The 57671-nt window shown below is 70.7% G+C and carries 47 protein-coding genes and 3 pseudogenes (1 of these 50 running past the window's edge); 13 read left to right on the top strand and 37 right to left on the bottom strand.

Annotated elements, in window-relative coordinates; all coding sequences use genetic code 11:
- The 3 genes in view from ABD374_RS28900 to ngcE are tightly spaced (at most 48 nt apart) and all read right to left on the bottom strand, a layout consistent with a single transcriptional unit that may run on beyond the window.
- Positions 1 to 48 carry the 5' end (the start) of a carbohydrate ABC transporter permease gene (locus tag ABD374_RS28900; RefSeq protein ID WP_344499079.1) on the bottom strand. Its footprint begins 879 nt before the window's first position, so the window shows 48 of its 927 coding nt (coding positions 1-48); the start codon lies at positions 46 to 48; its stop codon lies beyond the left edge, outside the window.
- Positions 48 to 968 carry a carbohydrate ABC transporter permease gene (locus ABD374_RS28895; RefSeq protein WP_344499077.1) on the bottom strand — a complete coding sequence of 307 codons (921 nt, stop codon included), beginning with the start codon at positions 966 to 968 and terminating at the stop codon, positions 48 to 50. The genes ABD374_RS28900 and ABD374_RS28895 overlap by 1 nt, the downstream gene beginning before the upstream one ends.
- 48 nt (positions 969 to 1016) lie before the next feature.
- Positions 1017 to 2462 (bottom strand): N-acetylglucosamine/diacetylchitobiose ABC transporter substrate-binding protein, encoded by a 1446-nt coding sequence (gene ngcE / locus ABD374_RS28890; protein ID WP_344499075.1) that lies wholly within the window; start codon positions 2460 to 2462, stop codon positions 1017 to 1019.
- A gap of 466 nt (positions 2463 to 2928) precedes the next feature.
- On the opposite strand from ngcE, the gene ABD374_RS28885 reads away from it, so the two are divergent.
- The 3 genes and pseudogenes from ABD374_RS28885 to ABD374_RS28875 all read left to right on the top strand — a co-directional run bounded on the left by ABD374_RS28885 (position 2929) and on the right by ABD374_RS28875 (position 7938).
- Positions 2929 to 6765 carry a GH92 family glycosyl hydrolase gene (locus ABD374_RS28885; RefSeq protein WP_344499073.1) on the top strand — a complete coding sequence of 1279 codons (3837 nt, stop codon included), beginning with the start codon at positions 2929 to 2931 and terminating at the stop codon, positions 6763 to 6765.
- Positions 6766 to 6896: 131 nt separating this feature from the next.
- Positions 6897 to 7742: pseudogene (locus tag ABD374_RS28880) on the top strand (helix-turn-helix domain-containing protein).
- Positions 7726 to 7938: a DUF397 domain-containing protein gene (locus ABD374_RS28875; protein WP_344499071.1), complete on the top strand. Its 213-nt coding sequence runs from the start codon at positions 7726 to 7728 to the stop codon at positions 7936 to 7938. The pseudogene ABD374_RS28880 and the gene ABD374_RS28875 overlap by 17 nt, the downstream one beginning before the upstream one ends.
- A 70-nt stretch (positions 7939 to 8008) precedes the next feature.
- Here the strand turns inward: ABD374_RS28875 and ABD374_RS28870 are convergent, their stop codons facing one another.
- The gene (locus ABD374_RS28870; protein ID WP_344499069.1) at positions 8009 to 10840 is read right to left on the bottom strand and encodes an aconitate hydratase; all 2832 of its coding nucleotides are present in this window, start codon (positions 10838 to 10840) and stop codon (positions 8009 to 8011) included.
- Between the two features lie 341 nt (positions 10841 to 11181).
- Positions 11182 to 12777: a serine/threonine-protein kinase gene (locus ABD374_RS28865; protein WP_344499067.1), complete on the bottom strand. Its 1596-nt coding sequence runs from the start codon at positions 12775 to 12777 to the stop codon at positions 11182 to 11184.
- Between the two features lie 148 nt (positions 12778 to 12925).
- Between ABD374_RS28865 and ABD374_RS28860 the strand changes: the two genes are divergently transcribed.
- Positions 12926 to 13312 (top strand): hypothetical protein, encoded by a 387-nt coding sequence (locus ABD374_RS28860; protein WP_344499065.1) that lies wholly within the window; start codon positions 12926 to 12928, stop codon positions 13310 to 13312.
- A 287-nt stretch (positions 13313 to 13599) separates the two neighbouring features.
- Positions 13600 to 15129, top strand: coding sequence for a helix-turn-helix domain-containing protein (locus tag ABD374_RS28855; protein WP_344499063.1), 1530 nt, complete (start codon positions 13600 to 13602; stop codon positions 15127 to 15129).
- A gap of 386 nt (positions 15130 to 15515) precedes the next feature.
- On the opposite strand, the gene ABD374_RS28850 is transcribed toward ABD374_RS28855, so the two are convergent.
- Complete coding sequence (locus ABD374_RS28850) at positions 15516 to 15968, bottom strand: gamma-glutamyltransferase (RefSeq protein ID WP_344499302.1); 453 nt, start codon at positions 15966 to 15968, stop codon at positions 15516 to 15518.
- Positions 15899 to 16504, bottom strand: a pseudogene (locus ABD374_RS28845) (gamma-glutamyltransferase). Before ABD374_RS28845 ends, ABD374_RS28850 begins: the two are co-directional and overlap by 70 nt.
- Before the next feature lie 548 nt (positions 16505 to 17052).
- Here ABD374_RS28845 and ABD374_RS28840 point away from each other — a divergent pair.
- Entirely contained in the window at positions 17053 to 17646 is a 594-nt protein-coding gene (locus ABD374_RS28840; RefSeq protein WP_344499061.1) for a snapalysin family zinc-dependent metalloprotease, read from the top strand.
- A 69-nt stretch (positions 17647 to 17715) separates the two neighbouring features.
- Here ABD374_RS28840 and ABD374_RS28835 read toward each other — a convergent pair whose 3' ends face one another.
- From ABD374_RS28835 to ABD374_RS28810, 6 genes are all read right to left on the bottom strand, one after another.
- The gene (locus ABD374_RS28835) at positions 17716 to 19404 is read right to left on the bottom strand and encodes an alpha-amylase family protein (RefSeq protein ID WP_344499059.1); all 1689 of its coding nucleotides are present in this window, start codon (positions 19402 to 19404) and stop codon (positions 17716 to 17718) included.
- A 2-nt stretch (positions 19405 to 19406) separates the two neighbouring features.
- Positions 19407 to 20405: a TIGR03885 family FMN-dependent LLM class oxidoreductase gene (locus ABD374_RS28830; protein WP_344499057.1), complete on the bottom strand. Its 999-nt coding sequence runs from the start codon at positions 20403 to 20405 to the stop codon at positions 19407 to 19409.
- Positions 20406 to 20461: 56 nt separating this feature from the next.
- The gene (locus tag ABD374_RS28825) at positions 20462 to 22162 is read right to left on the bottom strand and encodes an alpha-glucosidase (RefSeq protein WP_344499055.1); all 1701 of its coding nucleotides are present in this window, start codon (positions 22160 to 22162) and stop codon (positions 20462 to 20464) included.
- Between the two features lie 318 nt (positions 22163 to 22480).
- Entirely contained in the window at positions 22481 to 22822 is a 342-nt protein-coding gene (locus ABD374_RS28820) for a hypothetical protein (protein ID WP_344499053.1), read from the bottom strand.
- A gap of 210 nt (positions 22823 to 23032) precedes the next feature.
- Positions 23033 to 23773 carry a DUF3253 domain-containing protein gene (locus ABD374_RS28815; RefSeq protein ID WP_344499051.1) on the bottom strand — a complete coding sequence of 247 codons (741 nt, stop codon included), beginning with the start codon at positions 23771 to 23773 and terminating at the stop codon, positions 23033 to 23035.
- 136 nt (positions 23774 to 23909) lie between these two features.
- The gene (locus tag ABD374_RS28810) at positions 23910 to 24110 is read right to left on the bottom strand and encodes a DUF2191 domain-containing protein (RefSeq protein WP_344499049.1); all 201 of its coding nucleotides are present in this window, start codon (positions 24108 to 24110) and stop codon (positions 23910 to 23912) included.
- A gap of 223 nt (positions 24111 to 24333) precedes the next feature.
- On the opposite strand from ABD374_RS28810, the gene ABD374_RS28805 reads away from it, so the two are divergent.
- A complete protein-coding gene (locus tag ABD374_RS28805; protein ID WP_344499047.1) occupies positions 24334 to 25557 on the top strand; it encodes a phospholipase D-like domain-containing protein in 1224 nt (407 codons plus the stop codon).
- A 159-nt stretch (positions 25558 to 25716) separates the two neighbouring features.
- On the opposite strand, the gene ABD374_RS28800 is transcribed toward ABD374_RS28805, so the two are convergent.
- Positions 25717 to 26226: a gluconokinase gene (locus tag ABD374_RS28800; protein ID WP_344499045.1), complete on the bottom strand. Its 510-nt coding sequence runs from the start codon at positions 26224 to 26226 to the stop codon at positions 25717 to 25719.
- Positions 26227 to 26332: 106 nt separating this feature from the next.
- Here ABD374_RS28800 and ABD374_RS28795 point away from each other — a divergent pair, with 106 nt between their 5' ends.
- On the top strand, positions 26333 to 26680 hold the full coding sequence (locus ABD374_RS28795) for a hypothetical protein (protein ID WP_344499043.1): 348 nt from the start codon (positions 26333 to 26335) through the stop codon (positions 26678 to 26680).
- A 108-nt stretch (positions 26681 to 26788) separates the two neighbouring features.
- Here ABD374_RS28795 and ABD374_RS28790 read toward each other — a convergent pair whose 3' ends face one another.
- The 5 genes and pseudogenes from ABD374_RS28790 to ABD374_RS28770 form a co-directional block, all read right to left on the bottom strand.
- Positions 26789 to 27850, bottom strand: a complete 1062-nt coding sequence (locus ABD374_RS28790; protein WP_344499041.1) for a glucose 1-dehydrogenase — start codon at positions 27848 to 27850, stop codon at positions 26789 to 26791.
- Between the two features lie 154 nt (positions 27851 to 28004).
- Positions 28005 to 28808, bottom strand: a pseudogene (locus ABD374_RS28785) (MFS transporter); the annotation flags it as partial.
- A 66-nt stretch (positions 28809 to 28874) separates the two neighbouring features.
- Positions 28875 to 29489 carry a GNAT family N-acetyltransferase gene (locus ABD374_RS28780; protein WP_344499039.1) on the bottom strand — a complete coding sequence of 205 codons (615 nt, stop codon included), beginning with the start codon at positions 29487 to 29489 and terminating at the stop codon, positions 28875 to 28877.
- A 168-nt stretch (positions 29490 to 29657) separates the two neighbouring features.
- A complete protein-coding gene (locus tag ABD374_RS28775; RefSeq protein ID WP_344499037.1) occupies positions 29658 to 30137 on the bottom strand; it encodes a RidA family protein in 480 nt (159 codons plus the stop codon).
- A complete protein-coding gene (locus tag ABD374_RS28770; RefSeq protein WP_344499035.1) occupies positions 30134 to 31243 on the bottom strand; it encodes an acyl-CoA dehydrogenase family protein in 1110 nt (369 codons plus the stop codon). The genes ABD374_RS28775 and ABD374_RS28770 overlap by 4 nt, the downstream gene beginning before the upstream one ends.
- An 85-nt stretch (positions 31244 to 31328) precedes the next feature.
- On the opposite strand from ABD374_RS28770, the gene ABD374_RS28765 reads away from it, so the two are divergent.
- The 3 genes from ABD374_RS28765 to ABD374_RS28755 are packed head-to-tail and all read left to right on the top strand — an operon-like array spanning position 31329 to position 34758.
- Positions 31329 to 32954, top strand: a complete 1626-nt coding sequence (locus ABD374_RS28765) for an AMP-binding protein (protein WP_344499033.1) — start codon at positions 31329 to 31331, stop codon at positions 32952 to 32954.
- A 9-nt stretch (positions 32955 to 32963) separates the two neighbouring features.
- Positions 32964 to 33824, top strand: coding sequence for a PaaX family transcriptional regulator (locus ABD374_RS28760; protein WP_344499031.1), 861 nt, complete (start codon positions 32964 to 32966; stop codon positions 33822 to 33824).
- Positions 33825 to 33882: 58 nt separating this feature from the next.
- A complete protein-coding gene (locus tag ABD374_RS28755; RefSeq protein WP_344499029.1) occupies positions 33883 to 34758 on the top strand; it encodes a GNAT family N-acetyltransferase in 876 nt (291 codons plus the stop codon).
- On the opposite strand, the gene ABD374_RS28750 is transcribed toward ABD374_RS28755, so the two are convergent.
- Both ABD374_RS28750 and ABD374_RS28745 read right to left on the bottom strand, forming a co-directional pair.
- A complete protein-coding gene (locus ABD374_RS28750; protein WP_344499028.1) occupies positions 34753 to 37071 on the bottom strand; it encodes a bifunctional salicylyl-CoA 5-hydroxylase/oxidoreductase in 2319 nt (772 codons plus the stop codon). The genes ABD374_RS28755 and ABD374_RS28750 overlap by 6 nt on opposite strands.
- The gene (locus tag ABD374_RS28745; RefSeq protein WP_344499026.1) at positions 37056 to 37883 is read right to left on the bottom strand and encodes an enoyl-CoA hydratase family protein; all 828 of its coding nucleotides are present in this window, start codon (positions 37881 to 37883) and stop codon (positions 37056 to 37058) included. Before ABD374_RS28745 ends, ABD374_RS28750 begins: the two co-directional genes overlap by 16 nt.
- A gap of 225 nt (positions 37884 to 38108) precedes the next feature.
- On the opposite strand from ABD374_RS28745, the gene ABD374_RS28740 reads away from it, so the two are divergent.
- Positions 38109 to 38552 (top strand): ATP-binding protein, encoded by a 444-nt coding sequence (locus ABD374_RS28740; RefSeq protein WP_344499024.1) that lies wholly within the window; start codon positions 38109 to 38111, stop codon positions 38550 to 38552.
- Here ABD374_RS28740 and ABD374_RS28735 read toward each other — a convergent pair.
- From ABD374_RS28735 to ABD374_RS28660, 16 genes are all read right to left on the bottom strand, one after another.
- Positions 38518 to 39936: an amino acid permease gene (locus ABD374_RS28735; protein WP_344499022.1), complete on the bottom strand. Its 1419-nt coding sequence runs from the start codon at positions 39934 to 39936 to the stop codon at positions 38518 to 38520. The genes ABD374_RS28740 and ABD374_RS28735 overlap by 35 nt on opposite strands.
- A gap of 120 nt (positions 39937 to 40056) precedes the next feature.
- Positions 40057 to 41064 (bottom strand): ornithine carbamoyltransferase, encoded by a 1008-nt coding sequence (argF, locus tag ABD374_RS28730; protein ID WP_344499020.1) that lies wholly within the window; start codon positions 41062 to 41064, stop codon positions 40057 to 40059.
- A gap of 62 nt (positions 41065 to 41126) precedes the next feature.
- Complete coding sequence (locus tag ABD374_RS28725) at positions 41127 to 42362, bottom strand: arginine deiminase (RefSeq protein ID WP_344499018.1); 1236 nt, start codon at positions 42360 to 42362, stop codon at positions 41127 to 41129.
- A gap of 198 nt (positions 42363 to 42560) precedes the next feature.
- Entirely contained in the window at positions 42561 to 45119 is a 2559-nt protein-coding gene (locus ABD374_RS28720) for a polynucleotide kinase-phosphatase (protein WP_344499016.1), read from the bottom strand.
- Positions 45116 to 46621, bottom strand: a complete 1506-nt coding sequence (locus tag ABD374_RS28715) for a 3' terminal RNA ribose 2'-O-methyltransferase Hen1 (protein WP_344499014.1) — start codon at positions 46619 to 46621, stop codon at positions 45116 to 45118. Before ABD374_RS28715 ends, ABD374_RS28720 begins: the two co-directional genes overlap by 4 nt.
- Positions 46622 to 46662: 41 nt before the next feature.
- The gene (gene mmuM / locus ABD374_RS28710; RefSeq protein WP_344499012.1) at positions 46663 to 47598 is read right to left on the bottom strand and encodes a homocysteine S-methyltransferase; all 936 of its coding nucleotides are present in this window, start codon (positions 47596 to 47598) and stop codon (positions 46663 to 46665) included.
- Between the two features lie 32 nt (positions 47599 to 47630).
- Positions 47631 to 48554, bottom strand: coding sequence for an LLM class F420-dependent oxidoreductase (locus ABD374_RS28705; protein WP_344499010.1), 924 nt, complete (start codon positions 48552 to 48554; stop codon positions 47631 to 47633).
- A 103-nt stretch (positions 48555 to 48657) separates the two neighbouring features.
- Entirely contained in the window at positions 48658 to 49185 is a 528-nt protein-coding gene (locus ABD374_RS28700; protein ID WP_344499008.1) for a DUF6099 family protein, read from the bottom strand.
- A 140-nt stretch (positions 49186 to 49325) separates the two neighbouring features.
- Positions 49326 to 49676 (bottom strand): nucleotide pyrophosphohydrolase, encoded by a 351-nt coding sequence (locus tag ABD374_RS28695; protein WP_344499006.1) that lies wholly within the window; start codon positions 49674 to 49676, stop codon positions 49326 to 49328.
- Complete coding sequence (locus ABD374_RS28690) at positions 49673 to 50833, bottom strand: AAA family ATPase (RefSeq protein ID WP_344499004.1); 1161 nt, start codon at positions 50831 to 50833, stop codon at positions 49673 to 49675. Before ABD374_RS28690 ends, ABD374_RS28695 begins: the two co-directional genes overlap by 4 nt.
- A gap of 56 nt (positions 50834 to 50889) precedes the next feature.
- Complete coding sequence (locus ABD374_RS28685; protein ID WP_344499002.1) at positions 50890 to 51279, bottom strand: cell division protein SepF; 390 nt, start codon at positions 51277 to 51279, stop codon at positions 50890 to 50892.
- 194 nt (positions 51280 to 51473) lie between these two features.
- A complete protein-coding gene (locus ABD374_RS28680; RefSeq protein WP_344499000.1) occupies positions 51474 to 51923 on the bottom strand; it encodes an SPW repeat domain-containing protein in 450 nt (149 codons plus the stop codon).
- Positions 51924 to 52079: 156 nt separating this feature from the next.
- A complete protein-coding gene (locus ABD374_RS28675) occupies positions 52080 to 52376 on the bottom strand; it encodes a hypothetical protein (protein ID WP_344498998.1) in 297 nt (98 codons plus the stop codon).
- A gap of 108 nt (positions 52377 to 52484) precedes the next feature.
- Positions 52485 to 53420: a Rieske (2Fe-2S) protein gene (locus ABD374_RS28670; RefSeq protein ID WP_344499300.1), complete on the bottom strand. Its 936-nt coding sequence runs from the start codon at positions 53418 to 53420 to the stop codon at positions 52485 to 52487.
- A gap of 111 nt (positions 53421 to 53531) precedes the next feature.
- Positions 53532 to 54125: a hemerythrin domain-containing protein gene (locus tag ABD374_RS28665; RefSeq protein WP_344498996.1), complete on the bottom strand. Its 594-nt coding sequence runs from the start codon at positions 54123 to 54125 to the stop codon at positions 53532 to 53534.
- Between the two features lie 13 nt (positions 54126 to 54138).
- Positions 54139 to 55341, bottom strand: coding sequence for a hypothetical protein (locus ABD374_RS28660; RefSeq protein ID WP_344498994.1), 1203 nt, complete (start codon positions 55339 to 55341; stop codon positions 54139 to 54141).
- 374 nt (positions 55342 to 55715) lie between these two features.
- Between ABD374_RS28660 and ctaD the strand changes: the two genes are divergently transcribed.
- Positions 55716 to 57446: an aa3-type cytochrome oxidase subunit I gene (gene ctaD, locus ABD374_RS28655; RefSeq protein ID WP_344498992.1), complete on the top strand. Its 1731-nt coding sequence runs from the start codon at positions 55716 to 55718 to the stop codon at positions 57444 to 57446.
- The last annotated feature ends 225 nt before the right edge of the window (positions 57447 to 57671 follow it).

Raw genomic sequence — 57671 nt, 5'->3', positions numbered from 1 at the left:
CACGCTCGCGTCGTCGAGGCCGGTGGGAGGGGTGTCAGTGGTCTTCATCAGAACTCCAGCCGCTCGCGCCGGCCCAGCCGCATCACGACGGCCGCGAAGGCCAGCGTCACGAGGAGCAGGGCGACACCGATCGTGGTCGCGTAGCCCGCCTGTCCGTCGCGGAACGCCGTTTGGTAGACGTACAGCGGCAGGACGGTCGTCGAGTAGTCGGGCCCGCCGGGGCCGACGCTCATGATGTGCACGATGGCGAAGCCTTCGGCGCCCAGCGCCAGGATGCCCATGTAGACCCAGCCGGACTGCACCGTGTCCCAGAGCAGCGGCAGCGTGATCCTGAAGAAGGTCGTGATCCGGCTGGCACCGTCCAGCAGCGCCGCCTCGTAGAAGTCCTTCGGGATGGAGGCCATGCCGGCGGAGAACAGCACCACGAAGAAGCCGGTCGTGCACCAGACGAGGACCGCCATGATGCACCACAGGGCCAGCTGCGGATCGCCCAGCCAGTCCGGGACGTCCTGGAAGCCGAGCCCCTTGAGCGACTCGTTGATCATGCCCTGGGCCGGGTCGAAGGCGAACTGGAACAGGATGGCCACGATCGCGATCGAGAGCACCTGCGGGAAGAAATAGGCGATTTTGTAGAACGCCGAACCGCGGACGCCCGCGATGGCGGCGCCCTTGCGGCGCCGCCCGCCGACATTGAGCATGAAGGCGAAGAAGAGCGCGAGGCCCAGCGTCACCAGCGGCAGCACGATCGCGAGCAGAACGCTGTGCTGCAGGGATTTCCAGAAGATGTCGTCGTCGAGCATCTTGCTGTAGTTGTCGAAGCCGACCATCTTGAATTCCGGGCTCAGGCCGGTCCAGTCCGTGAACGAGTAGTAGATGGACTGGATGAACGGCCAGATGACGAAGATGACGTACAACGTCATGGGAACCGCCAGGAACCCGGCTATGAACCGGTACTTACCGTGTTGCATCGTTGCCGACTCCGACCTTCCTGCGATGCCGCCGCTGGTGACGCGCTGTCACTGGTGCTTGAAGTGCTTGATGGACTGGTCCTTGGCGGCCTTGTCGGCGAAGCCCTGGATCTTCTTGATGGTCTCGGCCGGAGTCGCGCGGCCCGCCATCATCTCGCCGATTCCGGCGACGCCGATCTGCTCCTTCTGCAGCTTCACGTACCAGTCCTGCAGACGCGGGTTCACCACGTTCTCGCCGGCCCTGTCCAGCGCGGCGACGCCCGACTTGAGGCCGTCCGACAACTCGATGCCGTCCGTACCGCCGTTGAAGGCGGACAGCGACTTCGTGCTGGCCGTGAAGGACTTCGAGGAGGCCTCGCTGAGCATGATGCGCAGCTGCTCCATGCCGCCCTCGGGGTTCTTCGCGTTGGCCGGGACGATGAAGGGCTCACCGCCGGAGGCCCAGATGGTCCCGAAGGGCAGCTTGTCGGAGGAGTCGAGGCCGGACGGCGCGCCCACGGACAGCTTGAAGTCCTTGGGGATGATCGCCGCTTCCTCGTTCTCCACCCAGGAGCCGTTCGGGATGAACAGCGCCTTGCCGCGGGCCCAGGCGCCCTGCGAACCGCGGTGGTCGAGGCCGGGGGTGCCCTTGAGGATGTAGCCCTTCTTGAAGAGCTCGTAGTACGCCTCGAAGGCCGCCTTGACCGCGGGGTGCTCCCAGGCCCTCGGCTCCAGGTTGTCGATCGCGTCCAGCACCCCGGCACCGCCGATCTTGGCGATGAAGGGGTACAGCGAGAACGGCACGTAGTACGGGTGCTTGCCCGGGTACGTCCAGCCCGCGATGCCCTTCTTCTTCGCCTTGGCGCAGAGGGCGAGCATGTCGTCCCAGTTCTCCGGGTACGCCGAGTCCAGCTTCTCCAGCGCGGTCTGCGAGTACCAGACGCCGTAGACGGTGTACGCGTAGTACATGATCCAGACCGGGTCGCCGTCGAACTGGCCCATCTCGACGATGCCGGGCCGCAGCGTGTCGCGGACCTTCTTGGCCGGGTCGTCGACGGAGGCGGCGTCCAGCAGCGGGGTGAGGTCGGTGAGCTGCTTCTTGCCGACCAGGACGCCCATGTCCATCTGCTGGGCGCCCGAGTTGTCGATCAGGTCCGGCGGGGTGCCGCCGTTGAAGCGGGGCTGGAGAACCGACTGGATCTTCTGCGTCTTGGAGAACTCGACCGTCGCCTTGGGATAGGTCTTCTCATAGACGGCCTTGGCGTCCTCGGCGTACTTCGTTCCGAATCCACCGTCGAAAATGACGATTTCGAGCGGCGCGCTCTCATTGACACCCAGCGGGTTCTTGCCGGTCTTCTTGCCCTTTTCGACCTTCTCGTCGCTGCCGCTGTCGCCGCTCGCGCAGGCGGACAGGAAGCTCATCGTCGGAACGGTGACCAGACCGAGTGCGGCAGACCGCTTGATCAGATCGCGACGGCCAAGGCCCTCATTGTTGTGGGCGGAGGTGGATCCCATGCTCAAGTCCTCGCCTTCTCCAGGACTCAGGCGGTGTACCGGTCGCCCGTACTTATTTCGCCTAGGCGAAGGGCCCCGCCACCGCAGTCAAATGACGCTGGGTCGTGCTGAGTTGCAGAAGGTACGGACAATAGCGTTCGGCAACCGCCGCAGCAGTTTCCCCCACCGGTCCCCGTCCCCCTGGTCCGCGGCCGTCAAACGGCTTTGCGGACGCCGACAGGTATAGTCCACTTCACGTCAACTGGGCAAGATCGAAAGCAAGGTTGGGCGGCAGTCTTTCCCTAGTTGAGACCTCACGGGTACGGGGAACGCGCAGGCGGTCGCCCGCACGGCTCCGCGGACCCGACGCACCCCCTTCACCTCCCCCTTCACAGACAACACCCTTGACACCATCGGCGACTTGGCTTCCTACTGGGTCTCATGCACTGCCCATGACAACGTTGTCCAAGGGGAGGAAAAGTCCGGAATGCAGTACACACCTCGGTACGCACCACGCCATACGGCGGCCGCCGTCGCGGCGACCGCCCTGCTGCTGGTCGTCACGGCCCCTTCCGCCGCCGTCGCCCGGCCCGACCGGCCACCGGAGCCCGAGCGCACGTTCAGCTCCTCCTTCGAGGCCGACGAGCCCCAGCCGGACTGGCGCAACACCGTAGAAACCGGACCCGGCGGCGAGAAGCGTTCCTCGGGGGTCGACGGCGGATACAGTGCCGGAATTCCGGGCAATGTGACCGACCGCGTCGTCGAACTGCGCGCCAGCGGCGAGAACACCGGCGGCGGAGAGGTCAAGGAGAACCTCGTCGACGTCCAGTCCGCCACCAAATGGCTGGCCTTCGAGCCGACCGCCTGGATCGAGTTCGACCTGGACGAACCGGTCAAGGTCGTGACATACGCCCTGAGTTCGGCCAACGATCACGCGGAGCGCGACCCGAAGGACTGGACGCTCAGGGGGTCCGCCGACGGCAAGGAGTGGAAGGTCCTCGACACCCGCGCGGGACAGACCTTCGCGAAGCGCTTCGAGACGAAGAGCTTCGATTTCGAGAACACGACGGCGTACGCGCACTACCGCCTCGACGTCACCCGCAACAACGGCGCCTCGGGCGCCACCCAGCTCGCGGACGTTCAGTTCTCGAACGGTGACACCTCCGCGCCCGCCCCGGACGACATGCGCAGCCAGGTCGACCGCGGACCCTCGGGCTCCCCCACCGCCAAGGCGGGCGCGGGCTTCACGGGAAAGCGGGCGCTGCGGTACGCCGGCGCGCACAAGCCGCAGGGCCGGGCGTACTCGTACAACAAGGTCTTCGACGTCGACACGCGCGTCACGCGGGACACCGAGCTGTCCTACCGGGTCTTCCCCTCCCTCCCCGAGACCGACCTCGACTACCCGGCCACGAACGTGTCGGTGGACCTGGCCTTCACGGACGGCACCTATCTGAGCGACCTGCGCGCCGTCGACCAGCACGGCGCGGCCCTGTCCCCACAGGGTCAGGGCGCCTCCAAGACGCTGTACGTCAACCAGTGGAACCACAAGGCCTCGCGGATCGGCGCGGTCGCGGCCGGCAAGACCGTCGACCGGGTGCTGGTGGCGTACGACTCCCCGAAGGGGCCGGCGAAGTTCAGCGGCTGGGTCGACGACGTCACCCTCGCCCCCAAGGCGCCGGAGAAGCGTTTCGCCCATCTCTCCGACTACGTGTCGACCACCCGTGGCACCAACTCCAGCGGCGCCTTCTCGCGCGGCAACAACATTCCCGCCACCGCCGTCCCGCACGGCTTCAACTTCTGGACGCCGGTGACCAACGCGGCCTCCACCAGCTGGCTCTACGACTACGCCCGCGGCAACAACAGCGACAACCTCCCCACCATCCAGGCGTTCAGCGCGAGCCACGAGCCGAGCCCGTGGATGGGCGACCGCCAGACGTTCCAGCTGATGCCGTCCGCCGTCGCGGGCACCCCGGACGCCGCCCGCAAGGCGCGCGCCCTGCCCTTCCGGCACGAGAAGGAGACGGCGAAGGCGCACGAGTACGGCGTCACCTTCGAGAACGGCCTGAAGGCCGAGATGACGCCGACCGACCACGCGGCGATGATGCGGTTCACCTATCCCGGTGACGACGCGAGCGTCATTTTCGACAACGTGTCGAACGACGGCGGCCTCACCCTCGACCCGGCGACCCGCTCCTTCACCGGCTTCTCGGACGTCAAGAGCGGCCTGTCCACCGGCGCCACCAGGCTCTTCGTGTACGGCGTCCTCGACGCGCCGGTCACCGGGAGCGGCAAGCTCAGCGGCGGCGGAGGCGATGACGTCACCGGCTACCTCCGCTTCGAACCGGGCGCCGACCGCCAGGTGACGCTGCGGCTGGCGACTTCGCTCATCAGTGTGGACCAGGCGAAGAAGAACCTCGCCGACGAGATCCCGGCGGGCACCCGCTTCGAGCGCGTCAGGGACCGGGCGCAGAAGGCCTGGGACGACATCCTCGGCCGCGTCGAGGTCGAAGGCGCGAGCCGCGACCAGCTGACGACCCTCTACTCCAGCCTCTACCGGCTGTACCTGTATCCGAACTCCGGCTTCGAGAACACCGGCACCAAGGCCCGCCCCAAGCAGCAGTACGCCAGTCCTTTCTCCCAGCAGACCGGCCCGGACACCCCGACCCGCACCGGCGCGAAGATCGTCGACGGCGAGGTGTACGTCAACAACGGCTTCTGGGACACCTACCGGACGACCTGGCCGGCGTACTCCTTCCTCACGCCGAAGAAGGCCGGCAGGCTCGTCGACGGCTTCGTCCAGCAGTACAAGGACGGCGGCTGGATCTCCCGCTGGTCCTCCCCCGGTTACGCCGACCTGATGACCGGCACCTCCTCCGACGTGGCCTTCGCCGACGCGTACGTCAAGGGCGTCGGCTTCGACGCCGAGGCGGCGTACGAGGCGGCCCTCAAGAACGCCACCGTCGTACCGCCGTCCTCGGGCGTGGGCCGCAAGGGCATGGAGACCTCCCCCTTCCTGGGGTACGCCTCCACCAAGACCCACGAGGGCCTCTCCTGGTCCCTGGAGGGCTACCTCAACGACTACGGCCTCGCGAAGATGGGCGAGAAGCTCTACGCGAAGACGAAGAAGGCGCGCTACAAGGAGGAGTCGGCGTACTTCCTGAACCGCGCCCGCAACTACGTCAAGCTCTTCGACGGCAAGGCCGGCTTCTTCCAGGGCCGCGACCTCAAGGGCGACTGGCGGGTCCCGTCCGAGCAGTACGACCCGCGCGTGTGGGGGTACGACTACACCGAGACCAACGGCTGGGGCTATGCCTTCACCGCGCCCCAGGACTCACGCGGCCTCGCCAACCTCTACGGCGGCCGCGCCGGTCTCGGCGACAAGCTCGACCGCTACTTCTCCACCCCGGAGACGGCGTCCCCCGAGTTCACCGGCTCGTACGGCGGTGTCATCCACGAGATGACGGAGGCGCGCGACGTGCGGATGGGGATGTACGGGCACAGCAACCAGGTGGCCCACCACGCGACGTACATGTACAACGCCGCCTCGCAGCCCTGGAAGACGCAGGAGAAGGTCCGTGAGGTCCTCTCCCGCCTCTACACCGGCAGTGAGATCGGCCAGGGCTACCACGGCGACGAGGACAACGGCGAGCAGTCCGCCTGGTACCTCTTCTCCTCGCTCGGCTTCTACCCGCTGGTCATGGGCAGCGGCGAGTACGCGATCGGCTCGCCGCTCTTCACGAAGACGACCGTCCATCTGGAGAACGGCCGCGACCTCGTGGTCAGGGCTCCGAAGAACAGCGCGAAGAACATCTACGTCCAGGGCCTGAAGGTCAACGGCAAGCCCTGGAAGTCCACCGCGCTGCCGCACAGCGTGCTCGCGCGCGGCGGGACGCTGGAGTTCGACATGGGCCCCGAGCCGTCGTCGTGGGGCACGGGCAGGAAGGCCGCGCCCGTCTCCATCACCCAGGACGACGAGGTGCCGTCGCCGCACGCGGACGCGATCACGGGCTCCGGTCCGCTGTTCGACAACTCGTCGGCCACCGACGCGCAGTTCGAGAGCCTCGACCTGGCGGTGAAGCCGGACACCCGCGCCCTCCAGTACACCCTCACCTCCTCGGACCGCGCCAAGGCCCCTCGGGGCTGGGTGCTCCAGGGCTCGCGGGACGGCGAGAAGTGGAGGGACCTCGACAGGCGTACGGGAGAGTCCTTCGCCTGGGACCACCAGACCCGCGTCTTCACCGTCGCCGCCCCCCACAGGTACGAGAAGTACCGGCTGGTACCGGACGGACCGGCGACCCTCGCCGAGGTGGAACTCCTGGGGTGACCCGGGCGTGGGGAGGACCGGTCCGGCGGCCGGTCCTCCCTGCCCCGCATCCGCCACGGCGTCGCAATCGTTCGTGTGCGCAGTGTCACTGCGGGCGGCTACGCTCGGTGTGCGCGGAAGGAGCGTTGCCCATGCCTCAGCCCAAGGACCTCGATCCGTACACCGACCCGAGGTCGTTCTACGGCTCGGAACTGCGCCGCCTGCGCGAAGCCGGTGGGTACTCGCAGGAGCAGCTCGGGGAGCAGGTCTTCTGCTCCGGCGCGTACATCGGCCAGTTGGAGAGCGCGACGCGGCGGCCTCAACTCGACCTGTCGAAGATGCTCGACGGCGTGCTGGGAAGTGGTGAGCACCTTCAGCGCCTGTGCCGCCTCGCACGCAAGTCCAAGGTCGCCCCGTACTTCGCCGACGCGGCGGACCTGCAGCAGCGGGCGACGGCGATCAGCGAGTACGGGTCGATGCTGGTTCCGGGACTGCTGCAGACGGAGGGCTACGCGCGGGCGCTGACCCGTGGCGCCCACCCCTTCGCCGCGCAGTCGGTGATCGAGGGGCACGTCAGCACCAGGATGGAACGGGCGGAGCTGCTCGCCTAGCCCACGGCGCCGGTGTTCTGGGTGATCACCCACGAGGCCATGCTCCGCGTGCCGGTCGGCGGTCCCGCTGTCATGCACGGCCAGCTCACGCATCTCCTCAAGGCGGCGCACGCCCGGCCCCATGTCGTGCTCCAGGTCATGCCCTTCAGCGCCGGCCCGCATCCGTTCCTCGACACCAGCGTGTCCCTGATGGACTTCACCGACGAGCCGCCCGTCGTCTACACCGAAGGCGCGTATACCGGCCAGCTCGTCGAGGAACCCGCCCTGGTCGCCCAGTTCCGACCGGCCTACGATCTGGCCAGGGCCGCCGCGCTGTCGCCGGAGGCGTCCCTGGCCCTGATCGAATCGGCGGCGAAGGACTACACGACACATGATCACCACACCTGACCTGAGCACGGCCGCGTGGCGCAAGTCCTTGTACAGCAACGGCGACGGGGGCAACTGCGTCGAGGTCGCCGACGACTGCCCCGGCGGCGTCATACCCGTCCGCGACAGCAAGACCGCACCCGGGGGCCCCGCGCTCGTGTTCCGGGCCGCGGGCTGGGCGCCCTTCGTCACCGCCGTGAGGAACGGCGCGCTCTGACCGCACCGGAGTCGCCGAAGGGCCGCACCCCGCCACTGGGGTGCGCCCCTTCGGCGTCAGGCTGTGACGACTAGCTGCGGATCAGCGACCGCAGCACGTACTGCAGGATGCCGCCGTTGCGGTAGTAGTCCGCCTCGCCCGGGGTGTCGATGCGCAGCTTCGCGTCGAACTCCACGTCGCCCGCCTTGACGTGCAGGGTCTCCGGGATGCCGCCGTCGTTGAGGCCGGTGACGCCGGTGATCTCGAAGGTCTCCTCGCCCGTCAGGCCGAGGGACTCGGCCGAGGCGCCCTCCGGGTACTGGAGCGGAAGGACGCCCATGCCGATCAGGTTCGAGCGGTGGATGCGCTCGTACGACTCGGCGATGACGGCCTTGACGCCGAGCAGCGCGGTGCCCTTGGCCGCCCAGTCGCGGGACGAGCCCGAGCCGTACTCCTTGCCCGCCAGGATGACCAGCGGGACGCCGGCGGCCTGGTAGTTCTGCGAGGCGTCGTAGATGTACGACACCGGGGCGTCGGGCTGGGTGAAGTCGCGGGTGAAGCCGCCTTCCGTACCCGGCGCGATCTGGTTGCGCAGGCGGATGTTGGCGAACGTGCCGCGGATCATGACCTCGTGGTTGCCACGGCGCGAGCCGTAGGAGTTGAAGTCGCGGCGCTCGACGCCGTGCTCCGTGAGGTACTTGCCGGCCGGGGTGTCGGCCTTGATGGCGCCGGCCGGGGAGATGTGGTCGGTGGTGACCGAGTCGCCCAGCTTGGCGAGCACGCGGGCGCCGGCGATGTCCTCGACCGGGGTCGTCTCCATCGTCATGCCCTCGAAGTACGGGGGCTTGCGGACGTACGTCGACTCGCTGTCCCACTCGAAGGTGTTGCCGGTCGGGATCGGCAGCGCCTGCCACTGGGCGTCGCCCGCGAAGACGTCCTGGTAGGACTTGTTGAACATGTCCTCGCCGATGGCGTTCGCCACGACGTCGTTGACCTCGGCCTCGGTGGGCCAGATGTCCTGGAGGTAGACCGGCTTGCCCTCGGTGTCGGTGCCGAGCGCGTCCTTGGTGATGTCCACCCGCATGGAGCCCGCAAGGGCGTACGCGACGACCAGCGGCGGGGAGGCCAGGTAGTTCATCTTGACGTCGGGGTTGATACGGCCCTCGAAGTTGCGGTTGCCCGAGAGCACCGACGTGACGGCCAGGTCGTTGTCGTTGACGGCCTGGGAGACCTCCTCGGGCAGCGGGCCCGAGTTGCCGATGCAGGTGGTGCAGCCGTAGCCGACGAGGTTGAAGCCGACCTTGTCGAGGTAGGGGGTCAGGCCCGCCTTGTCGAAGTAGTCGGTGACGACCTTCGAGCCGGGGGCGAGCGTGGTCTTGACCCACGGCTTGCGGGTCAGGCCCCTCTCGACCGCCTTCTTGGCCACCAGCGCGGCGGCGACCATGACGTACGGGTTCGAGGTGTTGGTGCAGGAGGTGATGGCCGCGACCGTCACGGCGCCGTGGTCCAGCTCGTACGTCGAACCGTCGGGGGCGGTGACCGTGACCGGGTTCGACGGGACCGCGTCGCCCGTGGCGGCGTCGTGCTGCGGGGCGCCGGCGCCGTTGTCGTCGTGGCCGTAGGCCGGGGCGTCGGAGGCCGGGAAGGACTCGGAGCTCGCCTCGTCGACCGGGGAGGCCACACCGTGCGGCTTCTCCTGCTGCGGGACGCCCGGCTTGCGGCCGTCGCCGCCGGTCACGCCCGCCTCGACGTAGTTGAGTACGTCGACCTTGAACTGCTCGGCGGCGTTGGCGAGGACGATACGGTCCTGCGGGCGCTTCGGGCCGGCGATCGACGGGACGACCGTCGACAGGTCGAGCTCCAGCTTCTCGGAGAAGTCGGGCTCGGCGGCCGGGTCGAGCCAGAGGCCCTGCTCCTTGGCGTACGCCTCGACGAGCGCGACCTGCTGGGCGTCGCGGCCGGTCAGGCGCAGGTACTTCAGCGTCTCGTCGTCGATCGGGAAGATCGCGGCGGTGGAGCCGAACTCCGGCGACATGTTGCCGATGGTGGCGCGGTTCGCGAGCGAGGTGGCGGCGACGCCCTCGCCGTAGAACTCGACGAACTTGCCGACGACGCCGTGCTTGCGGAGCATCTCGGTGATGGTCAGCACGAGGTCGGTGGCGGTGGTGCCGGCCGGCAGCTCACCGGTCAGCTTGAAGCCGACGACGCGCGGGATGAGCATGGAGACCGGCTGGCCGAGCATCGCGGCCTCGGCCTCGATGCCGCCGACGCCCCAGCCGAGCACGCCGAGGCCGTTGACCATGGTGGTGTGCGAGTCGGTGCCGACGAGGGTGTCGGGGTACGCCTGGCCGCCCCGGACCATGACGGTACGGGCCAGGTGCTCGATGTTGACCTGGTGGACGATGCCGGTGCCCGGGGGGACGACCTTGAACTCGTCGAAGGCGGTCTGGCCCCAGCGCAGGAACTGGTAGCGCTCCTTGTTGCGGCCGTACTCCAGCTCGACGTTCTGCTGGAAGGCGTTGGCCGTACCGAACTTGTCGGCGATGACGGAGTGATCGATGACCAGCTCGGCCGGGGCCAGCGGGTTGATCTTCGCCGGGTCGCCGCCGAGCTCCTTGACGGCCTCGCGCATGGTGGCGAGGTCGACGACACAGGGCACGCCGGTGAAGTCCTGCATGATCACGCGGGCGGGCGTGAACTGGATCTCCTGGCTGGGCTGGGCCTGCGAGTCCCAACCGCCGATCGCCCGGATGTGGTCGGCGGTGATGTTCGCGCCGTCCTCGGTGCGGAGCAGGTTCTCCAGCAGCACCTTCAGGCTGTAAGGGAGGCGCGCGGAGCCCTCGACCTTGTCCAGCTTGAAGATCTCGTACGACTCGTCGCCCACGCGCAGCGTGCTGCGGGCGTCGAAGCTGTTCGCCGACACGACAGTCTCCTTCTTCAATGTGCGCGTTTCTACCGCATCCTGCCGCCACGACCCCCTGGCCATCCGCTAAGGTAAGACTTAGTTAGGTCACCCTTACCGGTCGGCGGCTGCGGTACGCCTTCGGCAGATATCTCGATGTCGAGATAACTCTAGTACATGGCCGTGGCCCGGTCATGTCCGGACCCGGTCTGTCCTTCGCCGGCGAAGTTAGTCGTGCGCAGCGCCCTGAACCGGATCGACTGCCTTGGATGTCAACACCAGAGCTGGACCGGCTCGGGTGAGGGCAGCGTGCACCCGCCGATGGCTAACGCGTCAACTCGGCCATGACCTGATACGTCCCCTTATGCGAGAGGCATCCAGAGACCCAGCATCACGGCCACACAGACGCCGGTGAGGAGCAGTGAGGCCCTGGCGGCAGAACGGAAGGACTCCGGTCTGTTCCGTGCTGCGCGGAAGCCGATCTGCAGGAGAAAGCCACCCACCGCACAGCCCAAACCCATGCTCGTCACCGCGAGCGAAAGAGCCTCCTCGTCGTTCGCGACGAACTGGCCATCTCCGGCGAGGGTGTCGCGGTGGGTGAGAATGGCCCCGATCAGGACCACGAGGCTGATCCCGAGCCCGATGAGCCCCACCGCGAGCCCCGTCCCCCCGGTCATCCTCGGCCTGGTGCGCGACAGGTCCGTACTCAGGAGCACGTGTCTGCCCTGCGTGAGGGCGAACAGTTGCACGGTGGAGCCGCGGCCGACCCGGGCCGTAATCGGCTCGCCGCGACCGGGCAGCGTGGCTCGGGCCCGCTCGCAGCGCACATTGTGCACTCCCGGCTCGACCTTGACGGTGTTGCTGACGCCGCTCTGGACATTGACACACCAGACGCCATCGACGATGACCTTGAGCCGCACCCCACTCCGATTGGTGACCCGCAACGCTCCCCGCTCCTCCGTTCGCGGGGACGCCGGAGTGATAGGCCCGCCGCCGCGCAGTGCGTCCCGGACCGCCTTGACGACCTTGCGCCGCACCCCGCCCGGATTGGTGACCCGCAACGCTCCCCGCTCCTCCGTTCGCGGGGATAACGTCCCGGGCGAGGCAGGTGCCACCTTTTCCGTGATCACCGCCGTGGACCCACCGCCGCGCAGCATGTCCAGGGCCGCCGTGACGGTCGGGCGGTCGCCGGGTTCCTTGGCCAGCAGGCGGGTGATCAGAGGGGTGAGGGCGTCGGCCCGCTCCGGCGGCTGGGCCTGGGCCGATGCCACCGCCGCCAGGGTCGCGGTCGGGGTCTCCCGCCGAAACGGTGAGACGCCTTCCACTGCCTGGTACAGCGTCGCTCCCAGCGAGAACAGATCACCGGCCGCCTCGTCGACACCGTTCAGCCGCTCCGGTGCCATGTACTCGGCGGAGCCGATGACCCCGCCCGTGGAGGTGAGCGCGGTGTCCGTCTGACGCACGGAGATGCCGAAGTCGGTCAGCAACACCTGTCCGTCGCGGGCGAGCATCACATTGGCCGGCTTCACATCCCGATGCACGATCCCCATCGCGTGGGCCGCACCCAGCGCCTTGAGCAAAGCACCGGCCACCTCGGCCACGCGCGGCGCGGGCAATGGCCCCTCCGCGCGCAGGCGTCCCTCCAGGGAACACCCGTCGACCAGCCGCATCACCGTCCACGGCACGCCGTTCTCGACCACCACGTCGTGGACGGCGACGATGTGCGGATGGTCCCGCAACTTCGCCGCGTTACGTGCCTCACGCGTAGCACGGGCCACCCGCTCGCGATGTTCCCCGTCCGAGCCGGCCGGCGGCAGCCAGATCTCCTTGACCGCCACGTCCACGCCCAACGTCTCGTCGTACGCGGCCCACACCCGCCCGAACCCACCAGACGCCAGCCCCTCGACAAGCCGATAACGCCCACCGACGACTCGCCCTACCCTCGCTTCCCCTGCCAACCCGCCGTCCCTAACTTCTAGTTCAGCGCGATCGTGCTCAGCGTACGGACACGATACCGAGCATCAATTGGCAAGCCCACGTCAAGTTGGTGGCCAGGTTCGCTGCTATGGAAGCCGAAACGGCTGGGTTCACTGTCAACCGCCTCGGTTGGATGTCAGGGGACACCAATCCCTCGCAGCGAAAACGGGCGACCGCCGCGGTGGCGAGACGACGGCGCCCCGGCCGGCCACCGCCAACAGCCTCGTCGGCGCCGCCCCGGGGGCCGGCGCCACCCGGCGGGCCGACGAGATCACGCTCCTGCCGGGAGTCGCGGACGTGGCCGCGCGCAAGCGGTTCCCCGCCGGCCGGGGCCCCGCCAAGGACGTCGGCGTCACTCCCGACGGCACCGGGTCGCACCGGCGCGCGACCGGCGGCATGCCGGGCCCTTCACCGGCCCGGACGGGTTCGTACCGCGGAGACGCGACCTCATGCGTGACGGCCGCCGACCCGGTTGCCGACCGCCGCAGCGGCCGTTTGCCGCCCCCGGGCCAGTAGCGCCGCAGAACAGCTCCCGCCCCTCGTCCAGGCGCTCGGCGGGCACCACGGGGCTCGGCCGTCTCTCCGAAGCCGCCGAACTCGACCTCGGCCGGCGCGCCGCACCGCCGACGGCCGGGAAACCCTGACGGCAGGTGTCAGGTATGCGCGGAAGGGTCTCCGCCGGACCACGAGAGACGGAGGGCCGACCTCTTCCGCTTCAACCGCACCCTTCCGCCCGCCCCCGCCCCCGCCTCCACATCCACCCCTGGGAATGCGTCATCTCATATCCGAGATAATCTGCCGCTATGGCAGACGACTACCTCGTACGCATCGGCAAGCTCATCCGTGACGCCCGTCAGCACCGGGGCTGGACACAGAGTCAGCTCGCCGAGGCGCTGGGCACCAGCCAGAGCGCCGTGAACCGCATCGAGCGCGGGAACCAGAACATCAGTCTTGAGATGATCGCGCGCATCGGTGAGGCTCTCGACAGTGAAATCGTCTCGTTGGGGTACGCGGGACCGATGCATCTGCGTGTCGTCGGTGGACGGCGCCTCTCCGGCTCGATCGACGTGAAGACGAGCAAGAACGCGTGCGTGGCGCTGCTTTGCGCCTCGCTGCTCAACAAGGGCCGTACCGTGCTGAGGCGCGTGGCGCGCATCGAGGAGGTGTACCGCCTGCTGGAGGTGCTCAACTCGATCGGGGTGCGCGCCCGTTGGATCAACGACGGGAAGGACCTGGAGATCGTCCCGCCCGCCGAGCTGGACATGGACTCCATGGACGCCGAGGCGGCGCGCCGGACGCGGAGCATCATCATGTTCCTCGGCCCGCTGCTGCACCGCATGGACCGCTTCAGACTCCCGTACGCGGGCGGCTGCGACCTCGGCACCCGCACCATCGAGCCGCACATGATCGCGCTGCGCCGCTTCGGTCTGGACATCACCGCGACCGAGGGCATCTACCACGCGGTGGTGGAGCCTTCGGCCGGACCCGGCCGCCCGATCGTGCTGACCGAGCGCGGCGACACGGTGACCGAGAACGCGCTGCTCGCCGCCGCCCGCCACGACGGCGTGAGCGTCATCCGCAACGCCTCGTCCAACTACATGGTCCAGGACCTGTGCTTCTTCCTGGAGGCACTGGGCGTACGGGTCGACGGGATCGGCACGACCACGCTGACCGTGCACGGCGTACCGAACATCGACGTGGACGTCGACTACTCGCCCTCCGAGGACCCGGTCGAGGCGATGAGCCTGCTCGCGGCCGCCGTGGTGACGGGCTCCGAGCTGACGATCCGCCGGGTCCCGATCGAGTTCCTGGAGATCGAGCTCGCGGTGCTGGAGGAGATGGGCCTCGACCACGACCGCACGGGCGAGTACGAGGCCGACAACGGGCGTACGCGGCTGGTGGACCTGACCGTACGGCCCTCCAAGCTGGAGGCGCCGATCGACAAGATCCACCCGATGCCGTTCCCCGGGCTGAACATCGACAACGTGCCGTTCTTCGCGGCGATCGCGGCGGTCGCCCAGGGCCAGACCCTGATCCACGACTGGGTGTACGACAACCGCGCGATCTACCTGACGGACCTCAACCGCCTCGGCGGCCGCCTCCAGCTCCTGGACCCGCACCGCGTACTGGTCGAGGGCCCGACCCGGTGGCGCGCCGCCGAGATGATGTGCCCGCCGGCGCTGCGGCCCGCGGTGGTCGTCCTGCTGGCCATGATGGCGGCCGAAGGCACGTCCGTACTGCGCAACGTGTACGTCATCAACCGCGGGTACGAAGACCTCGCCGAGCGCCTGAACTCGGTCGGCGCGCAGATCGAGATCTTCCGGGACATCTGACCGGCGGGGCGCCGTGCCCCTTGAGGGCAAGGGGCACGGCGCCTCAGCATGCCAGTTGACCTGCGAATACTTACCTTCACGGCCCTTCACTGAGCACTGTTGTTTTTCAGCGCCTTGTGCAACGCAGGCGCAAGATGATCTTGAATGCATGACGAGGCGTCAGTCATGCCTGAGTGACCGTCAGTCTTAACGGAGGGTGGCCGCCAAAGTGGCCCCGGAACGCTGGATGCCGGTCGGCGCAGCTGGCCTCGCCGCGAAACCAGCGCGAGCCCCGCGTGATCGCCGCCAAAAACCCGCCGTGCCAGGCCGTCGCCGACCTCGCCGCCGGACGGGACACCCGCGAGCGGCTCCTGGCCGCCTGCCGTGACGAGCGGCGGTCGCCGAGGTCAAGGGTGTCCAGGCGGGGAGTGCGCCAGCCGGGTGGCAGACCGAGAAGGTTCAGGCGGATGTCCAGGATCGCGTCTTGGAGTCGGCTGACGGTGGCGTCGGAGACGGTGGCGCCTGCCGTGTAGGCAAGAACGGCGTCCAGGGCAGCGCCAAAGGCGACTGTGTCCGGGCGTTCCTCCATGCAGGCTCGCCTCGATGAGATGGTGCAGGTACTGCGTCTCACTCGCCTTCGAAAGGTCACTGGACTCAGAGATGCCGAGGGCCTCGCCCACGCTGGTACCACCGGAGGACGACGGTGCGATGCCGTACACCTCGAGCCCTCGGCAGGAGACCTTGGTCGGCGCCTGGCTCAGTGCGCGGTACGCCTTGAGGTCCCGGGTCGTCAGGTCTCCGGCGCGCACCACCCTGGTGGCGGCCGGGTCCACGGGCGGTGTGCGCACCGTGGACACGATGTCCTGGGGCAGTTCGCCCCGGTACAGCTCGTCGACGCCCTCACGGCCCGGCGTCCGGTACGAAGGGCGAGGTCGGGGTTCTTGAAGACCGAGCCGGTCACCGGCAACTGGCCACCAGGCAGGCAGAGTTCGGCGGTCGCGGGGAAGCCGGCGAAGCGCGCCTGGTGGTCGGCGGTCTGGGAGCGGAAGGTCTCGTCCACCACGAAGCCGTCGCGGGCGAGCCGTTCAGCCGGTCCGAGCAGCCGTCCGAACGGCTTGCCGCCCCAGGCGTACAACGCCTTGTCCCAGGTCGCGGGGGGCGCCGAGGGTCCCGACGCTCAGTCCGCTGGTCACTGCGTCGGCGAAGGGGATCGGCTGCCCGTCCTCCAGGAAGAGCGAGGAGTCGGCGCTCCGGGGGCGGTCTCGCGGCCGTCGATGGTTCGCACGGTGCGCGTCCAGGCGTCGTAGTAGACGAAGTGGCCGCCGCCTCCGATGCCCGCCGCGTACGGCTCGGTGACCCCCAGCGCGGCGGCGGTCGCCGCGGCGGCGGTCGCCACGGCGGCGTCGACGGCGTTGCCTCCCTTGCGGAGCACCTCGATGCCGGCCGCCGACGCGTCGGCGTCGACACTCGAGACGGCTCCCCCGTACCCCACCGCCACCGGCGACTTGGGGGTGGGGTACGGGGTGCCGATGACGCGGGGGCCGCGGCACCGAGGGAGCCGATGACGGCGATCACACTACGGAACGACACATTCCGGCCTACGGAACGACGCATCCGTACCTTCACTGAAGAATCGTCCGCGCAGAGTAACGCCGCATCACCCAGCTCGTCATGACTTCATCGGGCGTGTGTCCGAACGGGCCGCTTTCATGTGTGGTCATGAGCGCCGTCTCACACGGCGCAGGCGGCCCGCTCCGGACCTCTGACGCGGACCGCACCGCTCCTTTCCAGCCCTCCCTTGATGACAGGGGCATGATAAGCACGGAGCGATGGGCATAGTTCTGAGGCCCCCGGAGAACCTGCGACCGGCCACTCCGCCGGTCGCGGCCCCTCCCCGCTCTCGGTTCGGAGCGAGCCGAGTCCCCCACGAGTGAAGGGACAGCAATGCCGCACTCCTCATGGCTGAAGGCGGCCGGCGCCGCCTTCGCGGTCGCCCTGGCCACAGCAACAGCAGCCCACGCCGCACCCGCGCCCGCGCCCGCACCGGAGTTGACCGCAGCAACAAGCGTGGCTGCCGCAGTGACACTCCACTACGACGACAGCCGCGCAGGCGGCTGGGAAGCGGCGATCGCCGCCGGAGTCGCCTCGTGGAACCGGAACGTCAGCAACGTCAGGCTCGTCGAAGCCGCACCCGGCACCCGGGCCGAGATCCAGATCGTCGCCACCAGTGGCTGGCCGCAGGCGACACTCGGACCGGTGCGCCCGGGTGGCCAGGTGCGTGTCGAACTCGGCAACCAGGCGGTGTCCGAGGGCTATGACAAGACCCGCATCGCCACCCACGAGATGGGGCACAGCCTGGGTCTGCCCGACACCAAGCCCGGCCCGTGCTCCCAGCTGATGTCAGGGTCGGCCGCGGGCACCAGTTGCACGAACGCGGTTCCGAACGCGACTGAACGATCCCGCGTCGAGTCCGCCTACGCCGGCGGCCTCGCCTCGCTCGTTCCCGCCGACGGCCGCACTCTGGTGGACGCGCCTTAGCCGGCGGGACGACCATCGCGCGAGGTGCCCGGCCCACTCCGTGCGGCCGGACACCTCGCGCGCGTCGGATCACACCGCTGTCGCCCGATCCGGGTCGTCAAGGGGGGTGTTGACCCTCAGCCACCGGTAGCCGTACGGGTCCAGCGCGACATCGACGAGGCCGGCGGCCGCCGACTTGAGGGTGTCACCGGTGAAGACATCGGTGAGCAGCCGGCCGCCCCTCAGTCCCGGGACCTCGACGGAGGCGGTGACGGACCGCTCGGAGAAATTGTGCAGCACGAGCACCGCGCCGCCCTCCAGCGAACTGAGGTGGACCAGCACGCCCGGATCGTCCGCGTCGATGACCCGGTAGTCGCCCCAGGCCAGCTCGGGGGTCTCCCGGTAGCGTTCGATCAGCGTCCGCATCCGACCCAGCGGCGAAGCCGGGTCGTGCGCCTGGTCGTGCGCGTTGACCTTCGTCGGGCCGAACGCACCCGTCACGACGGGATTGGGCAGCTCCACTCCCTCCCCCGCGGTGAAACCGCCACTCTTGTCGGGCGTCCACTGCATCGGGGTGCGGACGGCCTGCCGGCCCTCGGCGGCGAGGTTCTCGCCCATGCCTATCTCCTCGCCGTAGAACAGCACCGGTGTGCCGGGCAAGGAGAAGAGCAGGCTGTACGCCAGTTCCACGCGCCGCCGGTCGCCGTCGACCATCGGCGGCAGGCGGCGGCGCAGGCCCCGGTCGTAGAGCTGCATGTCCTTGTCGGGGCCGAAGGCGGCGAACACCTCGGCGCGCTCGTCGTCGTCGAGTTTGTCGAGCGTGAGCTCGTCGTGGTTGCGGACGAACGTCGCCCAGTGCGCGTCGCGGGGCGCCGCGGGGCGCTCCCGGAGAGCCGCCGCCAGGGGGGCCGCCTCGCCCCGCGCCATCGACAGGTACATCTGTTGCATACCGATGAAGTCGAAGCACATGGTCAGCTCGTCACCGCGGGAGGACTCCGAGTCGCCGAAGAACTTCGCGGTGTCCGGGTAGGGCAGGTTCACCTCGCCCAGCAGCACCGCGTCACCGCTGCGACGTCCGAGGAAGGCCCGCAGGTCGGCGAGGTACTCGTGCGGGTCGGGCAGCTGGTCCGCGTCCTCCTGGCCGTCGGTCTCCAGCAGGAACGGCACCGCGTCGACCCGGAATCCCGACAGTCCGAGCTGCGTCCAGAAGCCCATGATGCGCGCTATCTCGTCACGGACCGCCGGGTTGGCGACGTTGAGGTCGGGCTGCTGCTTGTAGAACCGGTGCAGGTAGTACTGCTCGGTGGTCTCGTCGTACTCCCACACGCTCTTCTCGACGTCGGGGAAGACCACACCCCCGGGGCCGTCCTCCGGCGGGCTGTCGCACCAGACGTACCAGTCGCGGTACTTCGACGTGCGGCTGGAGCGGGCGTCCTGGAACCACGGATGGTGGTCGGAGGTGTGGTTGACGACCAGGTCGGCGATGACCCGGATGCCCCGGTCGCGGGCGGTGCGCACGAACTCGGTGAAGTCGCCCAGCGTGCCGAGCCGGGGATCGACGGCGTAGAAGTCGGTGATGTCGTAGCCGTCGTCGCGTTCCCGCGTCGGATAGAACGGCATCAGCCACACGCAGGTGACACCGAGGCGCACCAGGTGGTCGATGCGCTGGGTCAGCCCCGCGAAGTCGCCGGTGCCGTCGCCGTCGGAGTCCTGGTACGTCTCCACGTCCAGGCAGTAGACGACCGCGTTCTTCCACCACAGGTCGGAGGTACGGGTCATCCTCATCGGACACCCTCCGCGACGGCGGCCGGGGGACGGGTGACGTCCAGCTGCGGCAGCACCTTCGCGCCGAACGCGTCGATGAAGGCGCTCTGCTCCTTGCCGACGTGGTGCAGCATGACGGCGTCGAAGCCCAGGTCGGCGTACTCCTGGAGCCAGGCCGCGTGCCGGCCGAGGTCGTCGGAGATGTTGACGGACTCCGCGACCCTGTCCGGTGAGACGTGCTCGCTGACGTTGTCGAACAGCTCGGCCGAGTCCAGGTCCCAGCTCGCCGGCGGCCCGTGAACATTGGTGCGCCACTGGTCGTGGGCGAGTTCCTGGGCGGTCCCCAGGTCGGGGGCCCAGCTGAGGTGCACCTGGAGGTGCAGCCGGCCGGCGCCACCCGCCGAACGGTAGGCATCCACGATCCGGCGCAGCGTCTCGCGCGGCGCGTTGACCGTGATCAGGCCGTCCGCCCACTCCGCGCACCACCGCGCGGTCGCCTCGCTGCACGCGGCTCCCACCAACGGCGGCACCGTCTCCGGGCGCGTCCACAGCCGGGCCCGGTCCACGGTCACCAGCCCGTCGTGGCTCACCTCCTCGCCGCGCAGCAGCGCCCGGATGATGTCGACGCACTCGCGCAGCCGCGCGTTCCGGACGTCCTTGCGCGGCCAACGGTCGCCGGTTATGTGCTCGTTGGACGCCTCACCGCTTCCCAGCGCCGCCCAGAAGCGGCCTGGGTACATCGCGGCGAGGCTGCCGATCGCCTGCGCGACGATCGCCGGGTGGTAGCGCTGGCCCGGGGCGTTCACCACTCCGAAGGGGATCCGGCCGGTGGCCTGGAGCGCCGCGCCGAGCCAGGACCAGGCGAAGCCGGACTCACCCTGCCGGACACTCCAGGGCGAGAAGTGATCCGAGCACATCGCGGCGGTGAAGCCCGCGCCTTCCGCGCGTACGACGGCTGCCAGCAGGTCGGCGGGAGGTACTTGTTCGTGGGAGGCGTGGAATCCATAGACGGTCATGAGGTCCGCATACCCGGTACCGGAGGGATCATCGATCGCCGTCGCGCCCGCTCGGCTCAGTCGTTGCGCCGGTGCACCCGCGCCTCCCACGGGGCGAGCACGAGGCGGCCGGGCCGCGCGGGGACCGAAGGGCCGTTGCTCATGACGAGTTCGGCGCCGTCCCATCCGGCGGGCATGACGGCGGAGGCCGTGTCGCCGGTGAAATTTCCGACGACCAGGAGCACTGTGCGGCCGTGCCGGCGTGTGAACGCGTAGATCCGCTCGTCGTCCGGCAGCAGCATCGTGAAGTCGCCGTGCACGACGGCCGGTTCCTGGTGCCGGAGGGCGATCAGCCGACGGTAGTGGTGGTAGACGGAGCCGGGGTCCGCGAGGGCCGCTTCGGCGTTGACCTCGGTGTGGTCCGGGTTGACGGGGATCCACGGGGTGCCTGTGGTGAACCCCGCATGCGGGGACGCGTCCCACTGCATGGGTGTACGGGCGTTGTCGCGGCCCATCGCCCGTAGTCCCGGCAGGACGTCTTCGGGTTGCGCCCCCGCGCGCAGCGCCTCCGTGTAGTGGTTCAGGGACTCGATGTCCCTGAAGTCCTCGACGGTGCGCAGAGGCGCGTTGGCCATGCCGAGTTCCTCGCCCTGGTAGACGTACGGCGTGCCCCGGTGCAGGTGGAGCACGGTCGCGAGCATCGTCGCGGACCGGGTCCGGTGGCTCGGTCCGTCGTCACCGAACCGGGAGACCGCCCGGGGCTGGTCGTGGTTGTTCCAGTACAGGCTGTTCCACCCGACGTCGGCGAGGCCGGACTGCCAGCGGCCGAGCGAGTCCTTGAGGTCGGTGAGCCGCAGCGGGCGGGGATCGAACTTGCCCCGCCCGTGATCGAGCCCCACGTGCTCGAACTGGAAGACCATGTCGAGCTCGGCACGCGCCGGGTCGGTGAACAGGCGGGCCTGCTCGACCGTCACCCCGGGCATCTCCCCGACGGTCAGCAGCCGGCCCGGGTACCGGGCGATCACCTCGCGGTGCATCTCCTGGAGGTAGTCGTGTATGCGGGGTCCGCAGACGAAGTAGGGCGAGCCGTCACCGTACGGCCCCTGTTCGTGCACCTCGCCGTCGGGGAGGGCGGGGTCCTTGGAGATGAGGTTGACGACGTCCATCCGGAAGCCGTCCACGCCCCGGTCCAGCCACCAGCGCATCATCGCGTACACGGCCCGACGCATCCGGGGGTTCTCCCAGTTGAGGTCGGGCTGCTTCGGCGAGAAGAGATGGAGGTAGTACGCGTCGCTCGCCGCGTCCAGCTCCCAGGCGGCACCGGAGAAGAAGGAGCCCCAGTTGTTGGGTTCGCGTCCCTCACGTGGCGGACGCCACCAGTACCAGTCGCGCTTCGGGCTCGCCGGGTCGCGTGACTCCTGGAACCACGGATGCTCGTCGGAGGTGTGGTTGACGACCAGGTCCATGACGAGTTTCATCCCGCGCTCGTGCACGGCGCCCACCAGCCGGTCGAAGGCCGCCAGGTCACCGAAGACGGGGTCGATGTCCTGGTAGTCGCTGATGTCGTACCCGTTGTCGGCCTGCGGGGACGGGTTGACGGGCGACAGCCAAAGCACGTCGACGCCGAGCCCGGACAGATGGTCCAGGCGTCCGGTGAGGCCGTCCAGGTCGCCGACGCCGTCACCGTCGGAGTCGGCGAAGCTGCGCGGATAGACCTGGTAGACCACCGCGGACCGCCACCACGCGTCCTCGGCGTGCCCCATGTCGTCGGCTGCCATCGGTGGACTCCTCTCGCCCGGGGTGGGGAACGTGAGTCTCCTTTCCCCGGAGGCTGAGGTCATACCGGTCAGGGCGGCATCGCCGGCCGGGCGCCCCGGCTCCCCCGGGACGAACCGACCCGCCGGGGCCCATCCCTGCGCGCAACGGCCGGCCCCTTCTCGGCGAACTCCCGCGCGAGGTATGTCGGACCTCACCCCCCAGCGGCCCCGTACCGGAGTGCACAGCGGTCCGCTTCGAATTGGCAGGGGTCCAGGGACCTGATCGCTCCGTGCACCACGAGCCGGAGCCTCGTACCACGCCCGAGGAGACAACCCGCCTCACGGTGCGCGCCCGCCCTCCTCCCGCTCAGCCTTGTCGAGCTCGTGGAGCCCCCTCTCCCAGCGCAGACGGCGAACCTCGGCAGACTGCTCCCACCAGGGATCACCCCGCTCACCGAGCGCCACCTTCGCGGTGTTCACGCGTTTCCGCGCCCGGCCCTCAGCCTTCGCGTCAGCGGCGCGGCGTGCGGCAGCCACCCCGCGGCGCGCCGCCATCAGATGATGCCGTAGGCGGGAGGCGACGTCCTCGGGGATCTCCGGATCCGTCGCACGCCATCGGCGGTGGTCGACGACCACGTATCTGCCGTCCGGAGTCCGCTCCGGGTCCGCAGGAGGCTTCATCCGGTCGATGCTGTCCTGCGGCTCGGACGGACGACATCAGGACACGCGGTCAACCGCGATCTTCCCCCAGGTCCAGGACGCCTCGTTCTTGATTCTCCGCGCGTATCCGTGAGTTTCGGCGCGTACGCGATCCGTCCGCTTCCCTGAACCGGAGGTCAGGGGCGCCTCATGGCACCCGTCCGGCCGGGTGCCACACGAGCGGGACGGACCTCAGCGGGCGCGACGGACGCGGATCGGGCTGCGGACCTTCGAGGGCTCTACGGGGCTACCACCCTGGGTGATCTCCACCTCACCGGCCTCGACCAGCCGGTGGACCGCGCGACGTGCCGGCTCCATCAGCGCGCGCCAGCCGTCGCCCTCCCCTTCGTACACCGCCCGTGCGGCGTCGGAGGGGCAGATCGTGGCTCTCGGGTCACGCCGCTCCGACAACTCCAGGACGGCCCGTTCCAAGCGTCGGTCCATCTGCCGCTCGTCGTCCTCCACGACGGCGGCCTGGAGGACGCTGGACAGCGCGCCAACGATGCCGCCGAACGGCACGGATCCCCCGTTGGCACCGGGTCCGGCCTGGCGCTTGGGGTCCGCGATGAGAATGGCGTTGACGTTGTCGAAGGTCTGCCAGTTCTCGGTGATCCAGATGTGCACCACCGCGGCGCCCAAGGAGTACCCACCCATCTTGACATGCTGGCCCGGGCACGCGGCGCGTTGGTCGCGCACCAGCCGGTTCAGCTCATTGACGCATGCCCGGGCGCTCGCGCCGTTGGGAATCTGGGTGGGGTACCCGACGTGCTGCTGGATGCCGCCGGTGAAGTTGTCGTTGTGCCACGAGCTTCCCGTGCCGCCGACGACGATCGTGTAGGTGCCCCCGCACGGAGCCGTGGCGGCTTGCGCCGTGGACGCCTGTGTCACCGACAGCCCTGCCGTCAGCAGAAGTCCGGCCAACGCGGCCGTCATCGGGACGCGTCGTGGGGAGCCACGCGCCCCCAGGGGGAGCGGGTCTTCAGCCGGCGCGCTCCCCCTGCGCCGGCGCCTGCTCCGCGGAGATGAGACGCCCGCCCCGGGGGCGGGCGGTCCGGGCGTCGCGCGTCGGTCAGCCCTGCGGCTCCTGCGGTTTGGCCTCGGCCTCGCGCACGGCCCGTTCTTTGAACTCGACCCGTGCCTCCGTGCGGTGGCCGCGGGCGATGTAGTCGCGTACGACCGCCTCGACGGCGTCCTGGGGCGAGCCGATCCCGGCCAGGACCATCACTTCCACCACCAGTTCCGCGTCGAGACTGATGTCGACCTTGGCCACAGCGCCCCCTCTTGTCGGATCTTCCGCCGGGCCGGAACTCTAGCCGCTCAGGGCCGGCGCGTACCCGCACGGTCGAGGAGGCAGCCGGTCCTTCCGGTGCCGGGCCACGGCAGAGCGGGTCGTGAGGGACGCGGGCCACCCGGTACAGTCACCACGCTGCGGCGGCCCGCGCCGGACCGGGCCCGCAGTTCCCGCCCCCCGTCTGCGCCGGCCAGGTGACTCCATGACCAGCACACAGGACCCGCCGGAAACGAATCCCGGCACCGCCCTCCCGCAGGCCGCCCGGTCCTTCGAGGACCGCGCGGCGCGAATACGGCGGCGTCTGGAGAGACTGATCGGCATCGCCGCCACCGAGGGCAACATGCTGGTCCCGCTCCGTAACGGGGACGAGATCTTCGCGGCGATGCTGGCCGGGATCCGCTCCGCGGAGCACACCGTGGACATGATGACGTTCGTGTACTGGAAGGGCGACATAGCCCGCGAGTTCGCCCAGGCGCTGGCCGAGCGTGCCCGCCAGGGGATACGGGTGCGGCTGCTGCTGGACGGCTTCGGCAGCCGGCTGATCGAGAAGGACCAGCTGGAGGCGATGGAGCGGGCCGGGGTCCAGGTCGCGTGGTTCCGCAAGCCCCTGCACCTCTCGCCCTTCAAACAGAACCACCGCTGCCACCGCAAGGTCCTCGTCGTCGACGAGCACACGGCCTTCACCGGCGGTGTGGGGATCGCCCAGGAATGGTGCGGCGACGCCCGCAACGAGAACGAGTGGCGCGACACCCACGTGCAGGTCCGGGGCCCGGCGGTGGACGGCATCGCCGCGGCCTTCGCCCAGAACTGGGCCGAATGTCACGAGAACCTCTTCGACGACCGCGACCGGTTCGTCGAGCACCGCCCGCAGGGCGACGCGGTCGTCCAGGTGGTACGCGGATCGGCCAGTTTCGGCTGGCAGGACATGCAGACCCTGATCCGGGTCGGGCTGGAGTCCGCCGAGGAAAGGTTCCGTCTGGCCACCGCCTACTTCTCCCCCGACGCGTACTTCATCGAGTTGCTCTGCGCCACCGCGCGCCGCGGGGTCGAGGTGGAGATCCTGCTGCCGGGCCCGCACACCGACAAGCGCGTCTGCCAGCTGGCCGGGCAGCGCTACTACGAGGACCTCACCGCCTGCGGCGTGAAGATCTTCCAGTACCAGCCGACGATGATGCACGCCAAGGTCATCACCGTCGATCACGTGCTCTCCCTGATCGGGTCCACCAACTTCAACCGGCGCTCTCTCGACCACGACGAAGAGGTCATGCTCGCTGTTCTGGACGAGGGGTTCACCGCCTCCCTGGACCGCCACTTCGACGAGGACCTCGACGTGAGCGAGCGCATCAGCGCGGCGCGGTGGAAGAAGCGCTCGCTCGTCCAGCGCGCCCGGGAGGCGGCCGTCATACCGATCCGCCGGTACCTGTGACCTCGCTCACGCCTCCCCTGGGGCCCGGTCGCCCGTACGGGCCGGTTCATGCCTTTGCTTCGTCCCGGGAGGGTGGTGCGAAGTCGCGGACCAGCAGCAGTGCGGCGGCAAGCCGCCAGGTACGCAGCGAGGACGCTCAGCCCGCGTCCGGCGTCCGGTTCATCGGGCCTCGACCGCGGCGAGTGCCAGAGCGGTCGTCCGCTCGGGCGTTCCGTCGATGGGAACGGCCGCGCCGGACTCGTCGGGCTCCAGCGGTTCCAGGGCGTCGATCTGGGACTGGAGGAGGCTCGCCGGCATGAAGTGGTCCTCGCGCTGCGCGAGCCGGCCGGCGATGAGCTCCGCCGAACCGTCGAGGTGGAGGAAGAGGACTTCGGGCGACACGGCGGCGAGCCGGTCGCGGTAACGCCGCTTCAGGGCCGAGCAGGTGACCACGCCTCCCCGTCCGGCGTGCTCGTCGAGCCAGGTGGCGATCGCGTCGAGCCACGGGCGGCGGTCCTCGTCGTCCAGGGGGACGCCGGCCCGCATCTTGGCCACGTTCTGCGGCGAATGGAAATCGTCGGCTTCGGCATAGGGCACAGCGAGCCGCTGGGCGATCGCCTGGCCGACCGTTGTCTTTCCCGATCCTGAGACACCCATGACGACGATCAGGGGAGCAGCGTTGTGAGACATCGGTTCAGGCTAGTACAGCTTCGAGGCTCTGGCGGAAGTACCGCATGGGTCCGCCCGGAGCGGGACTACCCTGGGAACGAGGGGTCCTTCGCCGCTGGAGGCGTCGATGCGCGACCACAGTCCCGAGCCGGGCGAGCTGCGCCGTGAGGACGGCGCGGGCCCTCCCCCGCCCCCGGGCCCTCCCCCGCCCCCGGGCCGGCACGACGCCGGGGAGGCGGTGGCCGCACGCCGTGCGTACAGGCTGAGGCACGTGCTCGCGAAGATCCACACACCGCTGTTCCTGGCTCTCGCCGTGCTGTTCGGGGTGTGGGCGTCGCGCTCGCACGGGGGCAGTGCTCCGAACCCGTGGGCGCTGGGAGCCGTCGCGATACTCTTCGCCGTCCTGGCTCTGCTGGCGCTCGCGGACAGCGCGATGCTGCGGGAGCACCGTCGTCGCGCGAGGACGCGCCGCTGACCGCGCGGCCGGTGCGCGGGCGCCGCAGGGCCGGTGCGGGTTCGGGCCGTGCCTCCGGGTCCGGGCCGTGCCTCGGGGCCTGCCGGAGTCCCGCGTCCGCGGTCAGGGTCATTCGGCCCCTGGGCCGAGGTCCACGACGACCTTGATGTCGTCGGACCGTACCGTGAACGCCTCCTCGGCACGGTCCAGCGGAACCCTGCGGGTGATGAGCCTCTCCAGCCACGGAAGATCCGCCCCGGCCAGTGCGTCCGCGGCCTGCCGGTAGTGGCGCAGGTTGGCGTTGACCGAGCCCACCACCACGTCGTTCTCCAGCACGATCTCCCGGTTGACGGTGCCGCCCTCCACGTTCAGGGTGCGGCCGGTGGGTGACACACCGGTCAGGCAGACGATGCCGTAGGGCGCGGTGCCGGACATCGACGCGAACACCACCTCGGCCGCCCCGGTGGCTTCGATGATGACGTCCGGGCTGAGGGCCGGGATCACCTTCTCGGCGCTCTCCGCGTGGTACGTCGCGCCCAGAGCCTCCATCAGCGCCGGCTTGGGACCTCCGGTGACGCGGTCCAGCACGTGTACGTCCAGACCGCGCTGCACGCCCAGCAGAGCGGCCAGCGCCCCGATCGGGCCGGCCCCCGTCACCAGCACGCGCCGCGGCTCGAACCAGGACCTGCCGCCGACCCGTTCCACCTGCTCCCACGCCTTGGCCACCACGCTCGTCGGCTCCAGCAGCGTCCCCACCCGTTCGAGGCGCGCGTCGAGCTCGACCGCGTACTCCGCCTCCACGCACCACATCTGCGAGCCGTAGCCGTCGATCTGCTTGATGCCCCGCTCGGTGTACCCGCCGTTGCGGCACATGTCGAACTCGCCGCGCGCGCAGGCGCCGCACGGCTGCGGATCGGGCCGGCGGACCACGCCGACGACCAGGTCACCGGCCGAGAACCCGCTGCCCGGCGGGGCTTGGCGGACCCGCCCGAGCGACTCGTGCCCCAGCACCAGCCAGTCACGGCCCGGGGGCGCCCAGCCGTAACCGCCTTCGACGATCTCCTTGTCCGTCCCGCAGACCCCCACCGCGAGACCGTCCACCAGCAGCTGCCCCTCCTGGGGCACCGGCGCGGGCAGGTCGCGGACCTCCAGCGAATCCTTTGCATGCGGGCGGACGGTCAGTGCGCGCATCGGCTTCCCTTTTCCGTCGGACAGATCGGAAGATCACCGCGAACGGGTATCCCGCACCGGGCGTCGAAAACTCCGGACGAGCCGGAGACCCGAGAAGAGGGCCACCGTCGGAGGGTGTCTGCCCGCCCCGAGGACCGACGCGCCACGGGCGGGCTCAGGAACCGGCCCCGTGGCCGCCCCGGAGGCGTTCCAGGTCGGACGGGCGCACCTGGATGGCGAACAGCGCGATGACCGCGGCCGCCACGGTGAACACCGCGGCGACGACGAAGGCGGCGGAGACCCCCGAGGTGAGCACCTCGTCGCCCCACGGCGACGGGAGCTGCCCGGTCCGCTCGAACCGCGCGCGTTCGGCGGGGCCCGCCCGGGCGAGGAACCGCGGTATCCGACGGCCGGCCTCGTCGCCGCTGGCCGTACCGAACACCGTGACGAGGATGGACAGGCCCAGGAAGCCGCCCACCTGCTGCATGACGTTGAGCAGGCCCGAGGCCGCGCCCGACTCGTGCGGGGGCACGTCGGAGACCGCCATCAGCGTCAGCGCGACGGAGTTCGTGCCCATGCCGAGGCTGAAGACGAGCATCGGTCCCAGGACGCTGCCCAGGTACGTCGAGTGGACGTCCGTCAGGGTCAGCCAGGACAGCCCCGCCGCGGCCAGGACCGAGCCGGTCACCATGAAGGGCTTCGGGCCGTACCTCGGCAGGAGCTGGGAGGCCAGGCCCGCGCCCACCGCGATGACCACGCTGACCGGCAGGAAAGCCGCACCGGCCCGGAGCGGGCCGAAGTCCAGCACGTTCTGGACGAACAGCGTGAGGAAGGAGAACATGCTGAACATCGCGGCGGCGAGGGTGAGCATGATGCCGTACGTGCCCGCCCGGTTGCGGTCGGCGAACATGCGCAATGGCGTGATGGGCTGCTTCGAGCGCCGCTCCACCAGGACGAAGGCCGCGAGGAGCGCCACCGCGACGGTGGTGGGGCGGCTGTGCCCACCCTTCGACCGTAAGCCCGGAGCCTGCGGGTCACCAGTCGATCAGCACCCCTGCCGTCGGGGACGCACGAGGCGGGCGGTCAGCGCCTCGCGCGCGGACGGCCACTCGTCGCGCAGCATCGAGTAGACGACGGTGTCGCGCACGGTCCCGTCGGGCCTCGTCCGATGGCTGCGCAGGACGCCCTCGCGCCGTGCGCCGAGGCGCTCGACGGCCCGCTGCGAGCGCTCGTTGCGGTGGTCGGTGTGCCAGGTGACGCGCCGCGCGCCGAGGTCGTCGAAGGCCCGGCCCAGCAGGAGCAGTTTGGCCTCGGTGTTGATGCCGGTGCGCTGGAAGCGGCTGCCGAGCCAGGTCGAGCCGATCGCGATGCCACGGTGGGCGGGTTCCACCTCGTAGTACGAGGTGGAACCCGCCACTTCACCGGTGGCGACGTCGATCTGCGCGAGCGCGACGCTGTCGCCCTCCTCCTGCCTGGCCAGCAGCCCTTCGACGATCTTCCGCATTCCCGCGGCGTCGGCGGGCTGCTTCCTGGACAGCCAGGTCCAGACGGCGGGGTCCTTGAGCGCCTCGAAGAGCCCCTCGGCGTGGCCGGTGGTCAATGGCTCAAGACGTACGTAACGGCCCGTCAGGGTGGGGCGTTCGAACCAGGCACTGCTCATGGGGGGTGTCCTCGTTTCCGTCCATGGAGGCGGCCGCGTACGGAGGATGGGGGCGGCCTTCTGTGCGCACAGCTTCCCATCCCGGTCGGGGCTGGGCGGAGTTCACCGCGTTTCGGCGAGACAGGCAAGAGGGCCGAGGGGCCGAAACCGTACGAGGAGCTGTCGCCGTCAGGGCAGTACGGCCACCCCGTCCAGCTCCACCAGGCACTGCTCGTCCCAGAGACGGACCGCGCCGATCACCGCCATGGCGGGGTAGTCGCGGCCCGCCAGTCGGCTCCAGATGCGGCCCAGTTCGCGGGCGTGGGCGCGGTAGTCGGCGACATCCGTGGCGTAGACGGTGACGCGGGCCAGGTCGGCGGGGGCGCCCCCGGCGGCGCGCAGGGCGGTGAGGAGGTTGCCGAGGGCCGTCTCGAACTGGGCGGGGAGCGTGTCGCCGACGGGCTTGCCGTCCGTGTCGAGGGCCGTCTGGCCCGCCAGGAAGACCAGCCGGGAGCCGGTGGCGGTGACGGCGTGCGAGAAGCCGGTGGGCGGGGAGAGTTCGGCCGGGTTGACGCGGTGCAGGTGGTGCGGGGAGTGCGGAGGGCGCGGGTGGTGCGGGGGAGCCGCGGGGACCGGGGAGTGCGAGGAGTCCGGGGAGTGCGAGGTCATCGGTACAGCTCCTTCGCGATGATCGTGCGCTGGACCTCGGTCGCGCCTTCGTAGATACGGGGGGCGCGGACCTCGCGGTAGAGGTGTTCGAGGAGGTGGCCGCGCTGGAGGGCGCGGGCGCCGTGCAGCTGGACGGCCGCGTCGACGACGTACTGGGCGGTCTCGGTGGCGAACAGCTTGGCCATGGCGGCGCTTCGCGGGACGCCGGGCGCGCCCGCGTCGTAGGCCGAGGCGGCGGCGTACACGAGCAGGCGCGCGGCCTCCGTGCGGGTCGCCATCTCGGCGACCCGGTGGGCGACCGACTGGAGGTCCTTGAGGGGGCCGCCGAAGGCGGTGCGGCTCGCGGTGTGCGCGAGAGCCGCGTCGAGGGCGGCCTGGGCCATGCCGACGGCGAAGGCGCCGACGCTGGGACGGAAGAGATTGAGGGTGTCCATGGCGACGCGGAAGCCGCGGTCCACCTCGCCGATCACATCGGCGCGGGTGACCGGGACGCCGTCGAAGGCCAGGGCCCCGATGGGGTGCGGCGAGAGCATGTCGAGCGGGGTGCCGGTCAGGCCGGGCCGGTCGGCGGGGACCAGGAAGGCGGTGACACCACGGGCTCCCGCGCCCTCGGTGGTCAGGGCGAACACGGTGTAGAAGTCGGCCTCCGGCGCGTTGGAGATCCAGCACTTCTCACCGGACAGGCGCCATCCGTCCCCCTCCGGTGCGGTCGTGAGCGAGAGCGCCGCGGCGTCCGATCCCGCGCCCGGCTCGCTGAGCGCGAAGGCGGCGACCGCCCGCCCCGTGGTCACTTCGGGCAGCCAGCGCGCTCGTTGACCGTCCGTGCCGGACCTGGCCACCGGGCTCGCGCCGAGCCCCTGCAGGGCGAGGGCGGTCTCGGCCTCGGTGCAGGCACGGGCGAGGGATTCACGCATCAGGCAGAGATCGAGCGCGCCGGAGCCGAACAGGCGCCGCAGCAGCCCGTGTTCCCCGAGGGCGGCGACCAACGGGCGGTTCACCTTGCCCGGTTCGCCTTTCTCCGCGAGAGGGCGCAGATGGTCGGCGGCCAGCGTGCGCAGTCGCTCGCACCACTCCTGCTGCTGAGGTTCCAGCGCGAATCCCGGCATGTCCTCGCACCCCACTTTATTGCGGACCGTTGACTGTCGTCACCCAAACGATACGCTCAAGAGGCGACAAGGGGGCGATCCCGTCATGGAGCTGAAGACCTCAGCGCACGTCGACACCTTTCCCCGCGACCGGCTGCCGCCCGCCCGTCAGTGGCCGCGGCTGCTGCTCGACCGTCCTGAGCTGCGCTATCCCGATCGCCTCAACTGCGGGGCGGAGCTCCTGGACCGTACGGTCGAGCGCTTCGGCCCGGACCGGCCCGTCTTCCGTACCGGCGCGGGCGAGGTCTGGACGTACGGCGAACTGCTCGGCCGCGTCGACCGGATCGCGCACGTCCTCACCACCGACCTGGGTGTCGTGCCCGGCAACCGCGTCCTGCTGCGGGGACCCACCACGCCGTGGCTGGCGGCCTGCTGGCTCGCGGTGATGAAGGCGGGCGCGGTGGCGGTGACGGTGCTGGCGCAGCAGCGGGCGGCCGAGCTGGCCACCCTGTGCGAGATCGCGCGGGTCCGCCACGCCCTGTGCGACGTACGGGCCCTCGACGACCTCGTGAAGGCCGGGGTGCCGGGGATGCGCATCACGGCGTACGGCGGCGGCGCGCCCGACGACCTGCTGCGGGCGGCGGACGGCAAGCCGTCCCGGTACGCCGCCGTTCGGACGTCCGCCGACGACGTCGCGCTGATCGCCTTCACCTCGGGGACCACCGGGCGGCCCAAGGGCTGCATGCACTTCCACCGCGACGTGCTGGCCGTCGCCGACACCTTCTCGCGCCACGTGCTGAAGCCGGAGCCCGACGACGTCTTCACGGGCAGTCCACCCCTCGGTTTCACGTTCGGGCTCGGCGGGCTGGTGATCTTCCCGATGCGGGCGGGCGCGTCGGCGCTGCTGCTCGAACAGGCGGGGCCAGGACAGCTGCTGCCCGCCCTCGCCGAGCACCGGGTGTCGGTGCTGTTCACCGCGCCGACGGCGTACCGGGCGATGCTGGACGACGTGGGCGCGTACGACCTGCGCGCCCTGCGCCGCTGCGTCTCGGCCGGCGAGAACCTGCCCGCCGCCACCTGGCACGCCTGGTACGGACGCACCGGGCTGCGCATCATCAACGGCATCGGCGCGACCGAGCTGCTGCACATCTTCATCTCGGCGGCGGACGAGGCGGTCAGGCCGGGCACGACGGGCGTGCCCGTGCCGGGCTGGGAGGCGCGGGTGGTCGACGGATCGGGCCGGCCCGTGCCCGACGGCGAACCCGGACTGCTGGCGGTGCGCGGGCCCGTGGGCTGCCGCTACCTCGCGGACGACCGCCAGACGCAGTACGCGCGAGACGGCTGGAACCTCACCGGCGACACCTACGTCCGCGACGGCGACGGCTACTTCCGCTACGTCGCCCGCGCCGACGACATGATCATTTCGGCCGGGTACAACATCGCGGGCCCGGAGGTCGAGGAGGCGCTGCTGCGCCATCCCGACGTGGTGGAGGCGGCGGTGGTGGGACGGGCCGACGAGCTGCGCGGCCAGGTGGTGGTGGCGTACGCCGTGCTGCGCGCCGGGGCCGTGCGCGGGGAGGCGACGGCGGCGCGGCTGCGCGACTTCGTCAAGGCCGAGCTGGCGCCGTACAAGTGCCCGCGCGACATCGTCTTCCTGGACGCGCTCCCCCGCACCCCGACCGGCAAGCTCCAGCGCTTCCGGCTGCGGGCGGCCGTGGGGCGACGGCCGTAGAGTGATCACGTGGCCGAGCAGCACACCCCCCGTTCCCTGATCGTCTCCCTCTACGGCGCGTACGGACGCACTCCCGGCGCGGGCGCGGAGTCCGTGCCGATGGAGCCCATGCCGGTGGCCGAGCTGATCCGGCTGCTGGCCGCCGTCGGGGTCGACGCGCCGTCGGTGCGCTCGTCGGTCTCCCGGCTCAAGCGCCGCGGGCTGCTCGTGGCCGCCCGCACGCCGGAGGGCGCCGCCGGTTACGCGCTGTCCGGCGACGCCCACCAGCTCCTCGACGACGGCGACCGCCGCATCTACGACCGCCCCGCGCCACGGCTGTCCGACGGCTGGGTGCTCGCCGTCTTCTCGGTCCCCGAGGCCGAGCGCGCCAAGCGGCACGTGCTGCGCTCCCGCCTCGCCCGGCTGGGCTTCGGGGCGGCGGCGCCGGGGGTGTGGATCGCGCCGGCGGGGCTGTACGAGGAGACCCGGCACACGCTGGAGCGCCTCCAACTCGCCGCGTACGTCGATCTGTTCCGCGGGGAGCACCTCGGCTTCGCCGCGACGGAGGAGGCGGTGGCGCGCTGGTGGGACCTGGCGGCGATCGCCAAGCAGCACGAGCAGTTCCTCGATCTGCACGAGCCGGTGCTGCGGTCGTGGACGGCGCGGGGCGACGCGGCGCCGGATCCGCGGGAGTCCTACCGGGACTACCTTCTGGCCCTCGACTCCTGGCGCCGCCTTCCGTACGCCGACCCCGGCCTTCCGGCCGAGCTGCTGCCGGCGGACTGGCCGGGGGTGCGCTCGGCGGAGGTGTTCGCGGGGCTGCACGCGCGACTGCGCGACGCGGGCGCGGAGTTCGTACGCGGCGGCGGTGACCGGACGGGAAACGGGTGATGGGAAGCGGTGACGAAAAGCGGGTGACGAGAAGCGGCGGCGCCGGGCAGCATGGGGCATGACCTGGACTTTCAGTGAAGACCTCGACGAGTACCTGACAGTCGCGGGCGCCACCGTCGCCGCCCGGCCGGCGGAGAACACGCTGCTGCTCACGGTCGCCGGGACACTGAGGCGGCGCGGCAGCGACGCGTACGGCGAAGGCACCCCCCGGTACGGCTGGTGGCGCGGCGCGGACGGCCGCGTGGACGGCGCGCTGCTGTGGACGCCGCCGTACGCGGTGCTGGTGGGGACCGTGCCGGCGGAGGCGGTGGCGCCGCCGGCCGGGGCGTGCGTGACGTTCGGCAGCCCGGCGGTCAGCGCGGAGCGGGGCACGGCCGGGGCGCTGGCGGCCGAATGGCGTCGTACCGGCGCGGAGGTCACCACCGTGGTGGAGCGACGGCTGTACCGGCTCGGGGTACTGACCCCGCCGGACCCTTCGCCGCCGGGCCGCGCGCGGGTGGCGACCACGGCCGACCGGGCGCTGCTGGTGGAGTGGGTCGACGCCTTCCGCCGGGAGACCGGCCAACCCGCGCCGGGCGCCGGCCGGGCGGTCGACGACCGCATCGCCTACGGCGGTCTGACCCTGTGGGAGCACGACGGCGTCCCCGTGTCGACGGCGGGCGTCTCACGGCCCGTGGCGGGCACGGTGCGTGTCGCGCCTGTCTATACGGCGCCCCAGTGGCGCGGGCGGGGGTACGCGGCGGCGGTCACGGCCGCGGCGAGCGGGGCGGTGCGGGGCGCGGGGGCGGGTGAGGTGCTCCTGTTCACGGACCTCGCGAACCCGACGAGCAACGGGGTGTACCGGCGGATCGGCTACCGGGCGGTGGCGGACCGGGTGGAGATCGCGATGGGGGGCCGGTCGCCTGCGGCGGGGCTTTCCCCGCCCGCCCTATGACAGCGTCAGCCTCGGCTTCGGCGCGTCCGTGCGCCCGGCCGGCGGGGTCCGGTTGCCCGCCCGGTACGGCGGGGGCCACGGCGCGCCCGGCCCCGTGTAGCCCTGCTCGGCCGCCGCGTGGAGCGTCCAGTGCGGGTCGTAGAGGTGCGGGCGCGCCAGCGCGCACAGGTCGGCGCGGCCCGCCAGCAGCAGGGAGTTGACGTCGTCCCAGGACGAGATCGCGCCGACCGCGACGACCGGCACGCCCAGGGTGTTGCGGATGCGGTCGGCGTACGGCGTCTGGTACGAACGGCCGTACTCGGGGGCTTCGTCGGGCACGACCTGCCCGGTCGAGACGTCGATCGCGTCGGCGCCGTGTGCGGCGAAGGCGCGGGCGATCTCCACCGCGTCCTCGCCCGTGGTGCCGCCGTGCGCCCAGTCGGTGGCGGAGATGCGGACCGTCATCGGCCGGTCGTCCGGCCAGACGGCCCGTACGGCGTCGAAGACCTCCAGGGGGAAGCGGAGGCGGCCGGCGAGGGAACCGCCGTACGCGTCGGTCCGCCGGTTGGTGAGGGGGGAGAGGAAGCCGGAGAGCAAGTAGCCGTGCGCGCAGTGCAGTTCGAGGAGGTCGAAACCGGCTTCGGCCGCCCGCACCGCCGCCGAGACGAACTGTTCCCGGACGGCGGCGAGTCCGGCCGGATCGAGTTCGCGCGGAACCTGGTTGACGCCCGCGCGGTACGGCAGCGGGGAGGCGGCGGACACGGGCCAGTTGCCGTCGTCCAGCGGCTGGTCGATGCCCTCCCACATCAGCCGCGTCGAGCCCTTGCGCCCCGAGTGGCCGAGCTGGACGCCGACAGCCGTGCCCGGTGACCGCCGGTGCACGAAGTCGGTGATCCGGCGCCAGGCGGCGGCCTGCCCGGGGGTGTAGAGGCCGGTGCAGCCCGGGGTGATGCGGCCCTGTGGGCTCACGCACACCATCTCGGTCATGACCAGGCCCGCTCCGCCCAGGGCCCGGGCGCCGAGGTGGACGAGGTGGAAGTCGCCGGGGACGCCGTCGGTCGCCGAGTACATGTCCATGGGCGACACCACGACCCGGTTGCGCAGGGTCAGACCGCGCAGCCGGAAGGGGGTGAACATCGGGGGTGTGCCGGGCGGGCAGCCGAAGTCGTCCTCGGCGGTCTCCGTGAAGGCCGGGTCGCGCAGCCGCAGGTTGTCGTGGGTGACGCGGCGGCTGCGGGTGAGCAGGTTGAAGGCGAACTGGTGGGGCGGCTGGCCGAGGTACGTGCCGAGTTCCTCGAACCAGCGCAGGCTGGCGGCGGCCGCGCGCTGCGTGGAGGCGACGACGGGGCGGCGCTCGCTCTCGTACGCCGCCAGGGCGGCCGGCAGGTCGGGCTGCTCCTCGACGCACGCGGCCAGCGCCAGGGCGTCCTCGACGGCGAGCTTGGTGCCCGAGCCGATGGAGAAGTGGGCGGTGTGGGCGGCGTCGCCGAGCAGGACCGTGTTGCCGTGGCTCCAGCGGTCGTTGACGACGGTGCGGAAGGCCGTCCAGGAGGAGGAGTTGGAGCGCAGGGGGCGGCCGCCGAGCGCTCCGGCGAAGAACGCGGCGCAGCGCTCCGTCGATTCGGCCTCGTCGCAGCGGTCGAGGCCGGCGGCCCGCCAGACCTCCTCGCGCATCTCGACGATGACGGTCGACGCGTTCTTCGCGTAGGGGTAGCCGTGGAGCTGCATGACGCCGTGTCCGGTCTCGGCGGTCTCGAAGCGGAAGGCGTCGAGGGCGAAGTCGGCGGCGAGCCAGATGTAGCGGCAGCGGTGGGTGGTGACGCGGGGTCCGAAGACATCGGCGTACGCCGCGCGGGTGCGGCTGTGCACCCCGTCCGCGGCGACCACCAGGTCGTACGCCGCGGAGAGTTCGGCGGCGGGCGGCGCCTCCTCGCGGACGCGCAGAACGACACCGAGGCAGCGGCAGCGCTCGTGCAGGATCTCCAGGAGCCGGCGGCGGCCGAGGGCGGCGAAACCGTGGCCGCCGGAGGTCAGGGTCCGGCCGCGGTGGACGATGTCGATGCCGTCCCACCGTACGAACTCCTCCTGGAGCGCGCGGTGGACCACGGGGTCGGCGTGCGCGATGCCGCCCAGCGTCTCGTCGGAGAGGACGACGCCGAAGCCGAAGGTGTCGTCGGGGGCGCCCCGCTCCCAGACGGTGACCTCGCGTGCGGGACCGAGCCGCTTGAGGAGGGCGGCGGCGTAGAGCCCGCCGGGGCCGCCGCCGACGACCGCGACGCGCAGGGCCCGCGGTGGGGGGGCGCCGGCCGCCGGCACCGCTAACGCCCCTGCCACTTCGGGGGACGCTTCTCGGTGAACGCCGCGTGGAACTCGGCGTAGTCCGCGCCGTTCATCAGCAGCGCCTGGGTGGCGGCGTCCAGCTCGACGGCGGCGGCGAGCGGCATGTCGAGCTCGGTGGTGAGCAGCGCCTTGGTCTGCGCGTGCGCCAGGGCCGGGCCGTCGGCGAGGCGCCGGGCCAGTTCGGCGGCGCGGGTGTCCGCCTGGCCCTCGTCCGTCATCTCGCTGATCAGGCCGATCCGCTCCGCCTCGGAGGCGCGCACCGGCTCGCCGAGCATCAGCAGCCTGGTGGCGTGCCCGAGCCCGACGACACGCGGCAGCAGGTACGCCGCGCCCATGTCGCCGCCCGAGAGGCCGACCCTGGTGAAGAGGAAGGCGAAGCGGGCGGAGGGGTCGGCGATCCGGAAGTCCGCGGCGAGGGCGAGGACGGCGCCGGCGCCCGCCGCCACTCCGTGCACGGCGGCGATCACCGGGAAGGGGCATTCGCGCAGCGCCCGTACGACCTGGCCGGTCATCCGGTTGAAGTCGAGGAGCTGGGCGGTGTCCATGGAGAGCGTGGCACCGATGATCTCGTCGACGTCGCCGCCCGAGCAGAAGCCGCGGCCCTCGCCGCCGAGGACCAGGGCGCGCACGGCGCGCTCGCGGGACAGCTCGGCGAGGAGGTCGCGCAGATCGGCGTACGCGCCGAAGGTGAGCGCGTTGAGTTTCTCGGGCCGGGCGAGGGTGACGGTGGCGACGGCGTCCTCGACGGTCAGCCGCAGATGGCGCCACTGCTCCGTGCGGGGAGCTGAGCTGGGAAAGGGGCTCATGGGGCGGGGCTCCTTCGACCGGCGGCCTGCTGGTGCCTGCCACTCGAAGGTATCACCTGTCCGTGACTACCGTCACGAGTACGCGATAACACAGGCGGGGCCAATGCCCTGTCCGGCGGAGGCGAAGGTCCCGCGCCCGGTGGCCGGGCAGCACTGCACACCACGTCCTTGAAGTCCGTATGGTTGAACAACCGACTGTTTGCTCCCCGGAAGGGGCCTTACGCCGTGCTGGAAACCGCACGTCCCGCCACCTGGCGCGTCACGCTGCCGCACACCACCGCCGCGGTGCCGATCGCGCGCGCCCTGATCCGTACGGCCCTCTCGGACACCTCGGTGCCCGAAGCCACGGCCGAGACCACCGACACGGCAGAGCTGCTCACCGCCGAACTCGTCGCCAACGCCGTGGAGCACACGAGCGGGGAGCAGCCCATAGAGCTGGTGGTGGAGCTGCTGCCGACCGGCTGCCAGGTCGAGGTGCACGACCGCGACCCGGGGCCGCCGGGCGATCTGGACCCGGCGGCGGACCTGCGGCCGCCCGACCCCTGGCAGGAGCACGGCCGCGGGCTGCTGCTCATCCGCATGCTCAGCTCGGCCTGCGGGCACCGCCGCACCGAGCACGGCAAGGCCGTCTGGTTCACGCTTCCCGCGCTGCCCGCTCCCGTGTACTGACGACGAGACGGGAGTGGCGGCGGCCGTAGAGGGCGTACACCAGGGCGCCGGCCACCAGGAACACCGCGAACTGGACCCAGGTGGTCCAGCCGGTCCCGTACATCAGATAGAGGCAGAAGGCCACGCCCAGCACCGGGCTCACCGGGTACAGGGGGACCCGGAAGGAGCGGCGCAGGTCCGGGTTGCGGCGGCGCAGCGCGATGACGGCGACGTTCACCACGGCCATGACCGCCAGGGTGCCGATGGTCGTCAGGTTGATCACGACGTCGAGCGGCACGACGGCGGCCGGCACCGCGAAGACCGCGGCGACGATCCAGGTGTTGGCGACGGGCGTCGAGGTCTTCGGCGAGACGTGCTCGAAGACGCGCGGGACGAGGCCGTCGCGGGACATCGACATCAGGACGCGGGTCTGCCCGTACATCACGGCGAGTACGACGGACGCGATGGCGACGACCGCGCCGAAGGCGATGACGCCGCCGCCGAGCGTCGAGTCCGTGACCCGGTTGACGATGAGCGAGAGCGCGGCGGGCTGCGACGCGACGTCGGCGGCGGACATCGCGCCGATGGCGGCGACCGCCACCAGGCAGTACAGCAGCGTGACGACACCGAGGCAGATCATGATCGCCAGCGGGACGTTCCTGCGCGGGTCCTTGACCTCTTCGCCTGCCGTGGTGATCGCGTCGAAGCCGATGTACGAGAAGAAGGCGAGCGAGGCCCCCGAGGTGATGCCCGCCAGGCCGTGCGTGGCGAACGGCGAGAGGTTGTCGGAGGTGAAGGCCGTGAACGCGACGGCGCAGAAGAGGATCAGTACGGCGATCTTCACGACGGCCATGACGGCGGTGGCGCGGGCGCTCTCCCGGACGCCGCGCACCAGCAGCAGCGCGGCGAGCAGTATCACGACGACGGCGGGGATGTTCACGACGCCCCCGTCGCCGGGCGGGCTGGAGAGCGCGGCGGGCAGCTGCCGTCCGACGAGGCTGTTGAGGAGCTCGTTGAGGTACTGGCCCCAGCCGACGGCGACGGCGGAGACGGACACGCCGTATTCGAGCAGCAGGCACCAGCCGGTGAGGAAGGCGACGCGCTCGCCGAGGGTGGCGTAGGCGAAGGAGTACGAGCTGCCGGAGACCGGGATCGCGCCGCCGAGCTCGGCGAACGAGAAGGCGGTGAAGACGCAGGTGATCGCGGCGAGGGCGAAGGAGACGACGACGGCGGGGCCCGCTTCGGCGACGCTGTCGGAGAGGCCGACGAAGATGCCGGTGCCGACGATGGCGCCGACGCCGAAGCACACGAGCTGGAAGAGCCCCATGGTGCGCTTGAGGCCGTGACCCTCAAGGTCCGCGCCCGATTCGGCGACGAGCTGGTCGGGGGACTTGATGCGCTGCATGGGGGTGGTTCTCTTCTCTTGCGCTCACAACGAAATGGGGTCCGAGCGTGCGAGCTCGGACCCCACCAATCGGCGACATACCGGCCGCCACCGCGCATGTTCACCCAAAAAGGCGTATAGCTATTCCGGGCCGGACATGGTAGCGACGAGCACGGCCTTGATCGTGTGCATACGGTTCTCGGCCTCGTCGAAGACGACCGAGTGCGCCGACTCGAAGACCTCGTCGGTGACTTCGAGCTCGGTCAGGCCGTACTGCGCGTGAATGTCGCGGCCGACCTTGGTGCCGAGGTCGTGGAAGGCCGGCAGGCAGTGCAGGAACTTCACGTCCGGGTTGCCGGTGGCGCGCAGTACGTCCATGGTCACGGCGTACGGGGAGAGGGCCTCGATCCGCTCGGCCCAGACCTCCTTGGGCTCCCCCATCGACACCCAGACGTCGGTGGCGACGAAGTCGGCGCCCCGCACCCCCTCGGCGACGTCCTCGGTGAGGGTGACGCGGGCGCCGCTCAGCTCGGCGGCCTTGCGGGCCCGGGCGACGATGTCGTCGGCCGGCCAGTAGGCCCTGGGCGCGACGATGCGTACGTCCATGCCGAGCAGGGCGCCGGTGACCAGGTAGGAGTTGCCCATGTTGAAGCGGGCGTCCCCCAGGTAGGCGAAGGCGGTCCGCTCCAGGGGCTTGGCGCAGTGCTCGGTCATGGTGAGCACGTCGGCGAGCATCTGGGTGGGGTGCCAGTCGTCGGTGAGCCCGTTGAAGACGGGGACGCCGGCGTACGCCGCCAGCTCCTCGACGGCGGCCTGGCTGTCCCCGCGGTACTCGATGCCGTCGAACATCCGGCCCAGCACGCGCGCCGTGTCCTTGACCGACTCCTTGTGCCCGATCTGGGAGCCGGAGGGGTCGAGGTACGTCGTCGACGCGCCCTGGTCGGCGGCGGCGACCTCGAACGCGCAACGGGTGCGGGTGGAGGTCTTCTCGAAGATCAGCGCGATGTTCCTGCCGCGCAGCCGCGGCACCTCGGTGCCCGCCTTCTTGGCCGCCTTGAGCTCGGCGGCGAGGTCGATCAGGCCGCGGAACTCCTCCGCGGTGAAGTCCAGCTCCTTGAGGAGGTGGCGGCCTGCGAGGTCTGTCGCCATGGTGGCTGCTCCTGAGTCGGGTCCCCCGTGCGGAGGGATGGAAGTCTATACGAATGAACGCATCACCATACAGCGTCGCGTTCGACCGGGCAGCTCATGCACCGGGGGCCTCCCCGCCCCCTGCCCAGCTCGTTGCCCTTGATCTCGATGACCTCGATGCCCTGCTTGCGCAGATGGGTGTTGGTGGTGACGTTGCGCTCGTACGCCACGACCACACCCGGCTCGACCGCCAGCACGTTGCAGCCGTCGTCCCACTGCTCGCGCTCCGCCGCGTGCACGTCCTGGGTGGCGGTCAGCACCCGGACGGAGTCCAGGCCGAGGGCTGCGGCTATGGCGCGGTGCATGTGCTCGGGCGGATGGTCGGTGACCTTCAGCTCACGCTCGCCGTCCCCCGGTTCGATGGTGTACGAACGGAGCATGCCGAGCCCGGCGTACTGGGTGAAGGTGTCGCCGTCGACCATCGTCATCACCGTGTCGAGGTGCATGAACGCCCGGCTCTTGGGCATGTCGAGCGCCACGATGGTGGTGGCGGAGCCCGCCTCGAAGAGCCCGCGGGCGAGCATCTCCACGGCCTGCGGGGTGGTGCGCTCGCTCATTCCGATCAGCACGGCGCCGTTGCCCAGGACCAGGACGTCACCGCCCTCGATGGTGGAGGGGTAGTCGTGCTGGCCCTCCGACCAGTGGTGGAAGTCCCCCGCCTCCGGACTCCTGAAGAGCGGGTGGTGCTTGTAGATCGCCTCGAAGTGGATGGTCTCGCGCTGCCGGGCCGGCCAGCGCATGGCGTTGATGGACACGCCGTCGTATATCCAGGCGGAGGTGTCCCGGGTGAAGAGATGGTTCGGCAGCGGCTGGATCAGGAAGTCGTCCAGGTCCATGACGTGGAAGCGGACCGAGGTCGGCTCGGGGTGGCGCGCCAGGAACTCCCGCTTCGTCATGCCGCCGACGAGCGCCTCGACCAGATCGGTCACGGGCAGGTCGTCGAACGCCTCGCGCAGGTGGCCGGTGGCGAGCGGCCCGTACTCCTTCTCGTCGAAGACCCGGTCCAGGACGAGGTTCCTGGCCGCCGGGACCTCCAGCGACTCGCGCAGCAGATCACCGAAGAGGTGCACCACGACGCCCCGGTCGCGCAGGACGTCGGCGAATCCGTCGTGCTCCTGACGTGCGCGACGCACCCACAGGACGTCGTCGAAGAGCAACGCGTCCTTGTTGCTGGGGGTGAGGCGCTTCAGCTCCAGATCCGGTCGGTGGAGGATGACGCGGCGCAGCCGCCCGGTCTCGGAATCGACATGGAATCCCATCCCCCCATCCTGGCCGAGCGAGGCCGAGCGCGCGGCCCTACGGGCAAGTGCGGCCGTCCGGCGCGCCGTCACGGTGACGCCGCGCGGCCGCCGAAGGGGAGAAGGCCAGGTGCCCCGCGGGGACATGCCCGTGCGTCCGTGAGGACCGGCCGCCCCCGCGCGACAGGGATCCGCAGCGCGCGGGGGGGGGCTTTCAGGTCACAGCCGCGGGTCGACCGGCTCCGACTCCAGCGCCAGGACCGCGAACACCGCCTCGTGGACCCGCCACAGCGGCTCCCCCTCGGCCAGCCGGTCCAGCGCCTCCAGTCCCAGTGCGTACTCGCGCAGGGCGAGCGAGCGCTTGTGGCCCAGGAACCGGTTGCGCAGCTTGGCGAGCTGCTCCGGGCGGGTGTACTCGGGGCCGTAGATGATCCGCAGGTACTCGCGGCCGCGCACCTTGATGCCCGGCTGCACGAGCCGGTTCTTCCCGTCCCGTACGAGGGCCTCGACCGGCTTGACGACCATGCCCTCGCCGCCCCGGCCGGTCATCTCCAGCCACCAGTCGGTGCCCGACCGCACGGACTCCGGGTCGCCGGTGTCGACGATCAGCCTGCGGGTGGTCCGGAGCAGCGCGGTCGGGTCGTGCTCGACCAGCCGGTCCAGCCAGGCCAGCTGCTGGTCGTGCGGTACGCCCGCGAGCGAGCGGCCCTGGACGGCGAGCAGCTGGAACGGCGCGAGCCGCACGCCCTCCAGCCCTTCGGTGGGCCAGCAGTAGCGCCGGTACGCGTCGGTGAACGCGGCCGCGTCGGCGGCCCGTTCCCGCTGCGTCGCCAGCAGCCCGTCGACGTCGATCCCGCGGGCAGCCGCCCCTTCGAGGGCCGCCAGGGCGCCGGGGAAGACGGCGCGCGACGCGGCGCCCACGGCGGCGTACTGGTGGCGCAGCAGTCCCGACGCCTTGAGCGACCAGGGCATCAGCTCGGCGTCGAGCAGCAGCCAGTCGGTCCGGAGTTCGTCCCAGAGACCGGCCTCGGTGACGGCGGTGCGCAGCCGGTGGACGATCAGCTCGGTGAGGGTCGCGCCCGCGGTGGAGCCGCTGACGGACTCTGCGAAGAAGGGGCGGCCGGTACGGGTGTGGATGACGCCGGTCGGGCCGTCCACACCGAACCGCTCGCGCGCCACACCCGCGTCCCGGCAGACCAGCGCCACCGCCCGGGAGCCCATGTGCTTCTCCTCGCACACGACCCGCGCGACACCGTCCGCCCGGTACGTGGCGAAGGCCTCGGCGGGGTGCTCCAGGTAGCCGTCCACCGCAGACGTGCCGGTCGGGGACATCGTCGGCGGCAGGTAGGCGAGCAGGCGCGGGTCGACGGCGAAGCGGCTCATGACTTCGAGCGCGGCGGCCGCGTTCTCCTCGCGTACGGCGACCCGGCCCATGTGGCGCGTCTCGACGACCCGGCGGCCGTGCACGTCGGCGAGGTCCAGCGGACGGCCGTCATGGCCGCCGGGCGCCTCCGTGGTGAGCGGCCTGGCCGGCTCGTACCAGACCTTCTCGGCCGGTACGTCGACGAGTTCGCGCTCCGGCCAGCGCAGCGCCGTCATCTTCCCGCCGAAGACGGCGCCGGTGTCCAGGCAGATGGTGTTGTTGATCCAGGACGTGTTCGGGACGGGTGTGTGTCCGTAGACGACAGCGGCGCGGCCGCGGTAGTCCTCGGCCCACGGGTAGCGCACGGGCAGGCCGAACTCGTCGGTCTCGCCGGTCGTGTCGCCGTACAGCGCGTGCGAGCGGACCCGGCCGGAGGTGCGGCCGTGGTACTTCTCGGGCAGCCCGGCGTGGCACACGACGAGGTTGCCGCCGTCGAGGACATAGTGGCTGACGAGCCCGTCGATGAACTCCCGCACCTGCTCCTTGAAGCCCTCGTCCTCCTTCTCCAGCTGCTCGATGGTCTCGGCGAGCCCGTGCGTGTGCTGGACGTTCCTGCCCTTGAGGTAACGGCCGAGCTTGTTCTCGTGGTTCCCGGGCACGCACAGCGCGTCGCCGGAGGCGACCATGCCCATCACCCGGCGCAGCACGCCGGGGCTGTCGGGGCCGCGGTCGACGAGGTCGCCGACGAAGACGGCCGTACGTCCTTCGGGGTGCGACCCGTCGACGTAACCGAGCCTGCCCAGCAGGGTCTCCAGCTCGGAGCGGCAGCCGTGGATGTCACCGATGATGTCGAAGGGGCCGGTGAGGTGGGTGAGGTCGTTGTAGCGGCGCTCCAGCACGACTTCGGCGGCGTCGACCTCCTCCACGCTGCACAGGACGTGCACCTTGCGGAAGCCCTCGCGCTCCAGGCTCCGCAGCGAACGGCGCAGCTCGCGCCGGTGCCGCTGGATGACGTGGCGGGGCATGCCGGCCCGGTCGGGGCGTACGGCGTTGCGCCCGGCGCACACCTCCTCCGGCAGGTCGAGGACGATCGCGATCGGCAGTACGTCGTACTTCCTGGCCAGCTGGACGAGCTGCTTGCGGCTCTCCTGCTGCACGTTGGTCGCGTCGACGACGGTCAGCCGGCCGGCCTCCAGGCGCTTGCCCGCGATGTAGTGCAGGACGTCGAACGCGTCACGGCTCGCGCTCTGGTCGTTCTCGTCGTCGGCGACCAGACCGCGGCAGAAGTCGGAGGAGACGACCTCGGTGGGCTTGAAGTGCCGGTGCGCGAACGTGGACTTGCCGGATCCGGTGGCACCGACCAGGACCACGAGGGACAGGTCGGTGACGGGCAGCGTGCGGGTGGTGGTGCTCATGCGGCTTCCGCCTCCTTCTCGTCCTTCTTTTCCTTGTCATCCCGCTTGTCCTGCTTGTCCTGCCCGGTCATGGTGAACACGGCCATCTGGGTGGGCGGTCCGACCTCGGGGGCCTCGGCTCCGACGGGCACGAACTCGACGCCGTACCCGTGCCGCCGGGCCACGCGCTCCGCCCACGCGCGGAACTCCGCGCGCGTCCACTCGAAGCGGTGGTCCGCGTGGCGCGCGTGCCCGGCGGGCAGCGTCTCCCAGCGCACGTTGTACTCGACGTTCGGCGTGGTCACGAGCACGGTCCGCGGACGCGCCGAGCCGAACACGGCGTACTCCAGGGCCGGCAGCCGCGGCAGGTCGAGGTGCTCGACGACCTCGCTGAGCACGGCGGCGTCGTACCCCTTGAGCCGCTTGTCGGTGTACGTGAGAGAGCCCTGCATCAGCTTCACGCGCCCGGCCTGCCGCTCGCCCATGCGGTCCAGCTTCAGCCGCCGCGAGGCGATGGCCAGCGCGCGCATGGACACGTCCACCCCCACGATCTCGGTGAACTTCACGTCCTTGAGCAGCGCCTGCACCAACTGGCCCTGCCCGCAGCCGAGGTCGAGCACCCGGCTCGCCCCGGCCGCGCCCAGCGCCCGGAGGATCGCGTCGCGCCGCTGCACGGCGAGCGGCACCGGCCTGTCCTCCGTGTCGGTCGTCTCGTCGACGGCGTTGTCTATCTCCTCGGCCTCCAGGTCGTCGGCCTCGGCGAGGCGCACGAGTTCGAGACGCTCCATGGCCTGCCGGGTCAGCCCCCACCGGCGCGACAGGTACCGGCTGGTGATCAGCTTCTGTTCGGGGTGCTCGGCCAGCCAGCCCTCACCCGCCCGCAGCAGCTTGTCCACCTCGTCGGGCGCGACCCAGTAGTGCTTCGCGTCGTCCAGCACCGGCAGCAGGACGTACAGCTGGCGCAGGGCGTCGGCGAGGCGCAGCTCCCCCTCCAGCACGAGCTGCACGTACCGCGAGTCGCCCCACTGCGGGAACTGCTCGTCCAGCGCCACCGGCTCGGCCCGCACCGTCGTCCACCCCAGCGGGGCGAACAGCTTCGTCACCAGCTCGGCGCCGCCCCGCGCGGGCAGCGCGGGCACCTCGATGCGCAGCGGCAGCGGGGCCGCCGCACGCTCGGGGCGGGCGTTGCACACGCCGTGCAGGGCGGTCTTGAAGACCGTGCTCAGCGCGACGGCCAGCAGCGACGACGCCGCGTACGGCCGGTCGTTGACGTACTGCGCGAGCGCGGAGTCGGGCGAGCCGCCACGCCCCTTGCCCTTGCCGCGCCGCACCAGCGCCACCGGGTCCACCTCCAGCAGGAGCGCGGCCGTGCACCGCTCGGCGGACGCCTCGGGATAGAGGACGTGCGCCGTGCCGTGGGAAGTGGAGAACGTCTGCGCCTTGTCGGGGTGCTTGTGCAGCAGAAAACCGAGGTCGGTCGCGGGACGCTCCTGATTGCCGGTTGTACTGATCGTCAGGAACACACGTCCGAGTATCATCGGCCGAACCCGCTCCGACCACGGGTTTAAGCGTCCGGCCCGCCCGGCCCGCCCGCTCCGGCCACCCCGGCCAGCTCGGCGATCTCCGCGGGCCCGACCCGGCAGCAGCCGCCGACCAGCCGGGCCCCGGCCGCCCGCCACTCGCGCACCCGCGCCGGGTCGTACGTGCCCCCGCCGCGCCAGCGCCTGCCCCGCGCGTCCCACTGCTCGCCGCTGTTCGGGTAGACGACGACCGGCTTCCCGGTCACCGAGGCCGCGAGTTCCACCGCCGCGTCCGCGTCGCGCGGCTCGCAGCAGTTGACGCCCACGGCGATCACCTGGTCGTTGCCCGCCGCGAGGGCGAAGGCCGCGTCCAGCGGCTGGCCCGCCCGGGTCCGCCCGCCCGCAATGCTGTACGACAGCCAGACCGGCGTCCCGGACCCCTCGACGGCCCGCAGCAGCGCCTCGGCCTCGTCGGCGTCGGGCACCGTCTCCAGCGCCAGCGCATCGGGCGCCGCCGCGACGAGCGCTTCGACACGCGGCCGGTGGAAACGCTCCAGCTCCCGTACCGAGAGCCCGTACCGCCCCCGGTACTCGCTGCCGTCGGCGAGCATCGCCCCGTACGGGCCGACCGAGGCCGCCACCCAGATCTCCCGGTCCGCGGACTCCCCCGCCGCACGCGCCAGTCCGACGCTGCGTGCCAGCAGCTCCGCGGCCCCGGCCGGACCGATGCCCCGCCGGGCGAAACCCTCGAACGTCGCCTGGTAGCCGGCGGTGATCAGCACCTGCGCGCCCGCCCGCACGTACGCCGTGTGCGCCGCCGCGATCTGCTGCGGCCCGTCGGCGAGCAACCGGGCCGACCACAGCGCGTCGGACAGGTCGCAGCCCTGCGCCTCCAGCTGGTTGGACAGACCGCCGTCAAGGACGACGGCTCGCCGGGCAGCGGCGTCGAGCGCGGCGGCGAGCGGACGGACGGGCTTCACGGCGGGGCTCCTGAATCAGTCGGCCGCAGGGGTCAGTTCAGCTGGGACAGCACGTGCGAGGAGATCAGCTCCAGGTGTTCGAGGTCGTCCAGGTCCAGCATCTGGAGGTAGACCCGGGACGTTCCGATCGCGGCGTACTGCCCGATCTTGTCGACCACCTCGGCGGGCGAGCCGGCCAGTCCGTTCGCCTTGAGCTCCTCCACGTCCCGCCCGATGGCCGCCGCCCGGCGCGCCACCTCCGCGTCGTCCTTGCCGACGCACGCCACCAGCGCGTTGGAGTACACCAGGTCGTCCGCCCTGCGCCCGATCTTCTCGGCGGCCGCCCTGACCCGTCCGAACTGCCGCTCGCTGTCCTCCAGCGAGGCGAACGGGATGTTGAACTCGTCGGCGTACTGCGCGGCCAGCCGCGGCGTACGGACCGCGCCGTGCCCGCCGACCAGCACCGGCACCTTCGCCTGCGCGGGCTTGGGCAGCGCGGGCGAGTCCGTCAGCCGGTAGTACGTCCCGTCGTAGCTGAACGTCTTGCCGGCCTCCGTCGCCCACAGCCCGGTGACGATGGCCAGCTGCTCCTCCAGGCGGCCGAACTTCTCCTTCGGGAACGGGATGCCGTACGCCCGGTGCTCCTCCTCGAACCAGCCTGCTCCCAGCCCCAGTTCGACCCGGCCGCCCGACATCTGGTCGACCTGTGCGACCTGGATGGCCAGCACGCCCGGCAGCCGGAACGTCCCCGCGGTCATCAGCGTGCCGAGCCTGATCCGCTGGGTCTCGCGGGCGAGCCCGGCCAGCGTGATCCAGGCGTCGGTCGGCCCGGGGAGGCCGTCGCCCGGCCCCATGCGCAAGTAGTGGTCGGAGCGGTAGAAGGCGTCGAAGCCGAGGTCCTCGGTGGCCTTGGCCACGGTGAGCAGGGTGTCGTAGCTCGCCCCTTGCTGGGGCTCGGTGAAGATTCGAAGATCCATGCCTCCATCCTGCACCGCCCGGCCGCCGCCGACTCCACGTGCCGCCCCGGCCCGCGCCCGCCCCGCCGGACGAGTCCCCGTCGGCCGGGCGGGGCCGAACCGGTCACAGCGGCTCCGCCGCCGAGCCGCGAGCCGCGCCACGGAGTCTGTCCTCCTCCCGCACCGCGAGCCGGCGCAGTATCCCGCGCACCCGGTCGCTCGACTCGTCGGCGGCGTCGATGGCCTCGATGCACTGCCAGTAGAGCGCCTCCTCGTCCGTGGCACACGCGACCCCGACGAGCGCGATCCCCACCTCACCGAGCAGCCCGCCGAGCCGGACCAGCGCCGTCCGCGCGTCACCCACCTCGGAAAGCTGCGCGGCCCGCGGCCGCGCGTCCGGGGGCAGTCTGACGGCGTCCTCCGCCCCTCCCGCGTACAGCGTGGGGAGGTCGAGGACTCCGCAGCCCCGCCCGCCCGTCTCGCTCAGCCCGCGCGCCTCGCCCCTCAGCTCCGCCGGACCGGTCAGCGCCAGTTGACCGCCGACCGCCTGCGTCAGTGCCTGTGCCTGCCAGGCCTCCACCAGGATGTCCGGCGCCGACCGGCTCTGCGCGAGTGCGTACCGGCTCTGCCCGATGAGCCTCACCGCGTCCATGTGCCCGCCCCCGTCCCTGCCATGGCCCGCATCTTCCGCGCACCACTCTCCTGTCCACTACCCAGAGTGAAGGCGTGGGGCCCGGAAAGCCAGAGCTGTGGCGAAATCTGTGGACAGAATTGCGATTCTGGATAGATTCATCACTCCGGAGAGTGACGGTCCTTGATTTCCGGCACCGGAAAGCGCAGTTCGTTCCGGTCGATCTTCGCCGCCAGCGCCGCCAGCACATCGATCCCGAGCACCTCACTGAATTGCAGCAGGTACGCGAGGACATCGGCGACCTCGTCCGCCACCCGGTGCGCGGACCGCGGGTCCTCCATCACCCGCGCCGATTCCTCGGGCGTCAGCCACTGGAAGATCTCCAGCAGTTCGGACGCCTCCACGCTCAGCGCCGCCGCCAGGTTCTTCGGCGTGTGGTACGGCCCCCACCCCCGGGCCGCCGCGAATTCGGCCAGCCGCCGCTGCAGTCCCGCTACATCCAGTCCAGTCACGGCCCCAGGTCTACCACCGCCACTCCGTCCACTCCGCGCGCGTAGGAGGCGTCCGTGACCGTCCCCACCAGCCTGATGTGCCCCTCGGCGCAGACCGAGGCCGCCAGCGCCACCAGTTCCCGCACCTGCCGCTCGTCCATCGACCGGTCGAAGCCGTCCGCGAGGACCGTCAGCGCCTGCAGCGCCGCGGGCACCTCGGCGACGGTGTCCACGGCCAGCACCCCCGGCCCGGTCAGCAGCACGAGCGCGAGCGCCAGGTACCTCAGCTCGCCGTCCCCGAGCCGCCCCACGGGTGTGGCCCACGGGCCGCCCCGGCCCACCAGCGCCCGTACCCTCCCGTCCGCGAGCTCCTCCACGGCCAGCGCCTCCACCGGCCCCGGGCACCCCGATCGCACCGTCGCGGCCAGCCGCGCGTGACGCTTCGCGCACTGCTGGTGGGTGCGCCACAGCACCTCCGCGAGGTTGTCGCAGCCGCGCCGCAGCCGGGCATCGCCCCGCGCCACCGGCTCCCGCATGCGCGCGGGCTGCGGGTCGCACGCGAACACCGACCGCAGCCCGAGAACCACCTGCTCCGCGGCGGCCAGCACCCGCAGCTGCCCCGCCGTCTTGCCGGCCACCCGCAGCGGCAGCAGCGCCGTACCCAGCCGGTCGCCGGGCAGCGGCGCCCGTGTCACCGGAGCCGTGCCCGCCGTGTACCAGGCCGCCTGCACCGTGCTGCGCCCCGGATCGCGCAGCGCGGTGGTCAGCAGCGTCTGCCCGTCGCAGGTCAGCCGCTCGCCGACGACGCGCAGCTCGGGTTCGGCCTGTACGGCGAGATCGAGGCGGACGGGGCCCGCGGGCCCCTCCACGGTGCAGCCGATCCTGAAACCCCGCCGCCCCTGGGCGTCGGGTCCCGTCCGTTCCGGCACGCACCCCGCCGGATCCCGGAACACCTCGTCCAGCGCGGCGCCCCCGCCGAGGCGGGCCAGCGCGCCGTACACCTCCAGGACGCTCGACTTGCCGCTGCCGCTGGCACCCGTGAACAGGGTCACCGGGCCGAGCGGGAAGGTCGCGCCGCGGTGCGACCTGAAGGCCGAGAGGCGCAGTTCGGTGACCGTGGGGACGCCACGGTCGTCGGCCGGAGGTCGGGGGCGCTGCCCCGGGGAGAGCACAGTCATGGCCGGGACGGTACGCAGTCCCGGCCATGACGAACCGTTACCTCTGACGGACGTTCCTACCTTTGGGGGACTGCTGCCGCCTCGGCCCCCTCGACCTCCATGCCGGCCGGCGACAGCAGGAAGACGTTCCGGTCGACCCGGTGCATGCCGCTGCCGAGCCCGAAGACCACACCGCTGCTGAAGTCGAGGATGCGTTTGGCCACATCGGTGTCCGCCGCGGTCAGGTCCAGGAGCACCGGTACCTGCGCGATCAGGTACTCCGCGACCTCACGGGCGTCGGAGAACACCTGCACCCGCAGCACGATCATCCGCCGGTTCTCGACGGCCTCCTGCTCCTGCGGCATCGTGCGGTGATCGACCCTGGAGGGCCACTCGTTCCTGCTGCGCAGCGGCACTACCTGAGCGAGCCCGGCCCACTGTTCGTCGGTGACGTCGTACCTGCTCACCGGACCACTCCGCTCACGTGCTGTGTCTGCATCGGGCCATCTTCCCGCGACTCACCCGTTCGGCCCAACAACGACACGGACCGGATGACGGGACTCACACCGGCGGGACGGTTTCCCGTACGGCTCCCCGTACGGAGACCAGCGCGCGAGCGGCAGCCCGGCCCGCCGGCTCCGGCCCGTTCACTCCGGCCGGTTCACTCCTGCCGGTCCTCGGCTCTCCTGGACGCGCGCAGGAGCAGCAGCGACGCGACGGCCACCACCACCAGGACGATGCCGGCGGCCACGTCGAAGACCTGTGCGCCGTCGAAGACCACGGTGTTCTGCAGGCTCAGCACCCACGGTGATGCGATCAGCCAGGCCCCCGCCACCAGGACGACCAGGTCGGACCACATTCCGAAGTGCCACTTGAACCGCATCAGGGCGACGAAGAACACGATCAGCCCCACGGCCAGCTCGTTGCGGTGGATGTCCTTGGCCGAGTCGGGCAGGCCGACGACCCAGGGGGCGACGAACAGGGCGATGCTGACCAGTACCGTCAGCAGCCCGAGGAGCTGTTCGCGCTGGTCCCGCCGGAGAGAGCTCTTGGTGCCGGGCGGCACGGACGCGCGCGAAGACGTCGAAGACATGGGGTTCCCAGCGTTCATGGTCCACTCCTCGTATCGGCCGGAGAACCGGAGAGGCCGTCCGTACCGCCCCGGCCGGCGGGGGACGGCGCCGGAGCGGGGCCCTGCGGTTCCGGCCGCCCCCGGTCCGTGGCGGTTCCGGCCGCCCCCGGTCCGTGCCGCCGCGGAGCGGCGTCGTCATTGCTGCGAGGTCCGGTACGGCGGGCGGGGGACGGTGGCGGCGGCCCCCGCCCGCACCGCTGCCACCACGGCGTCGTGCAGGATCCGGCTGTCGGTCTCCGAAGGACAGGGTGTGGGACTGCCCGACATGGTGAACCAGTCGGACGATCCGCTGTACTGGACAGCGATACGCGCCTCCCCGCCTGCCCACGTGGTGTGCACGGTGAGGTCGCCCGTCAGGACGCCCGCCTCCTCGGTGAGCACCCCGCCACGGCCCGACAACACCCCGAGCGTTGTCCATGAAGCCCAGTCCATGTTCTCCAGCTTCACACCGGCGGCCCGTATCCGCGACCGACGACGGCGGCGGTACGCACCTGGTGCGGCGTACCGCCGCCGGCTCCCGCCCCGACCGCACCGCGCCGGTCAGCCCTCCCCGATGCCGCGGCCCGTACGGTGGCCGTTCCCCGGGCCCGCTTCCTCCAGGTCCAGATCCAGGTTCCGGACCCGTGCTTCCACGCGGCCGTCCACGATGCGCGTGTCGAACGCGGGCTGGGGGGCGGTCGCCGGGCCGCCGACGTTCCAGCCGTCGGACAGCCGGAAAGTACTGCCGTGCCAGGGGCACCGGACACATCCGTCGACGATCTCCCCCTCCGAGAGGGGTCCGGCCATGTGGCTGCACTGGTCGGCCAGGACGTGAACGGCCCCGCCGGCCTCGCGGACGACCATGACCGGCACCTCGTCCATGTGGCGCCGTACCGGCTTGCCCAGCGGAAGGCCGGCCAGTTCGCCCAGGCTGTGCCAGCCGGGTTTCACCAGGTGGGGGACCTGTTCGGCGTGGTTGGCACCGGATGCCTGGCGGTAGGCCATGTGGCCGCCCAGCGCCCCGCCGGCACCGACCAGGCACAGCCCGGCGAAGCCCAGGGCCTTCCCGCGGCCGTCACGGCCGCGGGAACGCGCGGCGAAGGAGCCGGCATAGAACGCGACCGCGCCGATGTTGGCCGCGGCGTGGACCAGACCCACGCGCATCTGCGGACGGCGCAGTTCCGCCCAGTCGGTCCAGCCCGCCACCGCCGCGGGCAGCGCGGTCATCAGGCCCACGCCCACCAGGGCGCGCGCCGCCCGGCGCTGCCCGGGCAACAGGTCCAGAACCGCCGCGGACATCCAGGTGCCGATGGGCACCTGGACCATCAGAGGATGCACCGGGTGCCCCAGCCAGCGCCCGTGCAGGGCGTCCCGGCCGCGCCCGAGCGGCACCGCACGCACTGCCCGCCGCAGGGCGTCGATCAGTCCGTCGGCTTCGGGCCGGCGCTCCAGGCGGTCCACGGCGGACAGAATGCGGCCGGGACCTTTCCTCGACATATCCATGAAACCCATGTAACCCGCGCGAACCCGACGGAAACGGACCGAGCGGGCGAGCAGGTCACAGGGGTGACCGGACCTCCTGGGAGCGGTGCACCGGTGAGGAACGGTTCAGCCGTCGTGCCCCATGGCCTTGCGAACGGCGTCCTTGGTGCGGTCCATCAGAGCGGCGACCGGACCGAGCGCCATGTTGGCCGCGCCGGACTGCACTCCGGGATGGGGCCGGGTGGGCGCCATCGCTTCGGCTGCCTTGACGCCCTTGGCCATGGAGGCGAGTCTGGCCGCGTCGGTGCTGCGCCGGATGTGGGTGAACTCGTAGCGTTCCTCGGCGCGCGCGTGCTCCTGGACGTCGGCCCGCAGGGCGATCAGCCGGGGCAGGAACTTCGGGTCGTCGGTGTCCATGTCGTCGAGCGCCGCGAGTGTCTCCTTGGCCTCCCGCTCTTCCCTCAGCCGGTCCTTGACGACCTGCTCACCGCCCGGGAGGTTGCGGCGGGCGAAGGGGTGGACCACTTCCTCCTCGGCGGTCTCGTGCACGGCGAGGAGACGTACCAGACGGCGGAAGGCGGCCTTGCGGGCGTCACCCGTCGACTGCTCGACCTCGTCGAAGAGATTGCGGATGTCTCCGTGCTGGCGCATGAGCAGCGCCACCACGTCGGTGTCGGCCGCGTGGTCGTCGCCGGCCTGCGGAGTGTGCGTCTCAGTCATGCCGAACCTTCCGTCAGCTGTTCTCTCGCATGGCGGGATCGGGGTGCTCGCCCTCGGTCTCCAGCCGGTACTCACGGCCGAACATGGCGTCGTGCTGGGTGATCACCTGCTCGCTGGGGGGCTGTTCGCCGCCGTGGATCTGCTCCTGCATCTGTTCGAAGCGCTCGTGCGCGTCGCGGACGTAGCCGGCGCCCAGGGTCGTCAGGTCCATCTGGGTGTCGAGCAGCTCGCGCAGGTACGCCTTGTTCGGCTCGAAGGTCAGGACGTTGGGCAGCTGCGGCGCGAGGATCTCCGCGGGATCGCGGCCGTCGTGGCGTCGCATGAGGTCGCAGGCGATGTGCAGGTGTTCGAGCTCCATGTTCAGGTGCAGCTCCCAGATCGCCTTCACCCTGGGGTCGCTCTCCTGCTCCATGAAGGAGTGGTAGAGGTAGCACTCGTTGTACTCGTGGTTGACGAGCTGCTCCCACCACGTCTCGCCCGGGTCGACGAGCGACTCGTAGTGGGTGACGTGCTCCTCCTCGATCAGCCCGATCTCCTGGTAGAGCTGACGGGCGATCGGCTCCATGTAGGTGGGACCGGTGTTCATGTAGAAGTTCATCGTCTGCTGCTCCGCCGACAGAACCGTCAGCGCGTGCAGCTTGGACAGGGGGTCGGTCCGGGTCCGGTCGTACGGGTCGCGGACGTTGTCCACCGGGTTCCTGTGGTGGTACTTGGTCGGGCGGCCCGGCATGACCTCCGTCAGGCCGTCGACGATCGACTCCGCCTTGCGGTGCTCGATCATCTCGTACAGGTTCGCGTACCGGTACAGGTGGTCGAAGTCCTCCAGTACGCCGAACTGGTAGGCCTGCTTGAGGTACGGGTCCGGCTCCATCCGCGCGATCCACGCCGTGAGGTCGACCGCGACCTGCTCATAGGCGATCGTCGTCTCCAGCACCGAAGACACCCCGGGGAGAAGCCAGTTCACGACTTTCTGTTGCTGTGCCTCGATGTAGCGGGTCCTCGCCAGCTGCCTCTTGATCTCCGGGTCGACGGTGTGACGAGCGAGCTGGTGGCTGAACATGATCGCCTCCACCTCGATCCCGTTCATGGTGATGATGCGGCACCGGGTGTACGGGTCGCAGTGGTCGGGGTCGATCGGCTCGACATTCAGCTCCCGCCAGTTCCTGAGCTGACGGTCCAGCGGGATACCGCGCTGCTCCAAAGGATTGAACGTCATCTGCGTCTCCTTGACGGACGTGACGGACCGGGTTCGAACTGCCGGAGTACCCCGATGAACCTTGTCCACACGGAGTACGGCAGAACGCTGGCCATGCTCCGGGCGCCTTGGGCCGCGCCCCGGCACCGCACGCCGGAGTCGGCGCACTCTCACCCGTCCGGGCCAGCCGCGTCGCGCGAATTCCCGTTCTCGGCGGGGCGGTCCTTCCTGGTTCAATTTCCGCACCGCTCAAGGTATTTGGGATATTAGATGTCTATTGTGAAACCTGGTTCGACTGCGCGCCGCTGCGGCGCGCAGTGCATAAAGTTTGGGATAGCGACGAGGGGGTACTTCGCCGCGCGACCTGCCCACGCATGAGCCCATAAAGGATTCGTATGGCCACCTCGACCGAGCCGGTCGCCCCTGTCCCCGTAGCAGGCCGCGGCGTCGGCCGTGTGGTGGTGAACTGGCTGACCACCACGGATCACAAGAAGATCGGGCATCTTTATCTGATCACATCGTTCATGTTCTTTCTCTTCGGCGGGCTGCTCGCCCTGGTGATGCGGGCCGAACTGGCCAGGCCGGGCATCCAGTTGATCTCGAACGAGCAGTACAACCAGGCATTCACCATGCACGGCACCGTGATGCTGCTCCTGTTCGCCACCCCGACCTTCGCCGGATTCGCCAACGCCATCATGCCGTTGCAGATCGGCTCGCCCGACGTGGCGTTCCCGCGGCTGAACATGCTGTCGTACTGGCTTTTCCTCTTCGGCGGGCTCATCGTGGTCGGAGGCCTTCTGACCTCGAACGGCACGGCCGACTTCGGGTGGACGGCCTACACCCCGCTCAGCCGCGCGGAACGCTCCCCCTCCGTCGGCGCCGACATGTGGATCATGGGGCTGGCGCTCTCCGGATTCGGCACGATCCTCGGTGCGGTCAACTTCATCACCACGATCATCTGCATGCGCGCCCCGGGCATGACGATGTTCCGCATGCCGCTGTTCACCTGGAACGTGCTGCTCACCTCCGTCCTGGTCCTGCTCGCCTTCCCGGTCCTCGCGGCCGCGCTGCTGGTCCTGGAGTCGGACCGCCGCTTCGGCTCCCACGTGTTCGCTCCCGAGAACGGCGGAACACTGCTGTGGCAGCACCTGTTCTGGTTCTTCGGGCATCCGGAGGTCTACGTCCTGGCGTTGCCGTTCTTCGGCGTGGTGACCGAGATCTTTCCGGTGTTCTCGCGCAAGCCGCTGTTCGGTTACATCGGACTGGTCGGCGCCACCATCGCCATCACCGGGCTCTCGCTGACCGTATGGGCGCACCACATGTTCGCCACCGGCGCGGTCCTGCTGCCGTTCTTCTCCTTCATGACGTTCCTCATCGCCGTTCCGACCGGTGTCAAGTTCTTCAACTGGATCGGCACGATGTGGAAAGGGTCCATCTCCTTCGAGACACCCATGCTGTGGGCTGTCGGCTTCCTCGTGACGTTCCTGTTCGGCGGGCTGACCGGCATCATCCTCGCCTCGCCGCCGATGGACTTCCACGTCACCGACTCGTACTTCGTCGTGGCTCATTTCCACTACGTGCTGTTCGGCACGATCGTTTTCGCGATGTTCGCCGGATTCCATTTCTGGTGGCCGAAAATGACCGGCACCATGCTCGACGAGCGCCTGGGGAAGATTCACTTCTGGACGCTCTTCGTCGGCTTCCACATGACGTTCCTCGTCCAGCACTGGCTGGGCGCGGAAGGCATGCCCCGCCGTTACGCCGACTATCTCGCCGCCGACGGGTTCACCGGGCTCAACACCCTGTCGTCGGTCGGTGCGTTCCTCCTGGGCCTGTCGACGCTGCCGTTCCTCTACAACGTCTGGAAGACCGCGAAGTACGGAAAGCGGATCGAAGTCGACGACCCCTGGGGGTACGGGCGTTCCCTGGAATGGGCGACTTCCTGCCCGCCGCCCCGCCACAACTTCCTCACGCTGCCGAAGATCCGCTCCGAATCTCCCGCCTTCGACCTGCACCATCCCGCTGTGGCCGCCATCGACCGGGTGGAGAACGAGGGCATTCGCGACGTGGCCGAACCCGGCGAAGGCGTGGCCTCGCCCCTGTCCGACCGCAAGAACGGGAAGTGACTCCGGGGAAGCTGCGTCTGCCCGGGGCATCCCCGGGGGCATCAAACGGGAAGCAGGACTCCCTCACCGGAAGCTTCATTCACCCCACACCCTGGGGGCGCCGCACGAGCGGCGCCCACGTCCCGCGCGCCGGTGGAGGCAGGGGGCGGCCCACGGGGCTGCCTGATGCCCCCGGCACCGGGCAGACACTGTTGGGAAATCGGGGGCTGAGCGTGACGTTGGGGC

Source organism: Streptomyces enissocaesilis (assembly GCF_039533765.1).
GTDB lineage: Bacteria > Actinomycetota > Actinomycetes > Streptomycetales > Streptomycetaceae > Streptomyces > Streptomyces enissocaesilis.
The sequence above is the reverse complement of the archived record's forward strand: the minus strand, read 5'-3'. Positions and strand labels throughout refer to the sequence as shown.

Coding starts and splice junctions, on each gene's coding strand:
- ABD374_RS28895 (WP_344499077.1), bottom strand. CDS start 968: ATGCAACACGGTAAGTACCGGTTCATAGCCGGGTTCCTGGCGGTTCCC.
- ngcE (WP_344499075.1), bottom strand. CDS start 2,462: ATGGGATCCACCTCCGCCCACAACAATGAGGGCCTTGGCCGTCGCGAT.
- ABD374_RS28885 (WP_344499073.1), top strand. CDS start 2,929: ATGCAGTACACACCTCGGTACGCACCACGCCATACGGCGGCCGCCGTC.
- ABD374_RS28875 (WP_344499071.1), top strand. CDS start 7,726: ATGATCACCACACCTGACCTGAGCACGGCCGCGTGGCGCAAGTCCTTG.
- ABD374_RS28855 (WP_344499063.1), top strand. CDS start 13,600: ATGGCAGACGACTACCTCGTACGCATCGGCAAGCTCATCCGTGACGCC.
- ABD374_RS28840 (WP_344499061.1), top strand. CDS start 17,053: ATGCCGCACTCCTCATGGCTGAAGGCGGCCGGCGCCGCCTTCGCGGTC.
- ABD374_RS28835 (WP_344499059.1), bottom strand. CDS start 19,404: ATGACCCGTACCTCCGACCTGTGGTGGAAGAACGCGGTCGTCTACTGC.
- ABD374_RS28830 (WP_344499057.1), bottom strand. CDS start 20,405: ATGACCGTCTATGGATTCCACGCCTCCCACGAACAAGTACCTCCCGCC.
- ABD374_RS28825 (WP_344499055.1), bottom strand. CDS start 22,162: ATGGCAGCCGACGACATGGGGCACGCCGAGGACGCGTGGTGGCGGTCC.
- ABD374_RS28820 (WP_344499053.1), bottom strand. CDS start 22,822: ATGAAGCCTCCTGCGGACCCGGAGCGGACTCCGGACGGCAGATACGTG.
- ABD374_RS28815 (WP_344499051.1), bottom strand. CDS start 23,773: ATGACGGCCGCGTTGGCCGGACTTCTGCTGACGGCAGGGCTGTCGGTG.
- ABD374_RS28805 (WP_344499047.1), top strand. CDS start 24,334: ATGACCAGCACACAGGACCCGCCGGAAACGAATCCCGGCACCGCCCTC.
- ABD374_RS28800 (WP_344499045.1), bottom strand. CDS start 26,226: ATGTCTCACAACGCTGCTCCCCTGATCGTCGTCATGGGTGTCTCAGGA.
- ABD374_RS28795 (WP_344499043.1), top strand. CDS start 26,333: ATGCGCGACCACAGTCCCGAGCCGGGCGAGCTGCGCCGTGAGGACGGC.
- ABD374_RS28790 (WP_344499041.1), bottom strand. CDS start 27,850: ATGCGCGCACTGACCGTCCGCCCGCATGCAAAGGATTCGCTGGAGGTC.
- ABD374_RS28780 (WP_344499039.1), bottom strand. CDS start 29,489: ATGAGCAGTGCCTGGTTCGAACGCCCCACCCTGACGGGCCGTTACGTA.
- ABD374_RS28775 (WP_344499037.1), bottom strand. CDS start 30,137: ATGACCTCGCACTCCCCGGACTCCTCGCACTCCCCGGTCCCCGCGGCT.
- ABD374_RS28770 (WP_344499035.1), bottom strand. CDS start 31,243: ATGCCGGGATTCGCGCTGGAACCTCAGCAGCAGGAGTGGTGCGAGCGA.
- ABD374_RS28765 (WP_344499033.1), top strand. CDS start 31,329: ATGGAGCTGAAGACCTCAGCGCACGTCGACACCTTTCCCCGCGACCGG.
- ABD374_RS28755 (WP_344499029.1), top strand. CDS start 33,883: ATGACCTGGACTTTCAGTGAAGACCTCGACGAGTACCTGACAGTCGCG.
- ABD374_RS28745 (WP_344499026.1), bottom strand. CDS start 37,883: ATGAGCCCCTTTCCCAGCTCAGCTCCCCGCACGGAGCAGTGGCGCCAT.
- ABD374_RS28735 (WP_344499022.1), bottom strand. CDS start 39,936: ATGCAGCGCATCAAGTCCCCCGACCAGCTCGTCGCCGAATCGGGCGCG.
- argF (WP_344499020.1), bottom strand. CDS start 41,064: ATGGCGACAGACCTCGCAGGCCGCCACCTCCTCAAGGAGCTGGACTTC.
- ABD374_RS28725 (WP_344499018.1), bottom strand. CDS start 42,362: ATGGGATTCCATGTCGATTCCGAGACCGGGCGGCTGCGCCGCGTCATC.
- ABD374_RS28720 (WP_344499016.1), bottom strand. CDS start 45,119: ATGAGCACCACCACCCGCACGCTGCCCGTCACCGACCTGTCCCTCGTG.
- ABD374_RS28705 (WP_344499010.1), bottom strand. CDS start 48,554: ATGGATCTTCGAATCTTCACCGAGCCCCAGCAAGGGGCGAGCTACGAC.
- ABD374_RS28700 (WP_344499008.1), bottom strand. CDS start 49,185: ATGGACGCGGTGAGGCTCATCGGGCAGAGCCGGTACGCACTCGCGCAG.
- ABD374_RS28690 (WP_344499004.1), bottom strand. CDS start 50,833: ATGACTGTGCTCTCCCCGGGGCAGCGCCCCCGACCTCCGGCCGACGAC.
- ABD374_RS28680 (WP_344499000.1), bottom strand. CDS start 51,923: ATGAACGCTGGGAACCCCATGTCTTCGACGTCTTCGCGCGCGTCCGTG.
- ABD374_RS28675 (WP_344498998.1), bottom strand. CDS start 52,376: ATGGACTGGGCTTCATGGACAACGCTCGGGGTGTTGTCGGGCCGTGGC.
- ABD374_RS28670 (WP_344499300.1), bottom strand. CDS start 53,420: ATGTCGAGGAAAGGTCCCGGCCGCATTCTGTCCGCCGTGGACCGCCTG.
- ABD374_RS28665 (WP_344498996.1), bottom strand. CDS start 54,125: ATGACTGAGACGCACACTCCGCAGGCCGGCGACGACCACGCGGCCGAC.
- ABD374_RS28660 (WP_344498994.1), bottom strand. CDS start 55,341: ATGACGTTCAATCCTTTGGAGCAGCGCGGTATCCCGCTGGACCGTCAG.
- ctaD (WP_344498992.1), top strand. CDS start 55,716: ATGGCCACCTCGACCGAGCCGGTCGCCCCTGTCCCCGTAGCAGGCCGC.